Source organism: Moraxella caviae, from assembly GCF_002014985.1.
Classification (GTDB): Bacteria; Pseudomonadota; Gammaproteobacteria; order Pseudomonadales; family Moraxellaceae; genus Moraxella; species Moraxella caviae.
In genome coordinates, this window is record NZ_MUXU01000004.1 from 1 (window position 1) to 46998 (window position 46998).

Below are 46998 nucleotides of genomic sequence, written 5' to 3' on the forward strand. Positions count from 1 at the left end.
TGATTTTGAAAATAGCCGAATTATTTTGATGTTCTTAACAATCCGCATATTGTACAGCTTGCCAAGCAATACAATATTAGTGTGGGCGTGTGGACTTGTAATAATCGTGCAGATGCTGATGAGTTAATGCGCATTGGGGTTCACTACATCATGTCAGATGTTAATCTTAAGGGGAATTAAACAAATGAAGATTGCAACAAAAACACTGTCAGATTTTTTTCGATTGATCGATCGCGGAGGCTCTGCAATCGATAACAGCAGCGGAACAGTAACACTACAAGCAACAACGAATGAAGCACGCGCATATCTGAGATGTGTCATTCAAGCGCGTGCACATGAGTTAATCACTGCGCGCGTGCTTGCGCGCAGAATCAGCGGAGAAAACGGCACATCAGCAGGGCTTGCTATCGACTACCCAAGTTTGGGTGCGAATGTGAATTTCGTAGAAATTGACTCTGAGCATTGGGAATGGTATGAGTGTTCTTATTGTGTTCCACCTATAGCGACCAGCAATCATATCGTGAATGTATCAGCAGGACTTTGGACAAACAAAATCGGCAGCGTCGAGATCGCAGAAATCGACATCACGGTCAAGAATTCTAAGTTGCCAGCGGCGCGAATTCATGCAGCGGGCTTGATTGCAATTAATAATTCAAACATCTCACTGTCTAATAACTATCAGCAAATCGGTATCAAGAATCTTGAGTACAACGCAAACGCGAAAGAATTAAAAGTGTTCACAGAACCCTTGACTACCAGTAATAGGGCATTTCCAATATTCAATGTTAATTTAACAATGGATAGCAACCCAAATATTATTCCAAAGGTCGGAAAATATTCAGCACAAGACGGTTCGGTGATTGTTAAGTTTGTTGATGTCAATTCAGGGCAGTGGGTGGATATTGCTTCACTTCCTATGTCTTGGTTATTTTTTAGTGCTATTGAATAATCGGAGTATTTAACAATGCTTGACTTACAGGGGCTACATGCCCCTTTTTTGATGTCTTGGCTTGGCGTTTGGCTGTTTGCCTTCGTCGGCGGACTGGCAAGCGGTTTTATCAAGGTCAAAGATATTGATGACCGCCTACTTAAGCCATTTATTGCCAAGCCACTAATCGGCACGATATGCGGTGTAGCTTTGGCTATTTATATCAACCAAAACGCCAACCCACCGCCATTGACGCTACTACCTTGGGCGTTAATCGGTGCGTTTATCTCGACACCGATTATCACAGGCTTTTTGGTGTTTATCTCAGACCAAAAGCGTCAGGATGCCGTGTATAACAAACTCAAAGACAAGTACTTACCGAGTAGCAAGGAGGACAAGTCATGATTACGACAATGGTAAGTTTTGGTTGTAGCGTGGTCGGCTTGTCAGTCGGCTTATATACATTTGTTAGGCACCTAAATGCACTCAGTAAGCATAAGACACAAGCAGCAGATGCGTGGCTAGTCAGTGTTGGCTCACTGGCTTGGCTCATCATGTCGTACGCCATGCTACACGGCATCATTGAGCACCGCACGCTTGATCCGTATGAGCTTGGTATTGGTCGTGTTGAGACATTGGCAAGTGTCCTGTTTTTGATTTATTGGATTGGGATGCTTTTGCAAGTGCAAAAACATTGCCTAAAAATCAAGTTAAGAAAACGCAAACTGGAGCGATCAAAACATGAGCACAATCCACCTCATCCGTGGCGATGATACAGACATCATAGTCACACTATTACTTGATGACGCACCATTTGATTTGTCACAGATTACAAGGCTTGATTTGCACGCTAAGGCACAAGGCAAGATTGTCATTGACCTATCTACAGCCAATGGCGGTATCGAGATTGTAGGCAGTGAGATTGTCCTGCATTTTGACCGTGCTTTGACGGCTGGCAAGCACTGGCAACAAGCCAACTATGACCTGCAAGCCATCATTGGCACAAAGGTGCAAACCGTGCTACGTGGCACTATCCAGATGACAGCCGACATCACGGAGGTGCAGCTTGAGTAGATTACAGCGACTGACAGCACATGTACGCACACCACCCAAAATCACTGCCAAGGTCAAAGCACCAGCCAACATCACCGCCAAGGTCAAAAGCCTTGGTCAGGCTGATATGCGTGTTGATTATGGCAGCATGGATTTTGTAACATTGTTAAAAATTCAAACAGGTATTACTTATGAAAACACCAATTAATCAAGCCATCAATGACTTGCAAACTCAGACGCAGGCAGGCTTTGTCGAAGTCGGCAACCAGCTAAGAGCGTTAAACGGTCGCATCGATAACCAAGACACTGACAACAAAATCGCTCAAGCCATTGCGACGCTTAAGACCGAGATTTTGGGCGGTGCAACCAGTGCTTTTGATACGCTAAAAGAGCTTGAGGATGCTATCAATAGTGGCGGTACAGCGTCCGCCTTAGCCGATGCAGTCAATAAGCGTGTGCGATTTGACGAAGTGATGACATTGACCGATGAGCAAATTGGCAATGTACTCAACACGCTCAAAATCGAATACAGCTCAGTGAATTTTGCAAGTTTATTATGAAACTAATTACAGAAAATCAATTATCTGAGCTTGTCAATCGCATAAAAAGCGTGCTCGATTGGCAAGCAACAGCCAATGGCGTAACAAATATCATGGGTGCAGGTCGTCCCGATATGCCAAGTACGCTATCTGCTGAGCACCAAACAGCGGTTGCTAATGCACTCATTGGCACGGTGTTTGTCAGCACCGATGGCGGTGGGATTAAGGCGTGGCAATGGGTCAAGCGGTCAAACGGCTGGATATGCACCGATGTCGATAGCGGATGGCATAACATCACAAGCCTTGTCCCTGCTGATTTGTTTGATACGACACAATCAAGCCGATATATGCACGTGCGACGCATTAACAATGTTGTGTATTACCGTTTTCGCTTTTTGCGTGGTGGTACAGGGCGTGTGCTTGTCGATTTACCGCCTGAGTACCAACAGGACTCGCCAAGTGCGGCAGCAGGTGTGCTTATCCCAAATGATGCAGGCGACCCAGCGGGCAAAATGCAGTTTGGCACGACGGGCGGTCTCGAGTGGAAACCACGAGCGACAACGCCTGCGTTTGGGGTGTTTTCAAGCACCGCAAAAAACTTAACATTGCCTGCCACATGGTCAGGTATAGCTTTAAAATAAGGTAAGTAAAAATGAATGAATTAAACTGGATTAAGATTGCCCGCGAACATCTGGGCACACGAGAGATTAAGGGTGCTAAGCACAATCCGATTGTGCTTGAGCTATGGCGTGCGGCGTTTGCTGCGACGGGTCAACGACAAGCTGGGGCGTTTCAGAATGACGAAACGGCATGGTGCGGGGGCTTTGTTGGTGGTGTGCTTGCCAAGGCAGGGTTAGGGCGACACATCCCCAAATCATTTCCAATGGCTCGTGCGTGGCTGACGGCTGGCACTAAGCTCAATAACCCTGCTTATGGGTGCGTGGTCGTCTTTTGGCGTGGTAGTCGCACGGGCTCAAGCGGTCATGTGGGCTTTGTCGTTGGGCGAGATAAGGCAGGCAATCTGATGGTACTTGGCGGCAATCAAGGTGATGCCGTGAACATCAAGCCATTTGCCAAAAACCGTGTGCTAGGCTATCGCTGGTGCGGTACGCAAGAGATGCCTGCGACACATCGGTTTGCGTTGCCTGTGCTGTCAAGTGATGGGAAAGTGAGTCGGAACGAGGCTTGATTGAAAAAGCCAGTCAAGTGACTGGCTTTCTAGTAGACGCATAGTAGACCAAAAATTTGTTATTATGCGTTCTTATATGTTCTTATTTGTTGTTATTATGGCTTTATGGGTTGATGCAACTCTATGATTTTATTGTAAAATGTTGTTATTTGTTGTTATAGAAACATTTTATAATATGAAATTATGAGTCCCCTGCTCTAACCGACTGAGCTATAGGCCCTTAATAAAAAATCTTGTAAAATTAGTAAGTTACAAGGGTTTATTTTGCAAAACTTTGATAATTTGTCAATTTTTCTAATTGGCGGACCTATGACAGACCCCAGAAAAACATTGTAAAATATCGTCATTTTGCCTAAGTTTTAAAAGACGAACCCAGCTTGAGTAAACGCATTTAAAACTTGGCTATTATACTCGTCATGACAAGAATAAGCAAGTTTTTGCTGGGAATTTGGCAAGGCGTGGGAGTTGAATTTGCGTAAAATTGATTATAGAATGGTGATTGAAATTTGCACAATTAAATGCTTAGAGCTTTCAAACATACAAACCGCACAAGGACAAGGATTTTATGACCGCATGGTATCAAAACCCCGCCAAAGCCATCAATCACCACGCCGCCGCCAACGCCCAAACCCATCAAGACAATCTTACCAAGCCAAAAGGTTCGCTTGGCGAGCTTGAGCGTGTGGCGGTGCGTTTGGCGGGCTTGCAAGGCGTGGATAAGCCAAGCGCCAGCCGTCCGCACATTGCGATTTTTGCTGGTGATCATGGTGTGATGGCAGAGCAGGTGTCGGCATTTCCGCAGGTGGTTACGCAGCAAATGCTTGCCAATTTTGCCACAGGTGGGGCGTGCATTGCGGTGATGGCAAAGCATTTGGGCGCAAGTCTTGAAGTGGTGGATTGCGGCGCAGCGGCAACAGAGTATGACACCACGGGCATCAGCCAGCAGCAAGTCGCCAAGGGGACGAAAAATTTCACCCAAGCGCCTGCGATGACGCTTGATGAATGTGAGCAGGCGCTCGCCATCGGTAAGCGCAGCGTGGAGCAGGCGATGGCGGCAGGTGCGGACATTTATGTGGCAGGCGAGATGGGCATTGGTAACACTTGCGCGGCTTCGGCATTGGCGTGTCTGCTGCTTGATAAATCTGCCGAAGAGATGACGGGACGCGGCACAGGCGTGGACGATACGACTTTGGCACGCAAAATTCAAGCGGTCAGCCGCGCCAAAATTCTTTATCAGCATGAAGCAAAAGACGCACTAAAAACGCTTGCCAATGTGGGCGGCTTTGAGATGTGTGCGATGACAGGTGCGTATGTGCGAGCGGCGCAGCTTGGCTTGCTGTGCGTGGTGGACGGCTTTATCAGTAGCGTATCGGCACTCGTGGCGGTGCGCCTAAATCCGAGCGTTGCTGACTGGCTTTTGTACGGGCATCGTTCGGCAGAATATGCGCACGCACAGGTGTTGGCGGCACTTGGTGCGAAGCCGCTTTTGGATTTGGGTTTTCGCTTGGGTGAAGGCAGTGGTGCAGCGGCAAGTTTGATGCTCATTCGTTTGGCGTGTGAGATTCATGCCAATATGGCGACTTTTGCGCAAGCTGGCGTGGCAACAGCTTGATGGGCTGGTGCGTTAAGATTTGGCGGATTGCTAGATTTTTGCGTTTTAAAAATGTTGGGCAATGTTTCACTAACCCAGCTTGCGTTTTATCAATCCAGCTTACGTTTATTTAATAGAAAAACACCCATTTTATAAAATTTTAACATTGGTCAATCGCCATGCAAAATGATATTGATAAAACCTTGCGGCTGGATTTTTTGCGCCATGGCGAAACCACGCTTTTGACACAAGGCAACGTGCTGCGTGGACGTACGGACGATGCTTTGACGCAGGCAGGTTTTGCCCAAATGCACAGCACTTTTTCGCAGGCGTGGCGAGCTGAGCAATCTCAAACCCAAACCCAAACACAAACACCGTGGCAAGCAATCATCACATCGCCTTTATCACGCTGTTTGGACTTTGCCAAGGTGCAAAGCGTGGCGCATGATTTGCCGCTATTTGTGATTGATGAGCTGCAAGAGATTGATTTTGGCGACTGGGAAGGGTGCGCTACCGCTGAGCTGTACGCTAAGTTTCCTGATGAGCTTGCGACTTATTGGCAAGCGCCACAAGACTACACGCCGCCAAATGCCGAGTCGGTTTTGGCGTTTCGTGTGCGTGTGGGGCGTGCGCTTGAGCGTGTGGCGAGCGTGTGCCGCACGCATGAATTTGAGCGTGTGTGCGTGGTGAGCCATGGCGGCGTGATAAAAATGCTGTATCATTTAGCGCAGCAAGCCTGTCTTGAAAAACTGCTTGGCGTGCCTGTGGCATTGGGTGAGCTGCATTCTTTTGATTATGTGCCAGTGTCTGCGCCAATGTCTGTAGCGGCTGATTTGGCGAATGAAAAAGCTGAAAATCAGACCGAAAACCAAATTAAAAACCAAACCCAAACCCAAACCCAAACCATCGGCAAACTGACAGCAATGAGAGCATTAGAACAAAAATTCAGGGATTAAGTTTGTACGGTATAAATTTGCCAAGTTTTCATGTAAAATCACCGTACGCAAATTTCTTAAATTCAAGTCTGTTTGTTTTAAATTTGTCAATTCAAATTCATTTAAGTTTCATTAATTTGCACTTTTTTAATTCATCAAAAACCAAAACGCCATCATGAAGCATCGTTACCGTCCGACCGATTTTTTGACCGCATGGCTTGTGGCGGTGCAGTTTTTGACTAAGATTCCTGTGCGATTGCGTGCGTTGCCCAGTGAGCGGCAGACGGCATTGGCGGTGGTGTTTTATCCGCTGGTGGGCGTGTTGATTGGGCTTATTTTGGCAGGTTTCACGCAGGCGGTGGGGTTCTTGCCGTCTGTTTTAGCGGCAGCTTTGATGGTGGTGGCGTGGATTTGGCTGACGGGCGGTTTGCATTTGGACGGCTTGGCGGACATTGCAGACGCTTGGCTGGGCGGCTGGGGTGAAAAAGAGCGCACGCTGACCATCATGAAAGACCCGACGTGCGGTGCGATGGGTGTGCTGGCACTCATCGCTGGCGTGCTGATAAAATTTGCCGCCGTGCATACGCTGCTGACATTTGGCGGTGCGGCTTTGGGTTTGATGATTGCGCCTGTGGTGGGCAGGCTTGTGATTTTGTGGCTGTTTTTGCGCGCGCCTTATGTGCGTAAAAATGGCATTGGCTCGCCCATCAGCACGCATTTACCAAAAACCGCCACGGCAGGCGTGCTGGCGATAGGCGTGCTTTTGGTGATTTTAAGTGTGGCTTTTGGCTTTGGGCTGTGGGCGGCAGCGTGGCTGGCAGGCGCACTTATGGCGTTTTTGTGGTATTATCGCAGGGCGTGGCAGCGGCTGATTGGCGGTGTAACGGGCGATGTGATTGGTGCGGCGGTGGAACTTGGCGAAATGCTGACGCTTTTGGTGATGGCTGGCGTTTTGGCGTGGCAGATGGTGAGCTAATTTTGACAGTCATCTTATCGCTTTACCACTTATTTTGCCAAGCCTACCACCAAAAATCGCTTGCTTGTCTGAGCGTGTTTTGAGAAAATAAGCCGTTAAATTCATTCCTTTCATATTGCCGAGTTCACCTTGCCTTTAAGTTCCCTAAAAATCGAATCTTTACCAAGATTTTCGTCCAATTTCATCGCCAATATCCGCGCGGCACTCAGTATGCTTGGCGGTAGCACGCGTGCGTTTTCGTTTGTTAAGCCGACCTTTGCGCAGTTTGTGGTGTTTTTGGTGGCGGCTTTGGCGACTAACATTTTGTTCGCTTATTTGGCGGCAGATTTCGGCAGTTATTTTAATGAACAAGGCCTAATCAGTTATCTGGTGTGGCCTGTCATCATGCTGGTGGCGGGTATCATTCTTGCCAAGCGCACGCAGAATTATTCGCTGCTGTTTGTGCCTGTGATTTTGTGGCTGGTGGCGGATACTTTGCTGGTGCTATTGCAGAGCGGCATTCAGTATCTAGACATCAAAGGCTGGCTGCCTGCGTTTTTGTATGCGATTTTGCCGACTTTATTCACGGCATTATTTGTGTGGCAGACGGCTTCTTTGCTGTGGGTTTTTGCCAAAAAACTGCACTGGCCTTGGTGGGAGCGTCTTTTGATGCTTGCTGGGGCGATGGTGCTGCTTGTCGTGTGGCAAAAAAACGTGGTCAATCAGCCAATTTTCCAAACCCGCACCGAAGACCCAAGCATTAGTGAAAAGAACTTTTATGGACAAGAAACGCTTTTAAATCAAGCGCTTGAAAGCATTGCTAAGAGTAAAAAAGGCGTGTCAGAGTGGTATTTTGTGGGCATGGCTGGCTTTGCTGGGCAAGATGTGTTCGCTAGCGAAATCACCCAAGCGCAAAGCCTGTTTGATGACCGTTTTGGCACGGTGGGGCGTTCTTTGTCGTTGATTAACAATCCAGCGACTTGGCAAGATTTCCCAATTGCCAGCCGCACAAGCCTAGCCAAAAGCCTAAAACACATCGGGCAAAAAATGGATACGAACGAAGACGTGCTGTTTTTGACGCTCAGCTCGCATGGCGCAGTGGACGAATCTGGCAGCATTTTGGGCGATTTGGTGATGGAAAATCCGCCTGTGGAGCTTGAACCGATCGACCCTGTGTGGCTGCGCAGTGCGCTTGATGTGGCGGGGATTCGCTGGCGTGTGATTGTGGTGTCGTCTTGTTATTCTGGGGCGTTTATTGACGCACTAAAAAGCCCAACGACTGCCATCATCACCGCATCTCGTGCTGACCGTGCGTCTTTTGGCTGTACGGACGATGCGGACATGACCTATTTTGGGCGGGCGTTTTTCTCAGAAAGTCTGCGTGAACAAACGTCTTTTGATGGTGCGTTCAATCAAGCACAAAGACGTGTGGGCGAGCGTGAAGCTTTGATGGGTTTTGAGCCGAGCGAGCCGCAAATGGTGGTGGGACTTGCCATGCAAGAAGCCTTGCCAGAACTGGAAAAGGCGCTGTTTCATCACGCCAAAAAGCCGCAAATTCGCTTGCCGAGCCAAGCCGAGCAAGAAATGACGCCTTGATTTAAAAAGTTGCTAAAGATTTGGTAAGCAAGTCAATAGCATAAAAGACAAACTTTTAGAGTAAATTAAAAACCGTTCGTGGCAGTGCTAAGCCAGAGCGGTTTTTTAAGATTTTGGCAAGTTGAGACGAACAACATCACATCGCAGACTTGCTGTTTTAAGCAAACTTGCCCATAAAAATAAGCCTTGACGATCAATCAAGGCTTATTTATTAGATTTGGTATCAGCGATTATTGGTTTTGAAACCAAGTGGTTGCGCTGTTTTTGGCGCGCTGAATTTCGCTAGATGATAGGTTAAGCGCCAACTGGCTGATTTTAACTTGCGCCTTATCACGAATGCCTTTATCCAGCATACCATCACGGCTAGACAAATCGTACCATTTATAAGCGTCCACAAGGCGTTGCTGTTTTTCATCAATCATCGCTAGGGCGTAGCTGGCACGGTTATCGCCTAGGTGTGCCGCACGCTCAAGCCACATACGACCTTGATTCATGTTCGCTTGCACGCCTTCGCCACGCAGGTACATGATGCCAAGGTTTAGCTGTGCTGGGGCGATGTTTTGCTCGGCAGCACGAGTGTACCAATACACCGCTTTTTGTGCGTCTTTCGCCACGCCTTCACCTTTTTGCAGGCGCTTGGCTAGGAAAAACTGTGCGTGATGGTTGCCTTGGCTGGCTTGTTGGGTTAGGCTTTTGATGTCCATAGTTTCAAAGCGTGAAGTGTTCAGCGGCACATTTGAAATGATGGCGGCAGAAGCCACAGAAGTCATGCCCAGTACGCTTGATAGCAAAGCAGCTTTTAGCAGGTTCATACGAACTCCAATTTGTCTTGACGAATTTGTCTTTATGGGTGCTTGGTATGCCAAATGCGTTTGGCTAAACCCAAAATCACGCATTGGCTAAATGTTTTGACAATCTTGTCATGATAGCACAAATGGGCGTGAAATTCAATTTTATGCCCATTTATATAAACACAATGATAAAATACGCTACAAAATCACAGCCAGTGCTTTTAATTTGGCGCATTCGGCTTTGATGATGTGGCGGATTTTTCTAATTAAAACTTAGGTATTAAGGTTTGTTGGTTTATCCTTTGGCAATGCGATAAATCGCCACGTCCGCCAGCAAGTTTGGCGCGGCACGCACGATTTTATTCATCAGGCGTGCTGGCAAGTGCGAATCGTCATTGATGGCGACAGCGTCTAAAATGCGAATGTCGTTATCGGCGCACAGTCGCTCAAAGTCTTTAAAAGTACACAGATGAATGTTTGGCGTGTCGTACCATTCGTGCGGAATGGTTTCGCTCATCGGCATGATGCCTTTAATGCCAAGGTAGACGCGGTTTTGCCAGTAGGCGAAATTTGGAAAAGTAACAATGCCTTCATTCGCCACACGCAGCATATCCAGCAGCAGATTTTTGGGATTTTTTACCGCTTGTAGGGCGCGTGCCATCACCACCGTGTCAAAGCTGTTATCGGCAAAGCGGTGCAAGCCTTCGTTCAAATCTTGTTCAATGATGTTTAAGCCTTTGGCGATGGCTTGGTTGATTTTATGTTCGTCAATTTCAAGCCCGTAGCCCGTTACGCCAAGATGTGTCTGTAAATGCGCCAAAAGCGTGCCATCGCCACAGCCAAGATCTAAGACTTTGGAATTTTGTTTGATCCAGTTTTCAGCCAGTTGATGATCGATGTTCATGAGTTGCTCGCTTGCTCGGCAGTGGGTTTGTCGTGGGCTAATTGGGCGATGGCGGTGGGCGAAAGCGTCTTGCCGCTCACGGTTTTGGCGACAAAGGGCGCGCCTAAAAATCCTTTGATGGCATTGACATAGCGGTCAATGGCAAATAAGAACGAATCATGCCCGTGCGGTGCGTCCACGTTGATAAAGCTGACGGGTTTTTGGTTTGCCATCAGTGCGTCTGTCAGCTCCACCGAACGCTCTGGACTAAAGCGCCAGTCGGTCGTGAATGACACCACCAAAAACTGGCATTGCGTGCGTGCCAAAGTCGCCTTGAGCGCTTCGGCATCTGATAAAGATGGGTCGGCATAATCACGCGTAGGGTCAAAATAGTCAAGCGCCTTGGTCATCAAAAGATAAGTATTGGCGTCAAAGTTTTTGCTAAATCGCTCGCCTTGGTAGCGCAGATAGCTTTCTACTTCAAATTCCACATCGTAGCCGTACATGAATTTGCCAGATTTTAAATCACGCCCAAACTTCGCTTTCATGGCATCTTCGGTGATGTAAGTGATGTGCCCCAGCATTCTGGCAAGCATCAAGCCACGGCGTGGGTAAGTGCCGTGTTTTAGATACCAGCCTTGATGAAAATCTGGGTCGGATAAGATGGATTGGCGTGCTACTTCGTTAAAGGCGATGTTTTGCGCGCTGATTTTTGGGGTGCTGGCGATGATGACCGCACGCGCCAAACGTTCAGGATAATCCACTGACCATTGCAGCGCTTGCATTCCGCCCATAGAGCCGCCCACGATGGCGTGCCAACGCTTGATACCCAGATAATCTGACAGCATGACTTGCGTTTTCACCCAATCTTTGATGGTGATGAGCGGAAAATCTGCGCCCCAGATGTCGTTGGTTTCTGGATTGATGGTGGTTGGGCCTGTAGAGCCGTGGCATGAGCCGATGTTATTTAAGCAAACGACAAAAAATTTTTCGGTATCAATCGCCTTGCCCTTGCCGATGAGTGCGTCCCACCAGCCAGCTTTGGCGTCGTGTTCGCTGTGAAATCCTGCGGCGTGGTGTGAGCCTGACAGCGCATGACAAATCAAAATGGCGTTTGATTTATCGGCATTGAGTTCGCCATAAGTTTCCACCATCAAATCAAAAGACGGCAAAGTGCGTTCGCATTCTAGTAAAAGCGGCGTGTCAAAATGAATGAGCGTGGGCGTAACGATACCGACCGATGACGGGTCTTGATAAGGGGGAGTTGAAGTTTGCACAAAATTTCCTAAAAAGGTGTCATTTTATCAATAAATTTTAAATAAATGTATTTTAAGTATTATTTAATAGTATAAAAATTATCCATGCCGTGCGTGGCAAAATGCGCCTGATGAAAGCTGATTTGTGATGGATTGTTGTGTGGTTTTGCGTGAAATTTTATGGGCGATTTCACGTCAATTTTCGCATTTTTCACATCAATTTTTATATCAAAACGCTAAAATTCAAGGCTAAATCTTATTTTACATTGTAAGGCGAAACGCCATATTTGGCAAGCGTCCATCGCCATTTGCGCCAAAAAGCACAAGAAAATTTGCCAAAAAAATGCTAAACTAAGGTTTTTGTAATTTTGCAATTTAGTTTGTGAGTTGCTTTTAGAATTGACCTTGGGCATTTTGTTCGCTTGGCGCACGATTTGCTAAACTTTAGCCAATGATTTGATGAATCAACTTGCAATCATCGCCATTTGCCTTGAAAATACTTGTCAATCACCGTTCAAATTTCATTTGCTTTTAAATTTTATTGACCGATATTTTAGCTAGCACCATGACCGACCACGCACCAAATTTTACCGATACAGCGCAAATCCTTACAAAAAAAACTGCCGTTGTGCTTGTCAATCTTGGCACGCCAGACACGCCCACGCCTGCTGCGGTGCGTGCGTATTTGGCGGAGTTTTTGTCTGACAAGCGCGTGATTGAAATGCCAAAATGGCTGTGGCAAATCATTTTGCGCTTATTTGTGCTGACCACGCGCCCAAAACGTGTGGCGCACGCCTATCAAAGCGTGTGGACGGACGCAGGCTCGCCATTGCTTGCGATTTTAAAAGAACAGGCGACACTACTGCAGGCGAATTTGGCGCAGCTGGGCAAGTCTGTGGCTGTCGTGCCTGCCACCACTTATGGCAATCCAAACATCAAAAAAGTGCTGGCGGATTTACAAGCTGACGGCTATGAGCGCATGGTGGTGTTGCCGCTGTATCCGCAATATTCGGCAACTTCCACGGCGGCAGCGTTTGATAAAGTCATGCAATACAGCTTAAGCAGCCGTGATATGCCAGAGCTGCATTTTATCAAGGATTATCACGACAACCCGCTGTACATCAGGGCTTTGGCTGACAGCGTGCGTAAGTTTTGGGCGGATAATGGGCGCGCTGATAAGCTGCTCATGAGTTTTCATGGCATTCCTAAGCCTTATGCCGACAAGGGCGACCCATACCCTGTGCAATGCCGCAAGACAGCTAAGCTGGTGGCAGGCGAGCTTGGGCTTGGTGGTGATGAATGGGCGGTGAGTTTTCAGTCGCGTTTTGGTGCGCAAGAGTGGCTAAAGCCTTATACAGACGAGCTTTTGGGCGAGTGGGGCAAGGCTGGGCATTCGGTGCAAGTGCTAAGTCCTGCGTTTTCGGCGGATTGCCTTGAGACGCTAGAAGAGCTGGCGGTGGAAAACCGTGATAATTATCTGGCGGCAGGCGGTAAATCTTATGCTTATATTCCTGCGCTAAACACCGATGCGCTGCACATTGAGTTGATGGCGCAGTTGGTTGGTAAATATTTATAAGTAATTGAAATTTATTAATTTTTATAAAAAACAGCAAGTTGATGGCTTGCTGTTTTTGTTTTTTGGTGGGGATTTGCGAGTAATTTTTCGCTTATGATTGCTTGGTTTTATCCAAAATTTCATCTAAATTGATTTCTAGCCAATCTACCAAATCATAAATCTTGGCAGCGGCAACCGCCCCGTATTCAGACAGCTGATAATCCACCTTTGGCGGTACGGTGTGATAATCGGTGCGCACAACCATGCCGTCCGCTTGCAGATTTTGCAAGGTGAGCGTCAGCATACGCTCGCTAATGCCTTCAATGCGGCGGCGAATTTCACTAAAACGCAGCGTGCCATCACGCAAAACGATGAGTACAAACACGCCCCAGCGGCTTGTTAAGTGTTCTAAAATTTGCCGTGATGGGCAAGCCTTTGCCAGTACGTTGCCACGTTCTTTGTCGTCATTCATGATGATGTTTCTTTTTTGGTGTTTTTTAAAGGCTGTGTTGATAAAAGTTATTGGATAAAAAACTTTATTTTTCAATAAGTTATAAAATTTATTAACACTTACTTTTTTGTAAGTACTTACATTTAATAAGTGCTGATTATATAATACTCACCATCAAATGCGCAATCATGTATTGCGTAAAATGTCTATGAAATCAAAATAATGGGAGAATTGCTATGAAAATTGCCGTCATTGGTGCGACAGGTTTGGTGGGTGCAGGCGTGGTGCGTGAAGCGGCAGCGCGCGGGCATGATGTGCTGGCGCTTGCTCGCAGTGTAGAGAAAGTTTTGCAGGCGGATAATGTGCAGGTGGTCGCTTGCGATGTCAATGCGCCAGAGTTTGCTGAGCAGCTAAAGGGCGTGGACGCGGTGGTGTCTGCCTTTAATGGCGGCTGGGAAAATCCGAACGGTGCGGCGGATTTTAAGCGTGGCGCAAATGCCATCGTGGAAGCCGCCAAAGCTGCAAACGTGCCGTATCTTTTGGTGGTTGGCGGTGCAGGCAGTCTTTATGTTGCGCCAAATGTGCAGCTGATTGATACGCCTGAATTTCCTGCAGACATTTATCCGATGGCGAATGAAGCGCGTAATTTATTGACTGAATTACAAGCGCGCCGTGATGTGAATTGGGCGTTTTTATCGCCAGCGGCGATGTTTGCGGTGAATCCTGTGAATTTTGAGCGCACGGGCAAATACCGCACGGGCAAGGACGATGTGCTATTCACAAACGATGTGCCTGCTGACATTTCATTGCCTGATTTGGCGTGTGCGATTGTTGATGATGTGGAAAATCAGGCGCATTTGTTCGCACGTTTTACGGTGGCGCAAGCTGATTAAGGCTATTTTTGTGCGCATTGCATGGAAGTTTGTGCAGGCGCAAGAATAACTGTGTATTTTTATGTTTTTGTTACAATGACAAGACCAACTTGTCAAATTTTGGGAGTATTTTATGAGTATCAAATCAACGTTTAAATCAAGTGCGGCTTTGGCATTTTTGGCGGCAGGCGCATTGTCACTGACGGCGTGCGCCACCAGCACGGCAAAGCCAGTCGCTCACAAACACGCTCACGCAGTAAAACACAACCATCAAGGCGAAAAATTGAGCAAAAAGAGCATTGAAGCACGCAATAAAGCCAATGTGCTGGCGTTTTATGAAATGACATTTAACCAGCACAAAGTTCAAGAAGCGACCGATTTGTACATCGGCAAAGAATATCTGCAGCACAACCCAACCGTGGCTGATGGCGGTCAAGCATTCGTAGACGCATTTGCGCCATTTTTGGCAGAGCATCCGCAGTCGCACGCCATCGTCAAGCGTGTGATGGCTGATGGTGATTTGGTGATGGTGCACGTTCACAGCAAATTGCACGCCAACGATCTTGGTGAAGCGGTGGTGGATATTTTCCGCCTTGATGATGAAGGTAAAATCGTGGAGCATTGGGACGTAATCCAAGCTGTGCCAGAAAAAACCGAAAGTGGGCGCACCATGTTTTGATTGATGGTTTTTTGGGTGGAGGTTAGGCGTGAGTTTATAAATTTAATTCCAATTTTCAAACTTACACCAAATCCAATTTATCAAATAGACAAAAAACACCGCCAAAAGACGGTGTTTTTCTTGTTGAGTCAAACGTAAATTTTACGTCTAAACCTTATTTATATCACAAGCGCATATCACGCCAAACGTGCAATGATTTCATTAAACGCAGCGCTTGGGCGCATGGCGGCGCTGATTAGCTCACGATCGGCAGCATAATAGCCGTTCACATCAACCGCTTTGCCTTGTACGCCATTTAGCTCATTGATGATGGCGCTTTCTTGGGCGGTTAGGGCTTTGGCAATCGGTGCAAACTCTGCTGCCAAAGCACTGTCTTTGCTTTGTGCGGCAAGCTCTTGCGCCCAGTACATCGCTAGGTAGAAATGGCTGCCACGGTTGTCAATTTCGCCTGCTTTGCGTTTTGGCGATTTGTCGTTTAGTAGCAGTTTTTCTGTAGCTGCGTCTAGTGCGTCTGCCAATACTTGCGCTTTGGCGCTGCCTGTTTTTTGTGCGGTATGCTCAAGGGATACTGCCAATGCTAAAAATTCGCCAAGGCTGTCCCAGCGCAGATGGTTTTCTGCGTTGAACTGTTGAACGTGCTTCGGTGCGCTACCGCCAGCGCCAGTCTCAAACATACCGCCGCCGTTCATCAAAGGTACGATTGACAGCATTTTGGCACTTGTACCTAGCTCAAGAATTGGGAATAGGTCGGTTAGGTAGTCGCGCATGACGTTGCCTGTTACGCTGATGGTGTCTTCACCATTTTTTAGGCGTGTCAAGGTGTGTTTGGCGGCTTCTACCAGTGGCAAAATGCGAATATCTAGCCCAGCAGTGTCAAGCGTGGCAAGGGTTGCGTTCACTTTTTTAATCAGCTCAGCATCGTGCGCACGCTTTTCGTCCAGCCAGAATACCGCAGGCATACCGCTTAGGCGTGAGCGATTGACCGCAAGCTGTACCCAGTCGGTGATGGCTGCGTCTTTGGTTTGGCACGCACGCCAGATGTCACCAGCTTGTACGTCATGGCTAAGTAGCACATTGCCCGCTTCGTCAATCACTTCTACTTTACCGTCTGCTGGGATTTCAAAAGTTTTGTCGTGTGAGCCGTATTCTTCAGCCTTTTGCGCCATCAAGCCCACGTTTGGCACAGTACCCATGGTGGTTGGGTCAAATGCGCCATGCTCTTTACAGAAATCTACCACCGCTTGATACAGACCTGCATAAGTGCTGTCTGGAATGGTGATTTTGGTGTCTTGCAGTTCGCCGTGGCGATTCCACATACGACCAGATGAGCGAATCATCGCAGGCACAGACGCATCAACGATGATGTCGCTTGGGACGTGCAAGTTGGTAATGCCTTTGTCGCTGTCCACCATGGCAATGTCTGGACCATTGGCATAAGATTGTGCGATCAGGGTTTCTACGCCAAGACGAGTGTCGGCATCTAGCTTGTCAAGGTTGGCAAATAGGTTGCCCAAGCCGTTATTGACATTCACGCCTGCTGCTGCGAGCTTATCGCCATGTTTTTCAAATACAGGGGCGAAAAAGGCTTTTACCGCATGACCAAAGATGATTGGGTCAGACACTTTCATCATGGTGGCTTTCATGTGCAAGCTAAACAGCACACCTTGCTCTTTGGCGTCTTGGATTTCTTTGCTTAAGAAAGACACCAGCGCGTTTTTGTTCATGACGGTTGCGTCTAGGATTTCACCTGCTTTTAGTGGCAGTGGCTTGCGCAAGGTGGTTTTTTCGCCAGCTTTATCGGTGAATACGAAGTTTACTGTGGTTTCGCTTGGCACAGTAACCGATTTTTCATTGTGATAAAAATCGTTTGCGCTCATGGTGGCGACATGAGTTTTGCTGTCTTTTGTCCATGCGCCCATAGAGTGCGGGAACTTTTTGGCGAAATTTTTCACCGCTTTTGGCGCACGGCGATCTGAGTTACCTTCACGCAAAACAGGGTTTACCGCCGAGCCTTTGACACGATCATAGCGTGCTTGAATTTCTTTTTGTTCGTCTGTGGTGGCTTCGCTTGGATAGTCAGGAATGTTGTAACCTTTGCTTTGTAGCTCTTTGATGGTGGCAAGCAGCTGCGGTACAGAAGCAGAGATGTTTGGCAACTTAATGACGTTGGCTTCTGGGCGTTTGACGAGTTCGCCAAGCTGTGCCAGCGCGTCAGGTTTGCGCTGTGCTTCGCTTAGGTATTCAGGAAATTGCGACAACACACGCGCAGCAAGCGAGATGTCGCTGGTGATTACGTCAATGTCAGAACTTTTGGTAAAGGCTTGGATAATCGGCAAAAGAGAATGAGTGGCTAGGGCAGGGGCTTCATCGGTATAAGTATAGATGATGGTTGATTTCATAGATAAACTCCAGTTTATGTTTGGTTTTGTGAATGTTTGAAAAAGCAAGCGATTCGTGCGGTTTCGTCCTTGTTTGAGTGGCGCGCCATACATCGCTTGGGTGTCCGCCCAGTAAACCAGCCTGATAAATGATTTAATGACTTATCAAGCGTTGGGTGCTATATGCAACAAGGCATACGCCAAAAGCGTGGCTGGTCGCATATCAAATTTCTATCCATTTTTCACCGTGATATTTTAGCATTTTTTTTGGGTGTACGACCATGCTTTTTCTGTGATGGGTTTATATAAATCATTTATTTAAAAAATGGTATCATCATTGGTTTTGATTTTTACATAAATTGATGAAATGTTGTTATAGATTGTGGTGATGAATGATGAAAATACGCTTGTCGTCTTATGTAATTCTACTTGATTTGATAATACAGCACACATTTACTCATTGCAAGCTGGTATAAAACTTGAAAATCTGCGCACAATCCTTATTTTAAAAAGCGGTAAATTTTATTTTGGGAGATGTTATGACAACGCAAACCGAACACGTTTTTGAAACCGAAGTTACCCAGCTTTTGCACCTTGTAACGCATTCTTTGTACTCAAATCCTGACATTTTTGTGCGTGAATTGGTGTCTAATGCGTCTGATGCGTGCGATAAATTGCGCTTTTTGGCGACCAGCGATGACAGCTTGTACGAAGGCGACAGCGAACTTGCCATCAAGATTGAAATTGACAAAACTGCCAAAACCCTGACCATCAGCGACAACGGCATTGGCATGAATGAAGCGGACGCCATTGAAAATTTGGGCACGATTGCCAAATCAGGCACAAAGGCGTTTTTGGACAAACTTTCTGAAAGCGATAAAAAAGACGGCAATCTGATTGGACAATTTGGCGTGGGCTTTTATTCTGGCTTTATCGTGGCGGATAAAATCAGCGTGGAGAGCCGAAAAGCAGGCGAACCAAGCACTAAAGGCGTGCGCTGGGTGTCGGACGGCACAGGTAAATTTACCACCGAAACCATCACCAAAGACACGCACGGCACCAGCATTACCCTGCATTTAAAAGATGAATATCAAGAGTCAGAAGATGGTGAATATGGCTACCTAAACCGCCATAAAATCAAAGCCTTAGTGTCAAAATACTCAGACCACATCAGCCTGCCAATCCAAATGCGCAAGGAAGTTTGGCAAGAAGATGCCGACCAAGACGAAGATGCGCCTGTGCCAAGCGGGCAGATGATTGAAACGGACGAATGGGAAACCATCAACAAAGCGTCTGCGCTGTGGACACGCACGCCAAGTGAGATTGGTGATGATGAGTACAATGAATTTTATAAAAACATCAGCTATGATTTTGCCGACCCTTTGACGTGGACGCACAACCGCGTGGAAGGCCGTGTGCAGTACACTCAGCTTTTGTACATTCCTAAAAAAGCGCCCGTGGATTTGTACGCGCGTGAACACCAGCGTGGGTTAAAATTGTACGTTAAACGTGTGTTCATCATGGACGACGCTGAGCAGCTGTTGCCTGTGTATTTGCGCTTTGTGAAGGGTGTGATTGACACCGCTGATTTGCCGCTGAACGTCAGCCGTGAGATTTTACAAGAAAGCCGTGATGTCAAATCCATTCGTGAAGGCAATGCACGCCGTGTTTTGACCATGCTGGCAAGTCTTGCCAATTCAGAAGATGCGGATAAGCAAGCCAAATTTGCCGAGTTTTATGCTGAATTTGGCGATGTCATCAAAGAAGGTTTGGGCGAAGATCAAGCCAACCAAGAACGTATCGCCAAGCTGTTGCGCTATCACACCAGCACCACCGATGGGCTAAGCACAGGTTTTGCTGATTATAAAGCACGCATGAAAGATGGACAAAAGGCGATTTATTATTTGACGGGTGAAAACTTAGCCAGCGTGAAAAATTCGCCGCAGCTTGAGCTGTTCAACAAAAAAGGCATTGAAGTGATTTTAATGACTTCGCGCGTGGACGAATGGGCGATGAATTTCTTGACTTCGTTTGACGGTACACCACTACAAAACATCGCCAAAGGGGCGGTGGATTTGGGCGATTTGACCGATGAAGCGGAAAAAGAAGAAGCGCAAAAGGCGGAAGAAAACCTAAAACCTGTGGTGGAGCGCCTAAAAACCACGCTGGGCGATAAAGCCAAAGACGTGCGAGTGTCTACACGTTTGGTGGACAGTCCTGCGTGTTTGGTGGTGGGCGATGGCGAGCTGACACCGCAAATGGTGCAAATGCTTAAAGCGATGGGTCAGCCTGTGCCTGATGTCAAGCCGATTTTGGAGATTAACCCAACGCACCCATTGATTGGCAAGCTGGAAAACAGCGGCGATTTTGATGATTTGGCGAGCGTGATTTTTGATCAGGCTTTGCTTGCCGATGGCGGACAGCTTGACGATCCAGCAGGCTATCTAAAACGTGTCAATGCGCTGCTTTTGAAATAAATGAAATTTGCACGGATCAAGCGGTACAAATTCGTGCAAATTTGCTTGGCAGGCATTTGGCAAACATTTAGCAAATAGCTGACAGGTGTTTGACGAGCATTTGATAAATCAAAACCCCAAAGGCGGTGCGCTTTTGGGGTTTGTTGTTGGCTTTGATTTTGTGTTGTAAAAGCAGCGTTGGTAATGGTATTATGAAAACAGCGTTATTGAAACAGCAAATCCACATCAAAACTGAGCTCAGGAAAATTCACCGAATGTGCGGTGTGGTTTTCGCCGCGCACATAAGGACGCTCACCCACAAATACGCCATCTTTAAGCGCATAAATCAGCAGCGTGCCTTCGTTGGGGTTGATAATCCAGTATTCACGAACCAGCGCTTCTTGATATAAGTCAAACTTAATACTCATCTCTTTTTTGGAGTTGCTGGGCGATAAAATCTCCACCACCAAATCAGGCGCGCCTAGGCAGCCTTTTTCGTCCAGTTTGGATAAATCGCACACCACGCACAAATCGGGCTGCACGACCGTTTCAATTTCTTTTTTGGGATTGTACAGACGCACATCAAAAGGTGCGGTGTATACACGGCAGGGCTTTTGGTAAAAAAATCTGTCCAAAACACGGTTGGTGTTTTGTGAAATGTCCTGATGAAAACGTGTGGGCGCAGGACTCATCGCAAGGATTTTGCCCTTAATCAGCTCAATTTTTTCTTTGAGTTGCCATGTCAGATAATCAGCATAAGTGTAATGCTTATCCAAATCCAGCTGTGATAAATGCGTGATGGTTGTCATGGTTTTATCCTTTGGTTGGTTTTGATTAGCATGGCATTAAAGCGAAAACTTGTCAAGTATCCGCTTGTCAAATCCATAAGCCAAATGCTTTAATTGCGCTTTGGCTGCCCTGATTAAGGCTTGACAGTATTAAGGCTTGGCAATCCCATCAAGCAGCGCCAAAAATCCTTTCATATACGCAAGCTCACGGCTGTTTTCACGCACGCTGGCGTACAGCTGGCAATGCACACCATCACCCAAAGGTCTTGACACCACCCAGCCTTTTTTCTCATATTCTGCCGCCACCCAGTCGGGCAATGCCGCCACGCCACGCTCGCTTGCCACCAGCTGAATCAGCATGGCGGTAAGCTCTGTGGTGCGCACAGCTTTTGGCTTGATACCCGCAGGCTCTAAAAACTTAGCCATCACATCAAGGCGAGACTGCTCCACAGGATAAGCAATCAGCGTTTGGTCTGCCAAGTCATCAGGCGTGATGGCATCACGGCTTGCCAAAGCGTGCGCAGGCGACAGCACAAGGCGACTTTCGTAGGTGAATAGCGGTACATAATGCAATCCGTCAATGGGCAGATTGCTTGCGGTGATGAGTAAATCGATCTCATCATCAAGCAGCATTTGGTGCGGCTCTGGCTCAAATCCTGTGGCAAAATCCAGCTCCACATCGCTGTACGCCTTGCGGTATTCGTTCAAAATCGGCATCAGCCAATCAAAGCAACTGTGGCATTCACTTGCTAAGCGTAATCTGCCCGCTTGCCCGTGCGCCAGCCTGCGAATGTCGGCTTTACTGCGCGCGACTTGCGGTAAAACGTTATTGGCAAGGCGCAAAACCACTTCGCCAGCAGGGGTGAGCTTGATGGGGCGTGTGCGGCGATCCACCAAGGCGATGTCATAATAATGCTCAAGGTCTCGCAGCTGGTGGCTGACGGCGGACGCGGTGCAGTTGAGCTCTACGGCGGTGGCGGACAGTGAGCGGTATCTGGCAAGGGCGGAAAACATTTGTAAATGGCGGATTTCTAGCATGATGACCTAACTTTTAGCATGATGGCTTGGTGGATAATTTTGGGTGAGATTGGTTTGGATTTATGGGTTTGAAGCGTTGTCTTTTAAAACCACACCAAGTTGCTCTAAGTCATCATGCACCAGTTGTTTGCGTGCAGAAAGTGGTGTGTTTTCATGGATTTGCATATTGAGTGCATAAGAAACAACTTGTGCATTTGGCATGATGGCAAAGCCCGCCAGCCAGCCTGTTTTGGGGTATGCGCCTGCACTCAGGCCAGTTTTGCCATAGATGTGAGTTTGATTGATGGCGGTATCATACAGCATGGCACGCACGGCAGCTTGAGTGCTGTCAGAGACGGCAAGCTCATTAGTGGCAAGGGCGTGGACAAATTTGACTTGTTCTTTGGGTGTGATTTGCAGCTCTCCATTGAGCCAAAACTCATCAACTGCGTTACCAATTTTGCCATTGCCATAATTTAAACGCGTAAGTTGCTGGCGCATGGCATCAAGCCCAACTCGGCGAGCAATCTGCTGATATACAGGTACGGCAGACACACGCATGGCTTCACTCAAGGTTAAATCACGCTCCCAGTCTTTCAAGGCACGTTTTTCACCATGCCAAATAAATACTTCGTTTGGGTTGGTAACACCCTGCTCAATGGCGATGATGGCGTTGGCAATTTTAAAGGTGGAAGCAGGAGAGTAGTAAGTGTCTGCTCTTTGCAAGGCGTTGCCGTAGGCGTGAGTGTGTTTACCGTCATAAATCACCAGCACGCCTTTGGTGTGTAGTTCGTCAAATAGCTGCGCAATGTGTTGTTGATGTTCGCTGTTGCCTAAATCTAGCGCGAGATGAGGTGCGACAGCTTGGTTTGTTAATGCCTTATAAGTATGCGTCATCTTGTCTTGTGTGGAAGTATGGCAGGCGATGAGCGTGCTGGCAAGCGTTGCCAAGAATGCAAATTGTGTTAATTTCATGATAAAAACTCCAATAAATTGAGCAATTTTCATTATAACATAAAATTATTTACAGTTATAAAAATTTTCATCTTATTTTGAGAAACTTGATTTTTATTCATGATGATTTTCGGTTATGATATACAACATAAAAATTATTCATCAAAATTTAAATATGATGAATAATTTTAAACTTAAAAGGCGAAAACTTGCTGGCATGGTTGTTCATTGTACAGCTGACCGCAAGCCAAGCCGTATCGCATGACAAACATTTAAGGAGATTTTATGACGCTCACCTCTCATATTTTGGGCTATCCACGAATTGGCGACAAACGCCAAAGTAAATTTGCGCTGGAAAAATACTGGAAAGGCAAGGCGAGCAAGGCAGACACGCAGGCGGCATTGCAAGCGGTATTTGATGATAACATCGCCGAGCAGCTGAACGCTGGGCTGTCTGTTATCACCACAGGTGATTTTGCGCATTATGATTTGGTGCTGACGCAGGCGGTTGCTTTTGGGGTGCTTCCTAAGCGATTTGCTGGCGCGGAAAAATTAGATACCTTTGACCGTCAGTTTTATTTTGCGCGTGGGCGTGATCACACAGGGCAGCTTGCCGACACTGCGGCTTGGCAAATGACGAAGTGGTTTGACACCAATTATCATTACCTAGTGCCAGAACTTGATAAAAATCAAGACTTTAGTAATACAGATTTTAGCCAAATTTTTAAGCAAGTGGCGGACGCCAAAGCCATCATTGCCAAGCGTGGTGCGCAAAATCCGCTCAAAGTGGTGCTGGTTGGGCCGCTGAGCTTTTTGTATTTATCAAGCATTAAAACAAATGAGCAAGCGCATTCGGCAGGCTGTGGCTGTGGGCATGGCGCAAGTGCAGACGTGAGTGCAAATGACGATGATAAATTGGCGCTTTTGGATAAGATTTTGCCTGTGTATGCTGATTTGTTGGCGCAGCTTGGCGAGCAGGGCGTGGAATGGGTGCAGCTTGACGAGCCGATTTTGTCGCTGGATTTGCCAAACCACTGGCAGCAAGCCTTTGAGCGTGCTTATAATGGCTTGCAGCGCACACCGCCAAAGCTGATTGTGGCGAGCTATTTTGACACGCTGGGCAATAATTGTAACGTGGCGGTGAATTTGCCTGTTTCTGGCATTCACATTGACATTACGCGCGCCAAATCGCCTAAGCAGTATGCCGCACAAGTGATTGACCAGTTGCCCACGCATAAGATTTTATCCATTGGCGTGGTGGACGGCCGCAGTGTGTGGACGACCGACCAAGTGGCGGCAAGCGATGTGCTGACGGCGGCTTATGAACGCTTAGGCGAGCGTTTGTGGGTGGGGTCTGGTTCTAGCCTTTTGCATTTGCCTGTGGATTTGGCGCATGAAACCTTGCCAAGCGCATTGCACGGCAAACTTGCTTTTGCCAAGCAAAAATTAAGCGAAGTGGCGCTGTGCGCACGCCTTGCCACAGGGGAAATTGCGCCTGATGACACGGCAAGCCAGATTAAGCTGACACCGCTGGCAGACACTGCCAAAGTGCGTGCAGGCGAGTTTGCTGAGCGCTATGCCAAGCAAAACGAGCGGCTGAATTTGCCATTATTGCCAACGACCACCATCGGTTCATTTCCGCAAACTGACCAAATTCGCAAGGCACGCAGTGATTGGAATAAGGGCGTGATTGACGATGCAGCTTATGAGCGCGCCATGAAAGCAGAAATCCAAAAGGCGGTGGACGAGCAAGAAAAGCTGGGCATTGACGTGCTGGTGCATGGCGAAGCTGAGCGCACGGACATGGTGGAATATTTTGCCAAATATATGGACGGTTTTTGGCTGTCAGCAAACGGCTGGGTGCAAAGCTATGGCACGCGCTGTGTGCGTCCGCCGATTGTGGTGGGCGACATCAGCCGTCCTAAGGCAATGACGGTGGATTGGACGGTGTACGCCCAAAGCCTGACGGACAAGCCAATGAAAGGTATGCTGACTGGGCCTGTAACGATTTTGAACTGGTCGTTTGCGCCAAGTGATGCCGCAAGCCGTGATGTTTTGCGCTTACAAATTGCCGAAGCCATCAACCAAGAAGTGAGCGATTTGCAAGACGCTGGCATTGCCATCGTTCAGATTGACGAGCCTGCGTTTCGTGAAGGCTTGCCGCTCAAAACCGCCGACCAAGCGCATTATTGGCAGCAGGCGGTGGCAGCGTTCAAGCATTCTTGCAGCATTGCCCACAAGGACACGCAAATTCATACGCACATGTGCTATTCATCGTTCCATGATTGCTTGGCGCACATCAGCGCGATGGACGCAGACGTGATTACCATTGAGACGGCACGTTCTGGCTTGCAGCTGTTGGACGCTTTTAAGGGCAATGGCTATCATAACGCCATCGGCCCCGGTGTGTATGACATTCACAGCCCACGCACACCATCGGCAAACGATATGCAAGTGGTGATTGATGAAGCGGTGAAATATGTGCCTGTGGAAAGACTGTGGATTAACCCTGACTGCGGATTAAAAACGCGTGGCTGGGAAGAAACCATCGCCGCACTGGCTAATATGGTGAGCATGACTAAAGCGGTGCGTCAGCTGTATTCGTAATCGTTTTTATCGTCAATGAAAAACCGCTGTTTGATTGCAGCGGTTTTTTGACTTTTTGATTTTTGTTGGGATTTTGGGCTGGGAATGTAGGCTGGGTTAGTGAAGCGCAACCCAACTTACGAACTTCGCTAAATCCAATTTGCAAACCGCAAATCAACTTACGAACCGCAAACCAATTTACGAAGTTTACCAAATCCAACTTACAAGCCGCAAACCAGTCGGCAAGTTTAAACCAAATTTCGCATTTTTTTTAGCGTCTTGGCGCATAAAAGGGCGCATAATACGGCACAGGCGCAAACCATGGGTCATGCCAAAATGGATTGCGATACATAGAGCCATAAGGATAATATGGATAATCAAAGCGTCTGAGTCGCTCGCCCATTTCGTACTGCTCAAGCCCCATCATGTTGGCGTGGTGCAGCTCGTCCAGATTTTGCTCGCACACGCCTGTCAATTCACGTCCCATGCGCCCAAGGTTGTAGGCGGTTTCTTTGGTGCAATATTGGGTCAGTCCTTTTTGTCTGCCTGCTTCCCATTCGGCGCGGTTGGGGGTGATGTCTGTGCTAGCGCAGAGCTTTTGATAGTGTAAAATGCGCTGAGCGCTGTGTCCTACCGCGCCGTCTGCTTCGCCAAGCGTTTGCCAGTTTAGACTTGGGCAATCTGTACTGCTGATGCGTGGTGCGGACGTGGTGGCGCAGCCTGCCAAAGTCAGCACGCCAAATGCAGCAGCAAGTAGGATTTTTGGTGAATTGGTGCAAGATTTTGCCAAAAGTGCGGATTGATTATGTGATGAAAATTTACTGGTCATGATGATGGCTGGATAAAGATGATGGCTGGATAAATTTGTGTGATTTTGGATTTATCATAGCACGATTTTAGGCATTTGAAAAAAGTATTTTGTTGGGATTTGTTGTCAGATTTGGGTTTGGTGAGCTAAAAACGGCAAAACAAAACCCCGCACAAGGCAGGGTTTCGTCACAGAACAAGCGTGGATTACACGTCTTCTTCTTTATATTGTGGTACTGGCTTTTTAAAGCCGCCTGTCTTAATGCCAAGCCACACAAAGCCGATGGCCGCCCAGAACAGACCAACTTTAAAGGTCAGTCCGTCCACTTTTAGCCACATCAAGAATACGCTGGCGAAGCCCAAAATCGGCACGATGACGTAGTTGAAAATCTGCTTGAAGTTATTCACCATCTTATCGCGAATTGCGTAACGGAAAATTACTGAGATGTTCACAAAGCTAAATGCTGTCAATGCACCAAAGCTGATTAGGTTTACCACGCTTTCAAGGCTGATGAAGCCTGCGGTCAATGCCACTGCGCCAGCGACTAAGATGTTGTTTACTGGCGTGAATAGTTTTGGGTGGATTTTACCAAAGAAGTTTTTGCCAATCACGCCATCACGACCCATCACATACATCAAGCGAGATACGCCTGCGTGTGCTGAAATACCAGATGCCATCACGGTTACAATCGCAAAGCCCAGCACGATTGCTTGGAACAGTGAACCGCCCACCAACATTAGGATTTCTGGCTGTGTTTCATCAACCAGCTGGAAGTAAATGCTTGGGTCTGATGGGAAGAACGTCTGCATGAAGTAGGTGCTGATGATGAACACCAAGCCTGCAATCAGTGTGGTAAGAATCATCGCTTTTGGCAGGGTGTTTTTCGCATCTTTGGTTTCTTCTGCTAGGGTTGATAGTGCGTCAAATCCTGTGAACGAGAAGCACAAGATGGTTGCACCAGTAATCAATGCCGCGACCGAAGTCATGTCGTCCCAAAACGGCTTTAAGCTCCACAGCTCATAAGCGTTTTCTACCAATGTACTATCGGCATAAGTACCCATTTGTAGCTTGCTGTACACCAGATAAGTGAACACCGCAATCACCAAAAGCTGCACAAACACAATCCAGCTGTTAAAATAGGCGACCACTTTTGAGCCAAATAGGTTAATGCCTGTCATAAAGGCAGTCAAACCGATGACCCATACCCAGTGATTGACCGTTGGGAACAGTGCTTCAAGGTAAATCACCGCCAAGATGATGTTCACCAAAGGCGACAGCAAATAGTCAAGCCAGCTAGACCAGCCAACCATAAAGCCCATAGATGGATTGATGGATTTTTGGGTATAAGTGTAGGCAGAACCTGATGATGGATAGGCTCTGATCATGTGTCCATAGCTGATAGACGTCAGCAAAATCGCAATCAAAGCAAAGATGTACGACATCGGCACATGACCGCCACTGTCGCGAGAAACCATGCCGAATGTGTCAAGCAGGGTCATGGGTTGAATGTACGCCAAACCGATGATGATGACGTGCCAAAGTCCGAGATTTCGCTGCAATTTGGCAGCTTGAGCAGTAATAGGTGTACTCAACGTAGAGTCCTCCAAAAGCGTGCGTAAACGCAAAAAAGAGAAAAGGCGTTGGGGTGCTTAATACCGTTATCAAACTTACTTTTGGCAGATAATTCACTAGGGATTAAAATCTGTTAGCGGGCGTGTTTGAGATTTGATTATGCTATCAACTCCAAAATTACGAATACGAATGAATGTTTACAAAAATAACAAGCAAAAGAAAAACCCAAAAGCGCAGTGAGCAATTTTTGGGATTTAGTCGCTTATTATATCAATAAATTGTAGCAAAGCCAATACATAAGCGCAAAATTTCACAAGATTTGTGCAGCTTTGCGCAATATTTTTGTAACTTTGGTGGTTTGGTAACGTGTGGCGGTAGGGATTGGCTTGGATAATTGTTTTTGTTGGCGTGGGTTAGCCGCCTTTGAGCGTCAGGCTGCGTCCGCCATCTACCGCCAAAATCTGCCCTGTGATATAAGGCGCACTTGCCAAAAAGACCACTGCATTAGCGATGTCTTGGGGCGTACCAACACCGCCTAATGGCACAGAATCGGTGAGTGTTTTTTGGGTGTGAGCGTCCAATTCGCTGCTGTTTTCAGGAAAAATATTCACTCCGGGGGCGACGCCATTGACCCGCACAGCAGGCGCAAATTCAAGCGCCAAAGACTGCACCATCATCAAATGCGCTGCCTTTGCCATGTTATAAATCGGATAGCCGACAAAGGGCTTATCCTTGGCGTGAATGTCTAAAATGCTGACAATCGCACCATGATTTGCACTCAGTGCGTCTTTTAAGGTGTGGCTTAGCAGCAGCGGCGCTTTGGCGTTGGTCAAGAATAAATCGTCCCAGTGATTAAGCAGCGTCTGCGCTGTGTCAGCGTGCAAGTCAGACGCATAAAAGCTGGACGCATTATGCACAAGCAAATCCAAGCCGCCAAATTGTGCCAGCGCCTGCGCACAAAATTCATCTAAAGCGTGTGTGTCATTCACCACGTCAAGCGCAGCGCAGATGACGCTTGCTGAATTTGGGCGTGCGTGGTTTAGCGTGTCTGCTAGGGCGTGCGCTTCTTGGGTGGATTTATGGCAATGAATGATGACGTGCCAGCCTGCGCTGTGCAAGGCGGTGCAGATGGCTTTGCCAATGCGTTTTGCGCCGCCTGTGATTAGGGCGATGGGTGCGTGCTTTGCGGTGTGTGTTTTCATGGGTTTGTGGTTTGTTTTTAAAAAGTTGTTTTAAGCTGGGTTTTGTTTTATCAAGCTGCCTTTAAAACGTTGGGTTGCGTTACCGCTAACTCAACCTACCATCTAATCCGATTTGTGATTTGGATTAAAAGACGATAGGTAAGTTGGGTTGAGCTTGCAAAAACCCAACAAATTCAAGAGCATACCTAAAACCGTTGGGCTGTGCTTCACTAGCCCAACTTACAAGCCATATCAATCAATGCGTCCAATGCCACCAAACGCAAACGCGCCAATTCATCACCGATGGCTTTACCTGTTAAAGTTTTATCCACTTGGGCAATGCCAACGCTGTGATAGGCGGCGATGGCATGGCTGATGAAATCTTGGCAGGCGTGCTGGTCGGCGGCGTGCGTGTCGTTCAAATGGCAAACTGCGTCAATCAAAGCAAAAATCATGGCGCAATCTTTGTGTGCTTTGGTGTGTTCAAGCAAGGCGAGCAAAGTTTTGCCATCAATAAATCTGCCGCTGGCCGTATCGTCAGACTTGCCAGTATCGCACAATGACAACCCTGTGATAATACCGCTCACGGTGTGATAATGCGCCAAAAACAGCGAGGCAAGCGTCTTTACGGCATTGGGCGGCATGAGTGCGTCAAAGGTGCGTGCCAAGGTGGTGTTTGCTGCGACATTTGCCGTGCCGCTTGGCGCATGAGTTGGTAAAAATGCCGAAATAAGTAGGGCAAATTTGATAGCGATGGCGAATTTTTCTTGATGGCTTTCGCTGTTTTTGGTGGTACAAGCCCTTGATAATGCTTGAAAAGTGCGTGTGCGCAGAGTGCGATTTTGCCACGCCAATGCCAAATCTGGCAGGATTTTCACCAAAATCCCCAAATCGTCCAGCAGCTCAAAATACGCAAAAGCGTGCGTCTCACCCAGCGCCTTGACGCTTTCTGTCCAAATGCGCTCACGGCTTAGATGGTGAAGTTCGCCGCTGTCTGCGATGGCTTGCATCAGGCGCGCGGTGTCTGTATGGACGTGAAAACCTTGCGCATAAAACCGCGCATAAAACCGCGCCACACGCAGCACACGCAAAGGGTCTTCGGCAAAGGCAGGTGAAATGTGGCGCAGCAGCTTATCCGCCAAATCCTGCTGTCCGCCATAAGGGTCAATCACCGCGCCCACAGGCGTATCGTCAAACAAACCTACAACCTGAATCGCCATGGCGTTAATCGTCAAATCACGGCGCAGCAAGTCATCTTCTAAGGACACGCCAGCGGTGTCCACGCTAAAGCCTTGATAGCCCTTACCAGTCTTGCGCTCAAGGCGCGCCAAGGCGTATTCGTGATGGCTTTTTGGGTGTAAAAACACAGGAAAATCTGCGCCCACTTGGGTGAATCCTGCGTCCAGCATGGTGCTTTGAGTCGCACCCACGACCACAAAATCTTTATCCTTGATGGGTAAGTTTAATAAAGCGTCTCGGACTGCGCCGCCGACCAAATATACGTTGAGCGTTTGCATGGATTTTTAAATGATTGATTTAATTGTATTTTTGTTATTTTCGGCTGAATTTTAAAGTTGAAATTTAAAGCCAAAGCCAGAATTTAAAATCAAGTTTTAAGTCAAAGTTTTAAGAGAATTGTAAATTAAAGTTTGGCATCGTCCGCGCTTATTTTACCCGCCTTGATGAGCGTTTCTAGGCTTGATGATAGGGTAATCATGCCGTCATTTGCGCCTGTTTGCATGGTGGATTGGATTTGAGCAAGTTTATTTTCACGAATCAAATGGCGCACCGCAGGCGTGGCAATGAGCAGCTCGTGCGCCGCCACACGCCCACCGCCAATTTGCGGCAGCAGCGTCTGACTGATGACGGCTTGCAAAGACTCAGACAGCATGGCACGAATCATCGCCTTGTCATGCTCGCCAAAGACATCAATAATGCGGTCAATCGTCTTGGCGGCGTTCATGGTGTGCAGCGTGGCAAGCACCAAATGCCCCGTCTCAGCGGCACTCAGCGCAAGGCGAATGCTTTCTAAATCACGCAGCTCGCCCACCAAAATCACGTCAGGATCTTCACGCAGCGCCGCTTTTAATGCCAGCTCAAAACTTGGCGTGTCGGTGTGTAATTCACGCTGATGCACCAAGGCGGATTTGGGCGTATGCACAAATTCAATGGGGTCTTCAATGGTGATGATGTGCGCTTGGCGAGTGCGATTGATGTGATCAATCATCGCTGCCAGCGTGGTGGATTTGCCTGAGCCTGTCGCACCTGTAACCAGCACAAGTCCTTGTTTTAGCGTGCTAAGTTCGGCAAGTTTTTGGCGGATGTTGTCATTAAGATTAAGCGTTTCTAGGCTTGGCACTTCTTTTTTAATGTGGCGAAAAACTGCCGCCACACCACGATTTTGCCAAAAAATATTGGCACGAAATCTGCCCACGCCCGCCAATTCCAGTGCAAAATCCAGCGATTTTTGGCGGTGCAATTCGTCTTGCTGCTGCGTGTTCAGATGCGCGCTTAATATTGCCCATAAATCGCCTGCGGTTAAAGGCGGCAAATCGCAATACACAAGTTTGCCGTCCACACGCATGGCAACGGGCATACCAGCCGACAAATGCGTGTCAGAAGCCAAGTGGCGCGTGGTGTAGCGCAAAAAATCAGCAAGCGTTGGCGTGGTCATTTTAACTCACCTTGATGATGGGCGTTTATGTATTAAAGCACGTTTTTTGGTGGGTGAAAAGGGCTTGGGTGAAATTTTGTTGGGCTGATTTGGGCGTGTCATGTGCTGTGGGTTGGTTTTTGGTTTGTTGAAGCGGTTGGTTGTTAAGTAGGTTGTCAATCGCAAAACCAATCACCAAAACCGCTTAAAAGATTGCGCTAAAATGTGCTAAACTAAGCGTAATTTCTTATTATAAAAGGTTTTTATCATGCCAGACAGTGCAAATTCACCGTTAAACGACACCGAAAAATCACAGCTACTCGCCAATTATCAAGCCGTGCTTGATGAGCTTGCCAAGTGCAACGAAGCGGCTGGGCGTGCGCAAAATGGTGCGGCATTGCTTGCGGTATCAAAAACCAAGCCCGCTGCCATGCTGCGTGCGCTTTGGCAGGCGGGGCAGGTGGATTTTGGGGAAAATTATCTGCAAGAAGCATTGGCAAAACAGGCACTGCTTGCTGATTTGCCCATCGTTTGGCATTATATTGGCAGCATTCAGCGCAACAAAACCAAAGACATTGCGGCGCATTTTGACTGGGTGCATACGCTTGAGCGCGGCTTGATTGCCAAAAGATTGAGCGAGCAGCGTGGCGAGATTTGCCGCCAAAATCCAAGCGTGCCGCCTTTAAATGTGCTGATTCAGCTAAACATTGACGATGAAGCGAGTAAATCTGGCGTGCTGCCAGATGAGCTGTTTGCGCTGGTGGACGAAGTGGCGCAGTTGCCAAATCTGTGCTTGCGTGGGCTGATGATTATTCCTGATAAGGCAGGTTCGGATGCGTTTGTGCGCACGCAGGCACTGTTTGATGAAGTGCGCGCACGTTTTGATTTGCCGCAGTGGGACACGCTGTCTATGGGCATGAGCGGCGATATGGCGCAGGCGGTGGCGCACGGCTCAACGATGGTGCGTATCGGCACGGCAATTTTTGGGGCAAGGGATTATGCGTGAGTGGTGGTGTATCGTAAGTTGGATTTAGGGCGATTGTAAGTTGGGTTGGCGTCAGCGTAACCCAACATTTTATAAGACAAACTAAGCTCAAAAACGTTGGGTTTTCGCAAGCTCAACCCAACTTACAAACCGTTCAAAAACCGTTCGTAATTTTAAAAACCGTTGAAAAAACCGTTCGTGATTTGAAAAAACCGTTCGTGGTGAGCCTGTCGAACCATGGGCGGTTTTTTTTAATCTTTTAACAGGTCAAAACCTCCACCAGTTCACCCTTCGACAAGCTCAGGGCGAACGGAAAGTTACCAACAAATTTAAGGCGAACGGCAGGGCGCAAGCTCAAGACAAACAAAACCCCCCCATCCAAAACAAAACCCAAACACCATCGGCATTTGGGTTTTGTTTGTATGAATGGCTAAATTTGCGCAAATGGCAAATGATAAGCAGCTTAGCCCTTAATCGCCCAGCCGTTTACCAAAGGATAGCGGCGTTCACGACCAAAGGATTTTTTGGTGATTTTTGTGCCGATTGCACCTTGGCGGCGTTTATGCTCCGCACGATCCACCAGACTTAGCACACGCTCCACCAGCGCAGGCTCAAAGCCAGCCGCACAAATCGCCTTATAGCCCAAATCTTCATCAATGTACATTTTTAAGATGGCGTCCAGCGTGTCATAATCAGGCAGGCTGTCTTGGTCGGTTTGATCCGCGCGCAGCTCAGCCGATGGCGCACGCGTGATGACACGCTCTGGAATGACAGGGTTATCCTCTAGGCGGTTGCGGTAGTTGGCTAGGCGGTACACGTCCGTTTTGTACACGTCTTTTAGCACATCAAATCCGCCCACCATGTCGCCATACAGCGTGGAGTAGCCGACTGCGTTTTCAGATTTGTTGCTGGTGCTGATGACCATATGCCCATAAGTGTTTGACAGTGCCATCAAAATCGTGCCACGAGCGCGTGCCTGCAAGTTTTCTTCAGTCGTGCCGTTCGCCTCGCCCACAAACAGCGGTGCCAGCGTACTGCGTAGGCCGCCCACCGCATCATGAATTGGGCAGACGGTATAAGACACGTTTAGGCGCGCGGCTTGAGCGGCGGCGTCTTCTAGGCTGATGTTTGACGTGTATTCATATGGCATCATCACTGCATAGACCTTATCTGCGCCCAATGCGTCCACCGCAATGCACAGCGTCAGCGCGCTGTCAATACCGCCAGACAGCCCCACAATCACGCCTTTAAAGCCTGAGCGATTCACATAATCACGCAGTCCCACGACCAAGGCTTGATACATTTCAGATTCTTCAGACAGTGCCAAAGGCGGCTTGGCTTGGGTGTCAAAGCGCTTGGCAGCCGCGTCAAACTGCGCCATAATCAGCTGATTTAAAAAGCGTGCGCCTTCGTGGGCGATTTGCCCGTCTGCCTGCATGATGAGCGAGCCGCCATCAAAGACGATGTCATCTTGTGCGCCTACAGTATTGGCATAGATGATGGGCAGTTCGTGCTTTTTGGCTTGGCTGTTTAGCAGCTCTTTACGCTGAGCTTGTTTGCCGATTTCAAATGGTGAAGCGTTCAGCACCACCACCAAATCCGCGCCTTCGTCTTTAAGCGCCTTAATCGGTGCGTCATGCCAAATGTCTTCACAAATCAAAAGCCCAATGGTTACGCCTTTATAGTCAAACAAGACATGATTGCGCCCTTTGGCAAAGTAGCGGCGTTCGTCAAAAATGCCATAATTTGGCAAATGCTGCTTATGATAAAAGCCTTTTTGTGCGCCGCCTTGCAAGATGGCAGCGGAGTTGAACGTGCCGTGATGGTCAATGTGCGGATAGCCCAAAATAATGACGATGCCTTCGATCTGCGCCAGCTCGTTCATGGCGTTTTTGACACGCTCGGCAAGCGTAGGGCGCAGCAGTAAATCTTCTGGCGGATAGCCGATGAGCGATAGCTCTGGGAAAATGACAATATCCGCGCCTTTGTCCTTGGCGTCCAGTGCCAAAGCACGCATTTTTTTGACGTTGCCTGCGATGTCGCCCACCCAAAAATTGGTCTGCATGATGGCAAAGGTAATTGCGCCATTGCCTAAAGCTGCCGTGTTTAGTTGGTAGGCCGTGTTATCGGTGCTGTTTTGATTCATGGCTTCATAGTCGGTTTTGTTTTTTGACATTGTTGTTATCCTAAAATGATGTAATGCTTGATTTGGTGTGATTTGCCAAGCAAGCTGGCGCACGTCTTGTGTGCCGTTGATTTGGTTGGTGTAAAAATTTGTAAAATTTGTGCGATTTGCCTAATGTAAAAAGTCTTCGGTTTTCTTAAGTTCACCCTTCGACAAGCTCAGGGCGAACGGAAAGATTTATTAAAAAACCAAAAAACCGCTTGTGATTTTAAAAACCATTCTTGACGAACCCAAAAATCCGTTCGTGATTTAAAAAAACCGTTCGTGGTGAGCTTGTCGAACCATGGCGGTTTTTTTGGGTTTAAGCCTTCATCAAAAACCGCGCCACGTCCACCCTTCGACAAGCTCAGGGCGAACGGGAAATAAAAATCACGGGCGGTTTTTTAGACTAAAATACCCACTATGTCCACCCTTTGACAAACTCAAGGCAAACGGTAGGGTGTATACAAACCCCAATCCCTTGTGATTTATGTCAAGACACGCTTAGGCACCGTTAGTATAGCACGTTTTTATGGGCTTTGAAATTTATTTCATGCTTTGTTTTTGGGTGTATTTTTGGTATAGTGGTGGGCTGATTTTGTGGTAAATTGGTTTTGATTTGGTTTAAGGTTGAAAGGTTCGTATGTTTGCTTTTATTATTAACGTCATTATCATTTTGATTGTGATGAAAGTGTTTTTTAAATTCATGTATCCCAAGCCGCCCAAGGCATTTTTTGCACAGGCAGGCGATGACACAAGTCTTAGACGCTGTGCGCATTGTGGGCATGAGTTGGCGACTTATCGGGGGATTTTACTCGTTGATGGCGTGGAAGTAACAAAAAAGACGGACGACACACCAGACACCGCCAATGAGCTGTTTTTTTGTAACGATGAGCATCGGCAGGGGTTTTTTGCCGAGCGTGGAGAAAAGGGATAAGTAGGGGATAAAATCTGTTCGTAGCCCAAAAATCCGTTCGTGGCGAACTTAAAAAACTTTCGTGGTAAAAATCGTCCAAAAAATCCGTTTGTAATTTAAAAATCCGTTCGTGGTGAGCTTGTCGAACCATGACGGTTTTTAATTTTTCAACAGGTCAAAATCTCTACCAGTTCGACCCTTCGACAGGCTCAGGGCGAACGGGAAATTAAAAACCCTTCAACAAACTCAGAGAGAGCGGAAAAAATCAAAAACTCTTTGACAAATTCAAGGCGAACGGCAAAGTATATTAAAATCACGCCTTTTTCATCAAACCCATCACCACCGCCAATGCCAAAATCTGCACGCCAACGATGCTTGCCACTGTCATGCCCCAGCCGCCATGACTGTAGGCAATGGCGCACGCCCACGCACCGATACTGCCACCACCATAATAGCCAAAATAATACAGCCCAGAAGCCAGCGAGCGGCCTTCTTTGACGTGGCTGCCGATGTAGCTGATGGTGGCGGACTGAGTGATGAACACGCCAGATGACATGATGGTTAGTCCAATGATGATTACAGGCAAAGGCGCAGCCAGCGTAATCAGCACGCCAATGAGTGAGCAACTGACCGCCAAAATGATGGTTTTGGTCATGCCAATGCGTGCAATGACACGGCCTGACAGTGGCGTGATGACCATGCCAATCAAATACAGCGCAAAAATATTCGCCAAGTGCGAAGCGTTCAGATGATAAGGTGCGTCCGCCAAATGCAGATTGATGAACGTAAAACAGCCCACCAAACTAAACAGCACGCAGCCGCCAAGCAAGCAAGCGCTTAGCACATGGCGGTTTTTAGTGTGCGAATGCAGCAGGCTAAGCGCAGTTTTGGCGTTGGCACTGCGGATAAAACGTGTGGATTTTGGCAGCATTTTGAGCGCCCAAAACGCACCAATCAGCGTACAAATCGCCATAATGCCATAACCCATGCGCCAGCCGAGCAATTCATGCAAATGCCCTGCAAAAAACCGCCCACTAAAGCCGCCCAGCACCGTGCCAGACACATACAAACTCATCATCTGCGCCATTTGCTCAGGATATTCTTCAGAAATGTAAGCAATCAGCACCACCGTAATGCCCGGCACGGCAAGCCCTTGTAAAAACCGCCAAAAAGTGAGCGAATCCACCGTCTGACTGATGCCAATCATACCTGTAGGAATGGCGAGCAGCAAAAGCGAACCGACGATAAAACGCTTACGCCCAAAAGCGTCTGAGAGCATACCCATAAAAGGTGAAGTCAGGGCGATTGCCATCACCGTTGCGCCCACTGCCACGCCAACCGCCACCGCACTGGCACGCAAATCCGTCATCAGCACGGGCAAAATCGCTTGCACAGAATACACCTGCAAAAAGGCAAAAAAGCCAATCATAGCGACGGTGAATTTTTCAATCAAGGTGGGGGCGGCAGGTTTCATGGCTGAGTTTCATTAAGATGGCGGCTTGACGGTGGCATTGCCAGCATTAAATAATAATTCAATGCCCAAAGCAATAATACAACAAAATGATGCTATTACGCTTGTGAATGGTTGTCATTGTAGCAAAAAGTTTGTCAAAAAGCACCGATGAATTGCGTATTGTACCGTGCGTTATGTTACAATATTTGACGATGAAAGTTGATTGCGCTGTGGTTTTGGTATAATTGAGTGTTCTTTAAATAATAATTTATACAAGCTGGACGAAATCTTGTATTTTTGCCAATCTGCCAATTTAATAAGCCAAAACAACCAATTTACACAATCAGCCAAATTTTCTACCGAATTAGTCAAAACTTTTTATTAAAATTATTCAAATTATCCAAAAATCGCCATGACAACGCATAATCCTACCGCTACCGCCAACGTTTTAAGCGACACTGCTCAAACCACAAATTCAGCCACAAATCCAGCCACAACCCAAACCGCCAAGCACCTTGATGGCGTGGTGATTATTGGTGGCGGTCATGTGGGTTTATCTTTTGCGCTGCTTTTGGCGCATCACGGCATTGACAGCGTGCTGGTGGAGCAAAGCGTGTATCCGACCATCAGCCCTGATGACGACACGGCACGCACGCAATATCTGGACAGCCGCAATACGGCACTGTCAAGACGCACGGTACAGATTTATGAGCGCATTGGGTTGTGGCAAAGTTTGCAAAGTCATGCTTGCCGTATTGACAGCGTGCATATCAGCGAGCTTGGCAGCTTTGGGCGTGCGGTGCTGGATAAAAAGGCAGAAGGCGTGGAGAGCTTTGGGCAGGTGATGGAAAATGCGTGGCTTGGCAGACAGCTTTTACTTGCCGCCAAGGCGAACGCTCACATCACGCTGCACGATGACGCAAAAGTGGTGAACATCACCCAAGACGCCACATCAGCAAGCGTCAGCGTAGAGCAAGCAGGCAGAGCTTTTGTGCTGAGTGCGCCTTTGGTGGTGGCGTGCGATGGCAGTCAGTCGCCAAGCCGTGCGCTGCTTGGCATTGGCACAAGTACACACGATTATAATCAAGTGGGCATCGTGGGCGTGGTGCAGACCGACAAGCCGCACCAACACATCGGCATTGAGAAATTTTCTGAAGTTGGGCCGCTTGCGGTATTGCCGCTCACCGATGGGCGTGGCGATGGGGCGGACGACAGCACGGCAGGATTTCGCCGCTCGGTGGTGTTCATTTGCCCAAAAGGCGAAGAAGCACGCTATTTGCAGGACGATGAATTTTTCTTGGCGACACTGCAGCAGGTATTTGGCGATGACGCAGGGCGTTTTGTGCAGGCGGGCAGACGTGGCGCGTATCCATTGACGAAAATTTTAGCGGACAGACAAGTGGTCGGCCGCTGTGTGGTGATGGGTAATGCGGCGCACACCTTGCACCCTGTGGCAGGGCAAGGGTTTAACCTATGCCTAAGAGACGCTGATACGCTGGCGGCAATGCTGGCGCACGAAAAACGCCAAGCGCAAGCAGCGGGAAAGACGGCGGATTTGGGCGATTATCAAAAACTGCGTGCGTACGAGCAGGCACGCCAAAAAGATCAGCAGCGTGTGATTAAATTTTGTGATACGGTGGTGGGCAGCTTTACCAGCAAAAACCCTGTGATGAAATTCGCGCGCAATGTCGGCCTCATTGCCTTTGATAAAATTCCGGGCATCAAGCCTATGGTGGCGGCTTATGCGATGGGGCTAAAATCTTGATAAGTGCTTGATAAGTTTTTGATAAACGGTTGATAAATGCTTGACAAATAAGGCGTTGCCGATAAAATTTTTGGTGAAATTTAAGAAATTGGGTGTGTTTTTATAAAATTTGACGATTTTATACTCAAAACCCCTTGCAATTTTACCAAAACCATATATAATACACGCCTACGGAAGCTTGGCAGAGCGGTTGAATGCACCGGTCTTGAAAACCGGCGTGGGTTTGTAGCCCACCGAGAGTTCGAATCTCTCAGCTTCCGCCATTATTTTTTCTATCACAGAAAGCAAGAACCAATCACCATCGGTGGTTGGTTTTTTGTTTTGGGTGGGTTAAAAACCGCTTGTGATAAAAAACCGTTCAAAAAATTGTTCGTGGTGAAAATACCAAAAACCGCTCGTGATTTAAAAAACCGTTCGTGGTGAGCTTTGTCGAACCATGGACGGTTTTAGGTTCAAGCCTTTCTCAAGTTCGACCCTTCGACAAGCTCAGGGCGAACGGAAAGATTTATTAAAAAACCGAAAAACCGCTCGTAATTTTAAAAACCGTTCTTGACGAACTCAAAAATCCGCTCGTGGTAAAAACCATCCAAAAAACCGTTCGTGGTGAGCTTGTCGAACCATGACGGTTTTTTTGGGTTCAATCCTTTACCAAAAAACCTTGCCACGTTCACCCTTCGACAGGCTCAGGGCGAACGGGAAAATAAAAACCCCTCAACAAACTCAAGGCGAACGGTAGGGCGCATAAACTCAAAACAAACGAAAAATTAAAAAACCACTACGCAGCAATCTTTGCTTGCAGCTCGGCACTTGGCACGCCGCTGTGAAAACGCAGCTCATCATCAGGCGAATCGATCAGCTCTGCTTCCACCGCGCGGAAAAACGCCACACGCTCATCGATGTCTTCATCTGTTACCGAGCGTGCCAACGCCAAATAATCTTCATAATGACGTGATTCAGATTTTAGCAGATATTTATAATAACGTGCCAATTTCTCATCATCAATCACGTCCGCCAATGCCGAAAAACGCTCACACGAACGTGCTTCAATAAACGCCCCAATAATCAGCACGTCCACCATGCCAGCTGGCTCCCAAGTGCGTTTGTGCTTGAGCAAGCCCTTGGCGTAGCGTCCTGCTGGCAGATGCGACCACGCAATGCCACGCTCTTTCATTAGGCTTAGCACCTGCTCATAATGCAGCATTTCTTCACGCACCAGCTGAGCTAGGCGCTCTTGCAAATCACGGTGAAATTCGTAGCGGAAAATTAGGTTCATCGCCGTGCCAGCTGCTTTTTTCTCACAGTTGGCGTGGTCTTGCATGAGTAGCGGCAGGCTTTGTTTGGCGGCGGCTAGCCATTCATCGGACGTGCGCGCGCCCAAAAATTCGTGAATGTGGCTGATGTCCGTAGTCGCACGAGCGCGCGTGGTGATGTGCTGCAAATCGTCTTCTGGGGCGATGGTATCGGTGTCAAAAGTATGATTATTCATGGTGTTGTTCATTGGTTGGGATTTAAGAATATGGGTGAAATTGTTCAAATGCTGTTTATGGTAAAAAACCGTCCAAAAATCCGTTCGTGATTTAAAAACCGTTCGTGGTGAGCTTGTCGAACCATGGGCGGTTTTGGGGTTGAAATTCCCACCAGTTCACCCTTCGACAAGCTCAGGGCGAACGGTAAAATAAAAATCATGGACGGTTTTAGGTTCAAGCCTTCCACCAGTTCGACCCTTCGACAAGCTCAGGGCGAACGGCAGGGCGTGCCAAAAAACCGAAAAACCATCACCAAGCACAACCCAGCTTTTCAAAAGGCAAGCTGTTTTCACCCAATAAACTTACCCAGCAAATACGCAATCACCGAACCTGTCGCAAGGGTGGTGATGATTTGCAAATATGGAAACCAAGCCGTTTCCTTGCGCATTTTTTCTACGGTGGCGTAGCTTTCGTTCACGGATTGGCGTGTGGCTTCTACGGTTTGTCGGCTGAGCTCTATATCATGCTGTAATTTGGTGATGTCTAGCATAAGTTTTATGTAATTCGTCATCGCTGAGTTTTTCCAATTCGATGTTTCTGATGTCCATATACGCACCCATAATCAGCGGTCATGCCGTCATTATAAGTGAAAATCTACCACCGTGCAACATCACACGCCACGCCATCTCGCACCATTTTTTACCGTTTTAAAATCATCTCAATATCTTGTGATAAAAACTTTCGTGATTTAAAAAACTCACCCAAAAACCACCCACACCCAATACCCACCAACACCACCACATAATCAATTAAATCTATCAAACCCCACGATTTATAAAACAAAACCAATCAATAAAACCACCACAAACCGCATACAAAACACTACAAAACCCACCGAAAATTGCTCAAAAATCGTCCAATTTTGGCGCGAAAAATCCCTTTGAAAGCCACGCCACGCCTAACAAGTGTTCACTTACTACACTCGGTTACAAAACAACTATACAAAACTCTAAAAACCCACTAGAGAAAAATTTGCGAAAGGTTTAAAATATACGTATCTTGAAATGTAAGTGCCTTTCGCTCGCCCAAAAAAAGCTCACCTAGTGAGCAGGGCAAATGCCAAAATTTTGGGCGGCGTACCCCCCCCCCATAAGGTGCGCAACAGTAAGTACGCCTTATGTTTCAGGATTTTTTCCATAAACCAGACCTTATGACGCGCAGTGCGCCCATAAGTAAATCATAGGTATATTATGAATAAAGTCTATAAAGTCATATTTAACCGCTCGTTGGGCGTGTTCCAAGCTGTATCAGAGCTTGGTAAATCGCAGGGCAAGACGAGCAGCAAAACCACCACAGGCAGCGTAGCCAAGACGGTAACGCTATCTGTGGCGGCAGCTGGTGCCATCATCACCAGCTCACAAGCACTAGCTGCTCCAATGGTAGAATCGCCGGGTCAAGATGGTATCGCTTATACCTATAATGACGGCAACAGCGTAGCAACTGCTACCCACCCATACAGCATCGCCATCGGTCGTGCAACGGCTGAAGGTGCGTACACTTATGCACTAGGTTCTGACTCTGTAGCGAGTGCAGAAAACGAATCCGGTGCGGTAGCCATTGGTAAGCAAGCGAATGCCACCGGTCAGCAAGCGGCTGCTATCGGTGTGCAAACTACGGCAAGTGCTAATGGTGCAACTGCTATCGGTGCAGACGGCACAACTGCTGCTGGCTACCAATCTACCGCCATCGGTGAAAGCACTTTCTCGCTTTCTTCAAACTCCGTTGCCATCGGTTCTGACGCTACGACAGCAGGTAGTGAAGACGGCACAGGCAAATACTCAACCGCATTGGGTTATAGAGCCGTTGCAAGCAACGATTCCGATAAAAAATTCCGCGACGACGGCGTTCAGTTGCGTGATGTAGACAACACAGATGAGTCACACGCCATTGCAGCAGGTTCATCATCAAAAGCAGACGGCTATTGGGCATCTGCCATCGGTGGTCACGCCAGTGCAACGGGTGACCGCACAACCGCAATCGGTGGTGCGGCAAAAGCCAGTGCCTGGCGTGCGACTGCTGTAGGTTCAGGCTCGTTGGCAAACAATGTAGGTGCGACCGCTTTGGGTAACGCATCTGATGCAACCGCTGCTGGTGCAACCGCACTAGGTCAATTCAGCGTCGCAGACGTGCCAAACTCAGTAGCTCTAGGTTCATACTCCATCGTTACCGCTGAAAGAACCGACAACACCGCCGGTACCACCACCTACGACAGCGTAGAAATCAACGGCGTGGATTACGAAGGCTGGGTAGGCGGTACTACGCACGAATTTGAAGGCGGTACGCCGATTTCTGTGGTGTCTGTGGGCGGTAAGCAAACCATCACTGATGAGCAAGGCAATAAGAAAGAAATCCTCGTCAGCCGCCGTCTGCAAAACGTATCAGCAGGCTTAATCTCTGCGACTTCTACCGATGCGGTAAACGGCTCGCAGCTTTATATGCTGGCAGCGAAAACCAAGCCGAATTACACCCACGTTAACGATGGCGAGAGTGCGTCTCCAATCGACCGAAGCGGCACAGCAGAAGGCGAAGCACTTAATGCTCTGATTTTCAATAAATCAGGCAATAACTACTATTTGAAATCCGAAGCAGACATTTTGGCAATGCCGACCAGCACGCCGAAAGAAGTTGCTACCTTTGAAAAAGCCAAAAAACTCTACTACAACTACAAACAAAACAGAGGCTTGTACCACGAAGGCGGCGGTGCGACCAACCTTGGCGACATCGCAATGGGTATGGGGGCACACACCGCAGGCTATAACGGCGGTGCAAGCAGCAACTCTATCGCCATCGGTACAGACGCCCAAGCTGGTCTGAACACGGTTTCAGACAGACTTGCCGGTGCGACAACGGCTGAACGGGCTGCCTCTGCACACAATAGAGACGTGATTGCCATCGGTACGCGTGCTACGGCGGTTGACCGTGTAAACGTAGGCTCGTTCTCATTGCAAACCCCGGGCAACGCCTCTTGGGGCGATGCGATCGCGACCGCAGTTGATGGTGCCTCTGGCAGAGCAACCAATATTTACAACCGCACCAAGCAAAGCACCAAGAGTGCAGCCGCACCAGAAGGCTATAGTGCTAGTGAGCTGACAAACTCTAATGCAGCTCATTATAATCAAGCTACGATTGGTAGAAACGGACCTCCTTCGATGAACGAAGAGTTGGGTATCCAAAACCACGACTATAACCCTAACGAAGCCTTTGCCCGTGCAACGGTATTGGGTTCTGACGCAACTGCTACCACAGGCTCTATCGCCATCGGCTCAAATGCAACGGCAGGCCGTATTCCGGGCTTGTATGGCAACCCGGGCGAAGGTTTCGGCTTGGCGGTTGCCGTGGGCTCAATGGCATCGGCATTGGGCAACTCTTCTGTTGCCGTGGGTAACAACGCAATGGCAGGTGGCTATGGTGCAATGGCGATGGGTCGCCAAGCAGCGGCGTTGAAAAACAACGCAATGGCATCAGGTGTGGCATCAGCAGCATTGGCTGCAGGCTCTATCGCCTTTGGTGCCCAAGCCCAAGCAGAAGATAAAGACGGTATCGCCTTCGGTGTGGGTATGGCATCTGAAAAGATTACCACCAACACCGCCAACAATTTGTACTCAGTGCGTAAAGAGCAAACCCTCTCTCAAGGTGAAGGGGCGATTGCCTTCGGCTCCGGCGCGCGTGTAGAAAACGGCAGAACAGTACGAAATGCACTGAATGTCAACGATACAACACTGACAGCCACCGGCAACACAGACGGTGCGATTGCCTTCGGTCACGACAGCCGTACCTACTCCAAAGCAGGTTTGGCAATGGGTGAAAACACCGTATCGGGTGTGAAAGGCGATAAGACCATCATCGAAACCGTCGCCATCGGGAACAAAGCTCAAGCCGTGGGTAACATCTCACTTGCCATCGGCTCAGAAGCAATGGCGAAGGGCAACCAAACCATTGCTATCGGCTATGCCAACGTGGTTGAAGGCGACTTCTCCGGTGCCATCGGTGACCCTTCTACCATTCGCGGTACCAACTCATACACCGTGGGTAACGACAACATCGTCGCTTACAACACAGACGGTGCATACGGCTTTGGTGCGAACAACCAATTTGGTGGTACGACCACTTACGATGCTAACGGTAAAGCCGCTCGTGATGCCGTTATTGCCAATACCAGCTCAGCCACTGGCTCAGCTATTGTAGGTAGCCGTAACCACGTTAATACCAAAGGTACGTTTATCATTGGTAATGGTGTCAATACCACAGGCTTGAACGCAAGCATGCAAAAACTGAGCGACAGCGTAGCCAACTCAGTATACCTAGGTAATGACAGCACCGTAACCACTAACCAAAACACCACTGCAGACGACTTTGACCCATGGGTACAAGCAAAAGGCAAAGATGGCACGTTCACCAGCACAGGCATTAAAAATGCAGCCCTGAACTCAGCAACTGGAAACACCAGTGAAACTGGCGGTGCATTTGGCACAGTAAAAGAAGCCACCATCAACGGCATTAACCTAAGCAGAGGCGAATCATTCAATCTTACTTATGGTGATTTTGAAGGCGCAAGCGCGGTAGGTGCAGTGTCTGTGGGTGCAGCTGGCGCAGAACGCCGTATCCAAAACGTAGCGGCTGGCTTGATTGGTCCACGTTCTACAGACGCCATCAACGGCTCACAGCTTTACACTGCAACCAAAGCAGTGATGGAAGCCATGCCTGTGGTGAAAGCAGGTGATAACATCACCGTAACACCATCAAAAGCAAATGCGACTGGCGTAGTAACTTATACTGTAAGCGCCACGCTACCTGAAGGCGGTGCACCAGTAGAAAGCTACACCCACGTTAACGACGGCAGCGAAGGTCAGCCGGCAGGCGACCCAGCCACCAACAAAGGTGCTTACAACGCCAAAGGCGGTGCATTGGGTAAGAATGACATTGCCATCGGTATCAATGCTAAATCTGCTGGCGGTTCTGACAGTATCGTCATTGGTACGAAGGCACAAAGCTCGTCAACCTCTAATGCAACAAACATCGTTATTGGTAAAGACGCACTGACAAACGCCGAGAGTAACGTTGTTGTGGGCAAGTCGGCAAACATTGTAGGTGCTGAAGACGCGGTTGCTATCGGTACTAAAGCACAGGTTACCGGTGCGTCGGGCGTTGCCATTGGTCAGAAAGCGGCAGCGACTGGCGAGCAATCGGTTGCCATCGGTGCCGAAGCGGCAGCAAGCAACAAACGCGCTATCGCCATCGGTGATAGCGCTCAGGCTCAGGCGAGCTAATCTATTGCCATCGGTCGTGATTCTGTAGCGAATATCGATAACTCGGTTGCTTTGGGTAACAACTCTCAAACCGTAGCATCAGGTGCTCACACTGGCGGTACAGGCAGAGTAAGCTCAGCCACCGTAAACGGTGTGACTTACTCAGGCTTTGCAGGTCGAAATGCAAGCTCTGTGGTATCTATGGGTACTTCAACCGACCCTCGCCGTGTTCAGCACGTTGCCGCAGGTCTCATCGACGCTTTCTCTACAGACGCCATCAACGGCTCGCAGTTGTATTTGGTAGCTGATAAGCTGAAAACTGAAATTGACACTAAAGCCTCTCCATTTACCACTTATGTAAACGGTACTCAAGTTGAAACTATCGGTAAAGATGATACTACTGTACATTTTGCTAACGGTTTAGGTACAACGGCTCGTTTTATCCCAGCAACAGGCACAGATAAGAACGCACAAATCACCTTTGATGTGAATGTGGACGATGAGACGGTTAAGATTGTAGATGGCAAGCTAACTGCGGTTGCTCCAAACGTAGTTGGTACAGGCTTGGCGAACGTAACGTCTGAGACTAAAGACGGTGTTACTACTTATACTGTAGACGTACCAAAATCAGAAGCGCCGAGCGTAACTGGCGGTAAGCTAAATCTGACCACTGGTGGCGATACTATGGTATTGACCGCAAACGACACCATCAATGCGATCAATAACTCTGGCTTCACCTTGACCACTTCAGCGGCAGAAGGCAAGAAAATCTCTGGCGATGATGAGACGATCAACCCGGGTGATACCGTAGACCTAGTAGCGGGCAAAAACTTGACCGTGAAGCAAGAAGCGAACGGTAAAGTAACCTTCGCAACTGGCGAAACCGTACACTTCACTACCATCAATGTTGGCGAAACTCCAGTAATCAACATCGGTGTAGGCGGTATCAACATGGGCGGTAAGCCTATCACCAACTTGCCGGGCAACCTAACTCCAACGTTCAACAACGATGAGTACAACCCAGATGGTAAAACTGTAACCATGGGCATGAACTTGCCATCGAACTTGAATCTAACGGCTGCAGCAACTGTAGGCGACATTCTAAACTCTGGCTGGAACCTACAAAACAACGGCAACTCAGTTGACTTCGTGAAGCCTTACGACACTGTGAACTTCGTGAACGGTAACGTAACTACTGCAGTAGCAACACCAAATGGTGATGGTACTTCAACAGACGTAGCTTACAACGTAAACTTCGATCCAAATACGTTGACCAC

At 48.0% G+C, this 46998-nt stretch carries 39 protein-coding genes, 1 tRNA gene and 1 pseudogene; 24 read left to right on the forward strand and 17 right to left on the reverse strand.

Annotated elements, in window-relative coordinates:
- Positions 1-48 precede the first annotated feature (48 nt).
- The 13 genes from B0181_RS12490 (at position 49) to B0181_RS00310 (ending at position 8786) form a co-directional block, all read left to right on the forward strand.
- Entirely contained in the window at positions 49-180 is a 132-nt protein-coding gene (locus B0181_RS12490; RefSeq protein WP_115338166.1) for a glycerophosphodiester phosphodiesterase family protein, read from the forward strand.
- Between the two features lie 4 nt (positions 181-184).
- Positions 185-949, forward strand: coding sequence for a hypothetical protein (locus B0181_RS00255; RefSeq protein WP_078275495.1), 765 nt, complete (start codon positions 185-187; stop codon positions 947-949).
- A 15-nt stretch (positions 950-964) separates the two neighbouring features.
- A complete protein-coding gene (locus B0181_RS00260) occupies positions 965-1333 on the forward strand; it encodes a magnesium transporter (protein ID WP_078275496.1) in 369 nt (122 codons plus the stop codon).
- Positions 1330-1701 (forward strand): hypothetical protein, encoded by a 372-nt coding sequence (locus B0181_RS00265; RefSeq protein ID WP_078275497.1) that lies wholly within the window; start codon positions 1330-1332, stop codon positions 1699-1701. The genes B0181_RS00260 and B0181_RS00265 overlap by 4 nt, the downstream gene beginning before the upstream one ends.
- Positions 1670-2002: a hypothetical protein gene (locus B0181_RS00270; RefSeq protein ID WP_078275498.1), complete on the forward strand. Its 333-nt coding sequence runs from the start codon at positions 1670-1672 to the stop codon at positions 2000-2002. Before B0181_RS00265 ends, B0181_RS00270 begins: the two co-directional genes overlap by 32 nt.
- The gene (locus B0181_RS00275; protein WP_078275499.1) at positions 1995-2189 is read left to right on the forward strand and encodes a hypothetical protein; all 195 of its coding nucleotides are present in this window, start codon (positions 1995-1997) and stop codon (positions 2187-2189) included. Before B0181_RS00270 ends, B0181_RS00275 begins: the two co-directional genes overlap by 8 nt.
- Complete coding sequence (locus tag B0181_RS00280) at positions 2173-2541, forward strand: hypothetical protein (RefSeq protein WP_078275500.1); 369 nt, start codon at positions 2173-2175, stop codon at positions 2539-2541. The genes B0181_RS00275 and B0181_RS00280 overlap by 17 nt, the downstream gene beginning before the upstream one ends.
- Positions 2538-3161 (forward strand): hypothetical protein, encoded by a 624-nt coding sequence (locus B0181_RS00285; RefSeq protein WP_078275501.1) that lies wholly within the window; start codon positions 2538-2540, stop codon positions 3159-3161. The genes B0181_RS00280 and B0181_RS00285 overlap by 4 nt, the downstream gene beginning before the upstream one ends.
- A gap of 11 nt (positions 3162-3172) precedes the next feature.
- Positions 3173-3709, forward strand: a complete 537-nt coding sequence (locus tag B0181_RS00290; RefSeq protein WP_078275502.1) for a TIGR02594 family protein — start codon at positions 3173-3175, stop codon at positions 3707-3709.
- Between the two features lie 565 nt (positions 3710-4274).
- Positions 4275-5321 carry a nicotinate-nucleotide--dimethylbenzimidazole phosphoribosyltransferase gene (gene cobT / locus B0181_RS00295; RefSeq protein WP_078275503.1) on the forward strand — a complete coding sequence of 349 codons (1047 nt, stop codon included), beginning with the start codon at positions 4275-4277 and terminating at the stop codon, positions 5319-5321.
- A 158-nt stretch (positions 5322-5479) separates the two neighbouring features.
- The gene (locus tag B0181_RS00300; protein ID WP_078275504.1) at positions 5480-6256 is read left to right on the forward strand and encodes a histidine phosphatase family protein; all 777 of its coding nucleotides are present in this window, start codon (positions 5480-5482) and stop codon (positions 6254-6256) included.
- Positions 6257-6410: 154 nt separating this feature from the next.
- The gene (gene cobS / locus B0181_RS00305; RefSeq protein WP_242620103.1) at positions 6411-7211 is read left to right on the forward strand and encodes an adenosylcobinamide-GDP ribazoletransferase; all 801 of its coding nucleotides are present in this window, start codon (positions 6411-6413) and stop codon (positions 7209-7211) included.
- 210 nt (positions 7212-7421) lie between these two features.
- Positions 7422-8786, forward strand: coding sequence for a C13 family peptidase (locus tag B0181_RS00310; RefSeq protein WP_078275505.1), 1365 nt, complete (start codon positions 7422-7424; stop codon positions 8784-8786).
- 230 nt (positions 8787-9016) lie between these two features.
- On the opposite strand, the gene B0181_RS00315 is transcribed toward B0181_RS00310, so the two are convergent.
- The 3 genes from B0181_RS00315 to metX all read right to left on the reverse strand — a co-directional run bounded on the left by B0181_RS00315 (position 9017) and on the right by metX (position 11737).
- Positions 9017-9598, reverse strand: a complete 582-nt coding sequence (locus B0181_RS00315; protein ID WP_078275506.1) for a tetratricopeptide repeat protein — start codon at positions 9596-9598, stop codon at positions 9017-9019.
- 274 nt (positions 9599-9872) lie between these two features.
- Entirely contained in the window at positions 9873-10481 is a 609-nt protein-coding gene (metW, locus tag B0181_RS00320) for a methionine biosynthesis protein MetW (RefSeq protein ID WP_078275507.1), read from the reverse strand.
- The gene (gene metX / locus B0181_RS00325) at positions 10478-11737 is read right to left on the reverse strand and encodes a homoserine O-succinyltransferase MetX (protein ID WP_078275508.1); all 1260 of its coding nucleotides are present in this window, start codon (positions 11735-11737) and stop codon (positions 10478-10480) included. Before metX ends, metW begins: the two co-directional genes overlap by 4 nt.
- 544 nt (positions 11738-12281) lie before the next feature.
- Between metX and hemH the strand changes: the two genes are divergently transcribed.
- Entirely contained in the window at positions 12282-13292 is a 1011-nt protein-coding gene (gene hemH, locus B0181_RS00330) for a ferrochelatase (protein ID WP_078275509.1), read from the forward strand.
- Positions 13293-13383: 91 nt separating this feature from the next.
- Here hemH and B0181_RS00335 read toward each other — a convergent pair whose 3' ends face one another.
- Entirely contained in the window at positions 13384-13743 is a 360-nt protein-coding gene (locus tag B0181_RS00335) for a winged helix-turn-helix transcriptional regulator (protein WP_078275510.1), read from the reverse strand.
- Between the two features lie 215 nt (positions 13744-13958).
- Between B0181_RS00335 and B0181_RS00340 the strand changes: the two genes are divergently transcribed.
- A complete protein-coding gene (locus tag B0181_RS00340) occupies positions 13959-14615 on the forward strand; it encodes an NAD(P)-dependent oxidoreductase (RefSeq protein WP_078275511.1) in 657 nt (218 codons plus the stop codon).
- Positions 14616-14727: 112 nt separating this feature from the next.
- Positions 14728-15273, forward strand: coding sequence for a nuclear transport factor 2 family protein (locus B0181_RS00345; protein ID WP_078275512.1), 546 nt, complete (start codon positions 14728-14730; stop codon positions 15271-15273).
- Positions 15274-15449: 176 nt separating this feature from the next.
- Here B0181_RS00345 and B0181_RS00350 read toward each other — a convergent pair whose 3' ends face one another.
- Entirely contained in the window at positions 15450-17672 is a 2223-nt protein-coding gene (locus B0181_RS00350) for an NADP-dependent isocitrate dehydrogenase (protein ID WP_078275513.1), read from the reverse strand.
- 518 nt (positions 17673-18190) lie between these two features.
- Between B0181_RS00350 and htpG the strand changes: the two genes are divergently transcribed.
- Positions 18191-20128 (forward strand): molecular chaperone HtpG, encoded by a 1938-nt coding sequence (gene htpG / locus B0181_RS00355; RefSeq protein ID WP_078275514.1) that lies wholly within the window; start codon positions 18191-18193, stop codon positions 20126-20128.
- Positions 20129-20331: 203 nt separating this feature from the next.
- On the opposite strand, the gene B0181_RS00360 is transcribed toward htpG, so the two are convergent.
- The 3 genes from B0181_RS00360 to blaOXA form a co-directional block, all read right to left on the reverse strand.
- The gene (locus B0181_RS00360) at positions 20332-20916 is read right to left on the reverse strand and encodes a Uma2 family endonuclease (RefSeq protein ID WP_078275515.1); all 585 of its coding nucleotides are present in this window, start codon (positions 20914-20916) and stop codon (positions 20332-20334) included.
- 129 nt (positions 20917-21045) lie between these two features.
- The gene (locus B0181_RS00365) at positions 21046-21933 is read right to left on the reverse strand and encodes a LysR family transcriptional regulator (RefSeq protein ID WP_078275516.1); all 888 of its coding nucleotides are present in this window, start codon (positions 21931-21933) and stop codon (positions 21046-21048) included.
- A 60-nt stretch (positions 21934-21993) separates the two neighbouring features.
- On the reverse strand, positions 21994-22887 hold the full coding sequence (blaOXA, locus tag B0181_RS00370; RefSeq protein ID WP_158078912.1) for a class D beta-lactamase: 894 nt from the start codon (positions 22885-22887) through the stop codon (positions 21994-21996).
- Between the two features lie 264 nt (positions 22888-23151).
- Here blaOXA and metE point away from each other — a divergent pair, with 264 nt between their 5' ends.
- Entirely contained in the window at positions 23152-25473 is a 2322-nt protein-coding gene (metE, locus tag B0181_RS00375; RefSeq protein ID WP_078275518.1) for a 5-methyltetrahydropteroyltriglutamate--homocysteine S-methyltransferase, read from the forward strand.
- Between the two features lie 250 nt (positions 25474-25723).
- On the opposite strand, the gene B0181_RS00380 is transcribed toward metE, so the two are convergent.
- The 5 genes from B0181_RS00380 to B0181_RS00400 form a co-directional block, all read right to left on the reverse strand.
- On the reverse strand, positions 25724-26281 hold the full coding sequence (locus B0181_RS00380) for a DUF2799 domain-containing protein (protein WP_078275519.1): 558 nt from the start codon (positions 26279-26281) through the stop codon (positions 25724-25726).
- Positions 26282-26466: 185 nt separating this feature from the next.
- Positions 26467-27852 (reverse strand): APC family permease, encoded by a 1386-nt coding sequence (locus tag B0181_RS00385; RefSeq protein WP_078275520.1) that lies wholly within the window; start codon positions 27850-27852, stop codon positions 26467-26469.
- 393 nt (positions 27853-28245) lie between these two features.
- On the reverse strand, positions 28246-29034 hold the full coding sequence (locus tag B0181_RS00390; protein ID WP_078275521.1) for a pteridine reductase: 789 nt from the start codon (positions 29032-29034) through the stop codon (positions 28246-28248).
- A gap of 209 nt (positions 29035-29243) precedes the next feature.
- On the reverse strand, positions 29244-30530 hold the full coding sequence (locus B0181_RS00395; RefSeq protein WP_078275522.1) for a tRNA nucleotidyltransferase/poly(A) polymerase-related protein: 1287 nt from the start codon (positions 30528-30530) through the stop codon (positions 29244-29246).
- A gap of 125 nt (positions 30531-30655) precedes the next feature.
- Positions 30656-31687, reverse strand: a complete 1032-nt coding sequence (locus tag B0181_RS00400) for a type IV pilus twitching motility protein PilT (RefSeq protein ID WP_078275523.1) — start codon at positions 31685-31687, stop codon at positions 30656-30658.
- A gap of 247 nt (positions 31688-31934) precedes the next feature.
- Here B0181_RS00400 and B0181_RS00405 point away from each other — a divergent pair, with 247 nt between their 5' ends.
- The gene (locus B0181_RS00405) at positions 31935-32672 is read left to right on the forward strand and encodes a YggS family pyridoxal phosphate-dependent enzyme (protein ID WP_078275524.1); all 738 of its coding nucleotides are present in this window, start codon (positions 31935-31937) and stop codon (positions 32670-32672) included.
- Between the two features lie 442 nt (positions 32673-33114).
- Here the strand turns inward: B0181_RS00405 and B0181_RS00410 are convergent, their stop codons facing one another.
- Positions 33115-34827, reverse strand: coding sequence for an NAD+ synthase (locus B0181_RS00410; protein WP_078275525.1), 1713 nt, complete (start codon positions 34825-34827; stop codon positions 33115-33117).
- A 631-nt stretch (positions 34828-35458) separates the two neighbouring features.
- On the opposite strand from B0181_RS00410, the gene B0181_RS00415 reads away from it, so the two are divergent.
- On the forward strand, positions 35459-35752 hold the full coding sequence (locus B0181_RS00415; protein ID WP_078275526.1) for a hypothetical protein: 294 nt from the start codon (positions 35459-35461) through the stop codon (positions 35750-35752).
- Between the two features lie 292 nt (positions 35753-36044).
- Here the strand turns inward: B0181_RS00415 and B0181_RS00420 are convergent, their stop codons facing one another.
- Positions 36045-37205 (reverse strand): MFS transporter, encoded by a 1161-nt coding sequence (locus B0181_RS00420; RefSeq protein ID WP_078275527.1) that lies wholly within the window; start codon positions 37203-37205, stop codon positions 36045-36047.
- A 391-nt stretch (positions 37206-37596) separates the two neighbouring features.
- Between B0181_RS00420 and B0181_RS00425 the strand changes: the two genes are divergently transcribed.
- Entirely contained in the window at positions 37597-38949 is a 1353-nt protein-coding gene (locus B0181_RS00425) for an FAD-dependent monooxygenase (protein WP_078275528.1), read from the forward strand.
- Between the two features lie 172 nt (positions 38950-39121).
- Positions 39122-39212 (forward strand) — tRNA-Ser (locus tag B0181_RS00430).
- 512 nt (positions 39213-39724) lie between these two features.
- Here the strand turns inward: B0181_RS00430 and B0181_RS00435 are convergent.
- Both B0181_RS00435 and B0181_RS00440 read right to left on the reverse strand, forming a co-directional pair.
- The gene (locus B0181_RS00435) at positions 39725-40435 is read right to left on the reverse strand and encodes a MiaE family protein (RefSeq protein ID WP_078275529.1); all 711 of its coding nucleotides are present in this window, start codon (positions 40433-40435) and stop codon (positions 39725-39727) included.
- Positions 40436-40764: 329 nt separating this feature from the next.
- Entirely contained in the window at positions 40765-40965 is a 201-nt protein-coding gene (locus tag B0181_RS00440; protein WP_078275530.1) for a hypothetical protein, read from the reverse strand.
- Between the two features lie 700 nt (positions 40966-41665).
- On the opposite strand from B0181_RS00440, the gene B0181_RS12410 reads away from it, so the two are divergent.
- Together B0181_RS12410 and B0181_RS00450 are read left to right on the forward strand one after the other, a co-directional pair.
- Positions 41666-45742 (forward strand): ESPR-type extended signal peptide-containing protein, encoded by a 4077-nt coding sequence (locus B0181_RS12410; protein WP_078275532.1) that lies wholly within the window; start codon positions 41666-41668, stop codon positions 45740-45742.
- A 51-nt stretch (positions 45743-45793) separates the two neighbouring features.
- Positions 45794-46998: pseudogene (locus tag B0181_RS00450) on the forward strand (hypothetical protein); the annotation flags it as partial.

Coding starts and splice junctions, on each gene's coding strand:
- B0181_RS00390 (WP_078275521.1), bottom strand. CDS start 29,034: ATGAAAACACACACCGCAAAGCACGCACCCATCGCCCTAATCACAGGC.
- B0181_RS00310 (WP_078275505.1), top strand. CDS start 7,422: ATGCTTGGCGGTAGCACGCGTGCGTTTTCGTTTGTTAAGCCGACCTTT.
- B0181_RS00435 (WP_078275529.1), bottom strand. CDS start 40,435: ATGAATAATCATACTTTTGACACCGATACCATCGCCCCAGAAGACGAT.
- B0181_RS00365 (WP_078275516.1), bottom strand. CDS start 21,933: ATGCTAGAAATCCGCCATTTACAAATGTTTTCCGCCCTTGCCAGATAC.
- hemH (WP_078275509.1), top strand. CDS start 12,282: ATGACCGACCACGCACCAAATTTTACCGATACAGCGCAAATCCTTACA.
- B0181_RS00265 (WP_078275497.1), top strand. CDS start 1,330: ATGATTACGACAATGGTAAGTTTTGGTTGTAGCGTGGTCGGCTTGTCA.
- cobT (WP_078275503.1), top strand. CDS start 4,275: ATGACCGCATGGTATCAAAACCCCGCCAAAGCCATCAATCACCACGCC.
- htpG (WP_078275514.1), top strand. CDS start 18,191: ATGACAACGCAAACCGAACACGTTTTTGAAACCGAAGTTACCCAGCTT.
- B0181_RS00255 (WP_078275495.1), top strand. CDS start 185: ATGAAGATTGCAACAAAAACACTGTCAGATTTTTTTCGATTGATCGAT.
- B0181_RS00270 (WP_078275498.1), top strand. CDS start 1,670: ATGAGCACAATCCACCTCATCCGTGGCGATGATACAGACATCATAGTC.
- B0181_RS00415 (WP_078275526.1), top strand. CDS start 35,459: ATGTTTGCTTTTATTATTAACGTCATTATCATTTTGATTGTGATGAAA.
- B0181_RS00400 (WP_078275523.1), bottom strand. CDS start 31,687: ATGACCACGCCAACGCTTGCTGATTTTTTGCGCTACACCACGCGCCAC.
- B0181_RS00410 (WP_078275525.1), bottom strand. CDS start 34,827: ATGTCAAAAAACAAAACCGACTATGAAGCCATGAATCAAAACAGCACC.
- B0181_RS00360 (WP_078275515.1), bottom strand. CDS start 20,916: ATGACAACCATCACGCATTTATCACAGCTGGATTTGGATAAGCATTAC.
- B0181_RS00420 (WP_078275527.1), bottom strand. CDS start 37,205: ATGAAACCTGCCGCCCCCACCTTGATTGAAAAATTCACCGTCGCTATG.
- B0181_RS00280 (WP_078275500.1), top strand. CDS start 2,173: ATGAAAACACCAATTAATCAAGCCATCAATGACTTGCAAACTCAGACG.
- B0181_RS00405 (WP_078275524.1), top strand. CDS start 31,935: ATGCCAGACAGTGCAAATTCACCGTTAAACGACACCGAAAAATCACAG.
- B0181_RS00290 (WP_078275502.1), top strand. CDS start 3,173: ATGAATGAATTAAACTGGATTAAGATTGCCCGCGAACATCTGGGCACA.
- B0181_RS00315 (WP_078275506.1), bottom strand. CDS start 9,598: ATGAACCTGCTAAAAGCTGCTTTGCTATCAAGCGTACTGGGCATGACT.
- blaOXA (WP_158078912.1), bottom strand. CDS start 22,887: ATGAAATTAACACAATTTGCATTCTTGGCAACGCTTGCCAGCACGCTC.
- B0181_RS00425 (WP_078275528.1), top strand. CDS start 37,597: ATGACAACGCATAATCCTACCGCTACCGCCAACGTTTTAAGCGACACT.
- B0181_RS12410 (WP_078275532.1), top strand. CDS start 41,666: ATGAATAAAGTCTATAAAGTCATATTTAACCGCTCGTTGGGCGTGTTC.
- B0181_RS00350 (WP_078275513.1), bottom strand. CDS start 17,672: ATGAAATCAACCATCATCTATACTTATACCGATGAAGCCCCTGCCCTA.
- B0181_RS00395 (WP_078275522.1), bottom strand. CDS start 30,530: ATGCAAACGCTCAACGTATATTTGGTCGGCGGCGCAGTCCGAGACGCT.
- B0181_RS00440 (WP_078275530.1), bottom strand. CDS start 40,965: ATGCTAGACATCACCAAATTACAGCATGATATAGAGCTCAGCCGACAA.
- B0181_RS00285 (WP_078275501.1), top strand. CDS start 2,538: ATGAAACTAATTACAGAAAATCAATTATCTGAGCTTGTCAATCGCATA.
- metW (WP_078275507.1), bottom strand. CDS start 10,481: ATGAACATCGATCATCAACTGGCTGAAAACTGGATCAAACAAAATTCC.
- cobS (WP_242620103.1), top strand. CDS start 6,411: ATGAAGCATCGTTACCGTCCGACCGATTTTTTGACCGCATGGCTTGTG.
- metE (WP_078275518.1), top strand. CDS start 23,152: ATGACGCTCACCTCTCATATTTTGGGCTATCCACGAATTGGCGACAAA.
- B0181_RS00380 (WP_078275519.1), bottom strand. CDS start 26,281: ATGACCAGTAAATTTTCATCACATAATCAATCCGCACTTTTGGCAAAA.
- B0181_RS00340 (WP_078275511.1), top strand. CDS start 13,959: ATGAAAATTGCCGTCATTGGTGCGACAGGTTTGGTGGGTGCAGGCGTG.
- B0181_RS00345 (WP_078275512.1), top strand. CDS start 14,728: ATGAGTATCAAATCAACGTTTAAATCAAGTGCGGCTTTGGCATTTTTG.
- B0181_RS00335 (WP_078275510.1), bottom strand. CDS start 13,743: ATGAATGACGACAAAGAACGTGGCAACGTACTGGCAAAGGCTTGCCCA.
- B0181_RS00260 (WP_078275496.1), top strand. CDS start 965: ATGCTTGACTTACAGGGGCTACATGCCCCTTTTTTGATGTCTTGGCTT.
- B0181_RS00300 (WP_078275504.1), top strand. CDS start 5,480: ATGCAAAATGATATTGATAAAACCTTGCGGCTGGATTTTTTGCGCCAT.